The organism is Mycobacterium sp. NGS49 (assembly GCF_059812565.1).
Map to the genome: position 1 here is coordinate 1 of NZ_JCALCX010000041.1, position 41,039 is coordinate 41,039.

The 41,039-nt window shown below is 67.0% G+C and carries 51 protein-coding genes and 1 pseudogene; 10 read left to right on the top strand and 42 right to left on the bottom strand.

All coding sequences use genetic code 11. From position 1 onward, the window contains the following. Nucleotides 1-20 precede the first annotated feature (20 nt). Nucleotides 21-878, bottom strand: coding sequence for a helix-turn-helix transcriptional regulator (locus tag AC5Y7D_RS27350; RefSeq protein ID WP_499929033.1), 858 nt, complete (start codon nt 876-878; stop codon nt 21-23). Between the two features lie 74 nt (nt 879-952). Here AC5Y7D_RS27350 and AC5Y7D_RS27355 point away from each other — a divergent pair, with 74 nt between their 5' ends. Further along, nucleotides 953-1,600, top strand: a complete 648-nt coding sequence (locus AC5Y7D_RS27355; RefSeq protein ID WP_499929035.1) for a class I SAM-dependent methyltransferase — start codon at nt 953-955, stop codon at nt 1,598-1,600. Nucleotides 1,601-1,687: 87 nt separating this feature from the next. Next, entirely contained in the window at nt 1,688-1,870 is a 183-nt protein-coding gene (locus AC5Y7D_RS27360; protein ID WP_499929110.1) for a hypothetical protein, read from the top strand. Nucleotides 1,871-1,882: 12 nt separating this feature from the next. Here AC5Y7D_RS27360 and AC5Y7D_RS27365 read toward each other — a convergent pair. Both AC5Y7D_RS27365 and AC5Y7D_RS27370 read right to left on the bottom strand, forming a co-directional pair. Further along, nucleotides 1,883-2,878 (bottom strand): annotated as a pseudogene (locus tag AC5Y7D_RS27365) (zinc-dependent alcohol dehydrogenase). After that, nucleotides 2,875-3,630: an SDR family NAD(P)-dependent oxidoreductase gene (locus AC5Y7D_RS27370; RefSeq protein WP_499929105.1), complete on the bottom strand. Its 756-nt coding sequence runs from the start codon at nt 3,628-3,630 to the stop codon at nt 2,875-2,877. Before AC5Y7D_RS27370 ends, AC5Y7D_RS27365 begins: the two are co-directional and overlap by 4 nt. A gap of 141 nt (nt 3,631-3,771) precedes the next feature. Between AC5Y7D_RS27370 and AC5Y7D_RS27375 the strand changes: the two genes are divergently transcribed. Beyond that, the gene (locus tag AC5Y7D_RS27375) at nt 3,772-4,683 is read left to right on the top strand and encodes a class I SAM-dependent methyltransferase (RefSeq protein ID WP_499929037.1); all 912 of its coding nucleotides are present in this window, start codon (nt 3,772-3,774) and stop codon (nt 4,681-4,683) included. A 4-nt stretch (nt 4,684-4,687) separates the two neighbouring features. Here AC5Y7D_RS27375 and sppA read toward each other — a convergent pair whose 3' ends face one another. Further along, entirely contained in the window at nt 4,688-6,484 is a 1,797-nt protein-coding gene (sppA, locus tag AC5Y7D_RS27380; protein WP_499929039.1) for a signal peptide peptidase SppA, read from the bottom strand. Between the two features lie 48 nt (nt 6,485-6,532). Between sppA and AC5Y7D_RS27385 the strand changes: the two genes are divergently transcribed. Continuing rightward, a complete protein-coding gene (locus tag AC5Y7D_RS27385) occupies nt 6,533-7,459 on the top strand; it encodes an LLM class flavin-dependent oxidoreductase (RefSeq protein ID WP_499929041.1) in 927 nt (308 codons plus the stop codon). Between the two features lie 96 nt (nt 7,460-7,555). Here AC5Y7D_RS27385 and rplO read toward each other — a convergent pair whose 3' ends face one another. The 12 genes from rplO to AC5Y7D_RS27445 form a co-directional block, all read right to left on the bottom strand. Continuing rightward, nucleotides 7,556-7,996, bottom strand: a complete 441-nt coding sequence (rplO, locus tag AC5Y7D_RS27390; protein WP_499929043.1) for a 50S ribosomal protein L15 — start codon at nt 7,994-7,996, stop codon at nt 7,556-7,558. Continuing rightward, complete coding sequence (rpmD, locus tag AC5Y7D_RS27395) at nt 7,993-8,175, bottom strand: 50S ribosomal protein L30 (RefSeq protein WP_499929044.1); 183 nt, start codon at nt 8,173-8,175, stop codon at nt 7,993-7,995. Before rpmD ends, rplO begins: the two co-directional genes overlap by 4 nt. Then, a complete protein-coding gene (gene rpsE / locus AC5Y7D_RS27400; RefSeq protein WP_499929046.1) occupies nt 8,172-8,846 on the bottom strand; it encodes a 30S ribosomal protein S5 in 675 nt (224 codons plus the stop codon). Before rpsE ends, rpmD begins: the two co-directional genes overlap by 4 nt. A 37-nt stretch (nt 8,847-8,883) precedes the next feature. Next, the gene (gene rplR, locus AC5Y7D_RS27405) at nt 8,884-9,252 is read right to left on the bottom strand and encodes a 50S ribosomal protein L18 (protein ID WP_306244428.1); all 369 of its coding nucleotides are present in this window, start codon (nt 9,250-9,252) and stop codon (nt 8,884-8,886) included. Nucleotides 9,253-9,287: 35 nt separating this feature from the next. Further along, nucleotides 9,288-9,827, bottom strand: a complete 540-nt coding sequence (gene rplF / locus AC5Y7D_RS27410) for a 50S ribosomal protein L6 (RefSeq protein WP_499929048.1) — start codon at nt 9,825-9,827, stop codon at nt 9,288-9,290. Between the two features lie 24 nt (nt 9,828-9,851). Next, nucleotides 9,852-10,250: a 30S ribosomal protein S8 gene (gene rpsH / locus AC5Y7D_RS27415; protein ID WP_065137374.1), complete on the bottom strand. Its 399-nt coding sequence runs from the start codon at nt 10,248-10,250 to the stop codon at nt 9,852-9,854. A gap of 66 nt (nt 10,251-10,316) precedes the next feature. Further along, nucleotides 10,317-10,502, bottom strand: coding sequence for a type Z 30S ribosomal protein S14 (locus AC5Y7D_RS27420; protein WP_055580333.1), 186 nt, complete (start codon nt 10,500-10,502; stop codon nt 10,317-10,319). Nucleotides 10,503-10,506: 4 nt separating this feature from the next. Next, nucleotides 10,507-11,070 (bottom strand): 50S ribosomal protein L5, encoded by a 564-nt coding sequence (gene rplE, locus AC5Y7D_RS27425; protein ID WP_499929052.1) that lies wholly within the window; start codon nt 11,068-11,070, stop codon nt 10,507-10,509. A 2-nt stretch (nt 11,071-11,072) separates the two neighbouring features. Next, nucleotides 11,073-11,390: a 50S ribosomal protein L24 gene (gene rplX / locus AC5Y7D_RS27430; RefSeq protein WP_499929053.1), complete on the bottom strand. Its 318-nt coding sequence runs from the start codon at nt 11,388-11,390 to the stop codon at nt 11,073-11,075. Then, nucleotides 11,391-11,759: a 50S ribosomal protein L14 gene (gene rplN / locus AC5Y7D_RS27435; protein ID WP_055580336.1), complete on the bottom strand. Its 369-nt coding sequence runs from the start codon at nt 11,757-11,759 to the stop codon at nt 11,391-11,393. A 217-nt stretch (nt 11,760-11,976) separates the two neighbouring features. Then, nucleotides 11,977-12,864, bottom strand: a complete 888-nt coding sequence (locus tag AC5Y7D_RS27440) for a DUF4436 domain-containing protein (RefSeq protein ID WP_499929055.1) — start codon at nt 12,862-12,864, stop codon at nt 11,977-11,979. A 38-nt stretch (nt 12,865-12,902) separates the two neighbouring features. Then, nucleotides 12,903-13,823 (bottom strand): DUF4436 domain-containing protein, encoded by a 921-nt coding sequence (locus AC5Y7D_RS27445; protein WP_499929107.1) that lies wholly within the window; start codon nt 13,821-13,823, stop codon nt 12,903-12,905. Between the two features lie 321 nt (nt 13,824-14,144). Here AC5Y7D_RS27445 and pstS point away from each other — a divergent pair, with 321 nt between their 5' ends. Continuing rightward, nucleotides 14,145-15,278, top strand: coding sequence for a phosphate ABC transporter substrate-binding protein PstS (pstS, locus tag AC5Y7D_RS27450; RefSeq protein ID WP_499929056.1), 1,134 nt, complete (start codon nt 14,145-14,147; stop codon nt 15,276-15,278). Between the two features lie 16 nt (nt 15,279-15,294). Here the strand turns inward: pstS and AC5Y7D_RS27455 are convergent, their stop codons facing one another. The 16 genes from AC5Y7D_RS27455 to AC5Y7D_RS27530 form a co-directional block, all read right to left on the bottom strand. Further along, nucleotides 15,295-16,227, bottom strand: coding sequence for a DUF4436 domain-containing protein (locus tag AC5Y7D_RS27455; RefSeq protein WP_499929057.1), 933 nt, complete (start codon nt 16,225-16,227; stop codon nt 15,295-15,297). 99 nt (nt 16,228-16,326) lie between these two features. Then, nucleotides 16,327-17,226: a formylglycine-generating enzyme family protein gene (locus AC5Y7D_RS27460; RefSeq protein ID WP_499929058.1), complete on the bottom strand. Its 900-nt coding sequence runs from the start codon at nt 17,224-17,226 to the stop codon at nt 16,327-16,329. A gap of 4 nt (nt 17,227-17,230) precedes the next feature. Continuing rightward, complete coding sequence (locus AC5Y7D_RS27465) at nt 17,231-17,908, bottom strand: hypothetical protein (protein WP_499929060.1); 678 nt, start codon at nt 17,906-17,908, stop codon at nt 17,231-17,233. Continuing rightward, a complete protein-coding gene (locus AC5Y7D_RS27470) occupies nt 17,889-20,255 on the bottom strand; it encodes an arylsulfatase (RefSeq protein ID WP_499929062.1) in 2,367 nt (788 codons plus the stop codon). The genes AC5Y7D_RS27465 and AC5Y7D_RS27470 overlap by 20 nt, the downstream gene beginning before the upstream one ends. A gap of 474 nt (nt 20,256-20,729) precedes the next feature. Then, a complete protein-coding gene (rpsQ, locus tag AC5Y7D_RS27475; protein WP_499929064.1) occupies nt 20,730-21,077 on the bottom strand; it encodes a 30S ribosomal protein S17 in 348 nt (115 codons plus the stop codon). After that, complete coding sequence (gene rpmC / locus AC5Y7D_RS27480) at nt 21,077-21,310, bottom strand: 50S ribosomal protein L29 (RefSeq protein ID WP_459363648.1); 234 nt, start codon at nt 21,308-21,310, stop codon at nt 21,077-21,079. The genes rpsQ and rpmC overlap by 1 nt, the downstream gene beginning before the upstream one ends. Further along, nucleotides 21,310-21,726, bottom strand: a complete 417-nt coding sequence (gene rplP, locus AC5Y7D_RS27485; protein ID WP_055576361.1) for a 50S ribosomal protein L16 — start codon at nt 21,724-21,726, stop codon at nt 21,310-21,312. Before rplP ends, rpmC begins: the two co-directional genes overlap by 1 nt. 3 nt (nt 21,727-21,729) lie before the next feature. Then, nucleotides 21,730-22,569, bottom strand: a complete 840-nt coding sequence (rpsC, locus tag AC5Y7D_RS27490; protein WP_499929067.1) for a 30S ribosomal protein S3 — start codon at nt 22,567-22,569, stop codon at nt 21,730-21,732. Continuing rightward, nucleotides 22,569-23,135 carry a 50S ribosomal protein L22 gene (gene rplV / locus AC5Y7D_RS27495; protein WP_499929069.1) on the bottom strand — a complete coding sequence of 189 codons (567 nt, stop codon included), beginning with the start codon at nt 23,133-23,135 and terminating at the stop codon, nt 22,569-22,571. Before rplV ends, rpsC begins: the two co-directional genes overlap by 1 nt. Next, entirely contained in the window at nt 23,132-23,413 is a 282-nt protein-coding gene (gene rpsS / locus AC5Y7D_RS27500) for a 30S ribosomal protein S19 (RefSeq protein WP_011739061.1), read from the bottom strand. Before rpsS ends, rplV begins: the two co-directional genes overlap by 4 nt. Before the next feature lie 28 nt (nt 23,414-23,441). Next, nucleotides 23,442-24,284 (bottom strand): 50S ribosomal protein L2, encoded by an 843-nt coding sequence (rplB, locus tag AC5Y7D_RS27505; protein WP_205876463.1) that lies wholly within the window; start codon nt 24,282-24,284, stop codon nt 23,442-23,444. A gap of 31 nt (nt 24,285-24,315) precedes the next feature. Next, a complete protein-coding gene (gene rplW, locus AC5Y7D_RS27510) occupies nt 24,316-24,618 on the bottom strand; it encodes a 50S ribosomal protein L23 (protein ID WP_065137390.1) in 303 nt (100 codons plus the stop codon). Continuing rightward, nucleotides 24,618-25,280, bottom strand: coding sequence for a 50S ribosomal protein L4 (gene rplD, locus AC5Y7D_RS27515; protein ID WP_499929073.1), 663 nt, complete (start codon nt 25,278-25,280; stop codon nt 24,618-24,620). The genes rplW and rplD overlap by 1 nt, the downstream gene beginning before the upstream one ends. After that, nucleotides 25,280-25,954 (bottom strand): 50S ribosomal protein L3, encoded by a 675-nt coding sequence (gene rplC / locus AC5Y7D_RS27520; protein WP_499929075.1) that lies wholly within the window; start codon nt 25,952-25,954, stop codon nt 25,280-25,282. The genes rplD and rplC overlap by 1 nt, the downstream gene beginning before the upstream one ends. Before the next feature lie 13 nt (nt 25,955-25,967). Then, a complete protein-coding gene (rpsJ, locus tag AC5Y7D_RS27525; protein ID WP_003873519.1) occupies nt 25,968-26,273 on the bottom strand; it encodes a 30S ribosomal protein S10 in 306 nt (101 codons plus the stop codon). A 471-nt stretch (nt 26,274-26,744) separates the two neighbouring features. Continuing rightward, nucleotides 26,745-27,059 carry a hypothetical protein gene (locus tag AC5Y7D_RS27530; RefSeq protein ID WP_499929077.1) on the bottom strand — a complete coding sequence of 105 codons (315 nt, stop codon included), beginning with the start codon at nt 27,057-27,059 and terminating at the stop codon, nt 26,745-26,747. Between the two features lie 80 nt (nt 27,060-27,139). Between AC5Y7D_RS27530 and AC5Y7D_RS27535 the strand changes: the two genes are divergently transcribed. Next, nucleotides 27,140-27,880 (top strand): PE family protein, encoded by a 741-nt coding sequence (locus AC5Y7D_RS27535; protein ID WP_499929079.1) that lies wholly within the window; start codon nt 27,140-27,142, stop codon nt 27,878-27,880. A gap of 15 nt (nt 27,881-27,895) precedes the next feature. Here the strand turns inward: AC5Y7D_RS27535 and mftG are convergent, their stop codons facing one another. The 7 genes from mftG to mftA form a co-directional block, all read right to left on the bottom strand. Next, on the bottom strand, nt 27,896-29,329 hold the full coding sequence (gene mftG, locus AC5Y7D_RS27540; RefSeq protein ID WP_499929081.1) for a mycofactocin dehydrogenase MftG: 1,434 nt from the start codon (nt 29,327-29,329) through the stop codon (nt 27,896-27,898). Between the two features lie 8 nt (nt 29,330-29,337). Continuing rightward, nucleotides 29,338-30,762, bottom strand: a complete 1,425-nt coding sequence (gene mftF / locus AC5Y7D_RS27545; RefSeq protein ID WP_499929082.1) for a mycofactocin biosynthesis glycosyltransferase MftF — start codon at nt 30,760-30,762, stop codon at nt 29,338-29,340. Further along, complete coding sequence (gene mftE, locus AC5Y7D_RS27550; protein WP_499929084.1) at nt 30,759-31,502, bottom strand: mycofactocin biosynthesis peptidyl-dipeptidase MftE; 744 nt, start codon at nt 31,500-31,502, stop codon at nt 30,759-30,761. Before mftE ends, mftF begins: the two co-directional genes overlap by 4 nt. Nucleotides 31,503-31,721: 219 nt before the next feature. Continuing rightward, the gene (gene mftD, locus AC5Y7D_RS27555; RefSeq protein ID WP_499929086.1) at nt 31,722-32,897 is read right to left on the bottom strand and encodes a pre-mycofactocin synthase MftD; all 1,176 of its coding nucleotides are present in this window, start codon (nt 32,895-32,897) and stop codon (nt 31,722-31,724) included. A gap of 2 nt (nt 32,898-32,899) precedes the next feature. Next, on the bottom strand, nt 32,900-34,093 hold the full coding sequence (gene mftC / locus AC5Y7D_RS27560) for a mycofactocin radical SAM maturase (RefSeq protein ID WP_499929088.1): 1,194 nt from the start codon (nt 34,091-34,093) through the stop codon (nt 32,900-32,902). Continuing rightward, entirely contained in the window at nt 34,090-34,413 is a 324-nt protein-coding gene (gene mftB, locus AC5Y7D_RS27565; protein ID WP_499929090.1) for a mycofactocin biosynthesis chaperone MftB, read from the bottom strand. The genes mftC and mftB overlap by 4 nt, the downstream gene beginning before the upstream one ends. Then, complete coding sequence (gene mftA, locus AC5Y7D_RS27570) at nt 34,398-34,487, bottom strand: mycofactocin precursor MftA (RefSeq protein WP_036352637.1); 90 nt, start codon at nt 34,485-34,487, stop codon at nt 34,398-34,400. Before mftA ends, mftB begins: the two co-directional genes overlap by 16 nt. 105 nt (nt 34,488-34,592) lie before the next feature. Here mftA and mftR point away from each other — a divergent pair, with 105 nt between their 5' ends. The 4 genes from mftR (at nt 34,593) to AC5Y7D_RS27590 (ending at nt 38,097) form a co-directional block, all read left to right on the top strand. Then, the gene (gene mftR, locus AC5Y7D_RS27575) at nt 34,593-35,186 is read left to right on the top strand and encodes a mycofactocin system transcriptional regulator MftR (protein WP_499929093.1); all 594 of its coding nucleotides are present in this window, start codon (nt 34,593-34,595) and stop codon (nt 35,184-35,186) included. A 7-nt stretch (nt 35,187-35,193) separates the two neighbouring features. Beyond that, nucleotides 35,194-36,252 carry a DUF2332 domain-containing protein gene (locus AC5Y7D_RS27580; protein WP_499929095.1) on the top strand — a complete coding sequence of 353 codons (1,059 nt, stop codon included), beginning with the start codon at nt 35,194-35,196 and terminating at the stop codon, nt 36,250-36,252. 64 nt (nt 36,253-36,316) lie between these two features. After that, nucleotides 36,317-36,832: an RNA polymerase sigma factor gene (locus AC5Y7D_RS27585; RefSeq protein ID WP_499929097.1), complete on the top strand. Its 516-nt coding sequence runs from the start codon at nt 36,317-36,319 to the stop codon at nt 36,830-36,832. Beyond that, nucleotides 36,829-38,097, top strand: a complete 1,269-nt coding sequence (locus tag AC5Y7D_RS27590) for a VOC family protein (RefSeq protein WP_499929099.1) — start codon at nt 36,829-36,831, stop codon at nt 38,095-38,097. The genes AC5Y7D_RS27585 and AC5Y7D_RS27590 overlap by 4 nt, the downstream gene beginning before the upstream one ends. Here AC5Y7D_RS27590 and AC5Y7D_RS27595 read toward each other — a convergent pair. Genes AC5Y7D_RS27595 through AC5Y7D_RS27605 form a run of 3 tightly spaced genes read right to left on the bottom strand, consistent with a single transcriptional unit; the run spans nt 38,094 to nt 40,984 of the window. After that, entirely contained in the window at nt 38,094-39,284 is a 1,191-nt protein-coding gene (locus AC5Y7D_RS27595; RefSeq protein ID WP_499929101.1) for an NAD(P)/FAD-dependent oxidoreductase, read from the bottom strand. The two genes, AC5Y7D_RS27590 and AC5Y7D_RS27595, sit on opposite strands and share 4 nt — an antisense overlap. A 25-nt stretch (nt 39,285-39,309) precedes the next feature. Next, nucleotides 39,310-40,128, bottom strand: a complete 819-nt coding sequence (locus AC5Y7D_RS27600; RefSeq protein WP_499929103.1) for a mycofactocin-coupled SDR family oxidoreductase — start codon at nt 40,126-40,128, stop codon at nt 39,310-39,312. A 58-nt stretch (nt 40,129-40,186) separates the two neighbouring features. Then, nucleotides 40,187-40,984 (bottom strand): SHOCT domain-containing protein, encoded by a 798-nt coding sequence (locus tag AC5Y7D_RS27605; RefSeq protein ID WP_499929109.1) that lies wholly within the window; start codon nt 40,982-40,984, stop codon nt 40,187-40,189. Nucleotides 40,985-41,039: the final 55 nt, after the last annotated feature.

Here is a 41,039-nt window from a genome sequence, read left to right on the forward strand (position 1 = left end):
CGGCGCCCGTGTCGGGCGATTCACGCTCGGCGGGCGTGTCGGGCACGCCACTGACGGGGCGAGCCGCCATGGGCCCGGCTGAAGAGTCTGCTGAAGTACCCGGGATCGGCTATGCCGACGCGTCTGGCGACCTCACCGATGGGCAGCGCGGTCTCGGCCAACAGCTCGCGGGCTTCAGTCATCCGACGCTCGATGATCCACTCCTGCACCGTCCGTCCGGTCCGCCGCCGCACCACCGTGGTCAGGTGCCCGGGCGTCATGCCGACTTCGGCTGCCACATCACGCAGCGACAGTGACTCGCCGTGGCGCCGGTCGATCACCGCGAACACGTCGGCCAGGAGCGGTTCACCGCTGCGGCGCAAATCGTCGACAACATCACCGGCCAGTCGCGCCAACTCGATCAGCAACAGCGTCAGGTGCGCCAGTGTGGCCTGCCGGTAGCTCTCCTGACGAGCCGCCAGCTCGCTTTCGATACACCCAATCGTTCGATCCCACAGGGACCTTCGATCGGTTGGCACGGCCAGGCGGAGCACTCCACCTGATCGTCCGTGCAGGAACGGAAACAGCAGCGGGTGCGTCTGCCACGCCGGCCAAGGAGATCGCCCGTCCTCACCGAGCGCAACCGGATCGAAGAACACCGCGATCCCGTCGCCGACGGGAAAGACCTGCTTCGGGTCGAGCACCTTTCCCGGGGCGGCCACATACACCAGACCCGCCGCCGGCACATACCAGAGCGCGGGAAAGTCGTGAATGTGCGGACTACCCTCGGCGAACTCGCGATAGCGGACCACCGATACGGGTGGCGTCTCAGGATCTGTCCGGTAACGGTAGACGGGCACGCCATCGCGATGCCGGCTGAGCCGGGTGGCGTGCGTCATATGGCCAAAGATAGTCCAGATTTTGAGGAGAATCACCCAATCCTTCGCCATTCTTTGGTACGACTATGGACGTTGTGGCCAAACATCATCCACATGACTATCTTCCGGCGACCGGCCACCAGGCGTTGCTGCCCGCCTATGATCTGATGTCCCGCCTGCTGGGCTTCAACAGCGTCTATCGCAAGCTCATCGGGCAGGCCGAACTTGCCGACGGACAGCGCGTCCTGGAGATCGGCTGTGGCACCGGAAATGTCATCATTGCAGCCAAGTGTGCCCGACCGTCGATCGCCGCGGTCGGTTGCGACCCGGACCCCCGGATACTGGCCCGCGCGAGCCGAAAGACCGTCAATATGAGCGGTATTCAGTTCGACGAGGCCTATGCCCAACGGTTGCCCTACGCTGACGGTGAATTCGACCGGGTGCTTTCGTCGATGATGTTGCACCATGTCGGCGAGGATTCGAAGCCTGACGTCGCCGCGGAGATTTTCCGCGTGCTGCGCCCAGGCGGCCGGTTACATCTTGTCGACATCGCCGGCGGCTTGCCCGCTCACCACGGCCTGCTGGCCCGACTGATGAAGCGAAACCCGCATTTCACCAGCAACATCGGCGATGCGATCCCACGGCTGCTGAGCGGGGCCGGATTCGACTGCACCGAGGTGGCCGTCCAGCCCCATCGGCTGTTTGGGCAGCTCGCCTACTACCAGGCCAGGCGACCGGTGTAGTGCGTTTCCTATCAACAGTTTTCGTCTTTCGTGGGCCGAAATTGCCGGTGGGTCTTCGTAGAATCTGAGGCATGGCAGCGAGTTCGCGTGAGGAGATCGTGGCGGTCCTCGACGCCCTCGATGCGGTGGTTGATCGGCGACACCGAACGGATCCCACCGGCCCACTCCCCCGCAAGCGGGCGGTACCCCCACGATCACGGCCAACCCCGCATCAACACCTTCCACCACCCGGAGAAACTGTTCGCGCCCGAGGACGACGAACCCGATTGAATCCCAATGCTTTCAGTTGACCGGACAATTGCGCACCGAGCGCTGATCAATTGCCACCTTGACCGCGCCACTGCGGCCCTGGTCGGCGATCGCAAGGAAGGCGTCCCGCCATTCCTGCAGGCCGAATGTGTGGGTCAGCATGGGCCGCAGGTCTATTCACCCCCGGCCCACCAGGTCGAGGTAATGCACGATGGCGTGCTTGCGCGCGCCGTCCACTTCTTCGATGCCGAACGCGTTGGAGCCGACCCAGCTGATCTCCTTGAAGTACAGCGGACTCCACTCCCAGCGCCCGGGCGCATGAACCCCGGCCTTCACCAGGATAGAGCGCGCGCAGTAACGCCACGGCGCACAATCCCAGCGACCCGGCCCCGTACACCAAGACCCGGCCCGACCGAGGCGGCGGGTGACGGGTGACCGCATGCAGGGACGCCGAGAACGGGTCGGCAAACACCGCCGTCTCGTCGGGCACCGAATCGGGCACCGGGAACAGCATGCTGTCGTGCGCGGGCATCAACTCGGCATAGCCCCGGTGACGTCGGCCGACACGCCGGTGTGAACACCGGGCTTGATGTCGCCGTCGGCGAAGCTCCAGCACAGGCTGTAGTCGCCGCTCTCGCAGGCCGGGCACGGCGGCTTGATGCCACGTGGTCCACACGACAGCCACGGGTTGAGGACCACCCGCTGACCGATTTCGAGCCCGCGGGCCGTTGGCCCCAGCTCGACCACGTCGGCAACCACCTCGTGGCCCACCACCTGCGGAAAGGAGCAGAACGCGGCCATCGCGTTGTCGGCGTCATCCGCGCCGAAGTCCATGAGGATCTGCTTGGCGTCCGACCCGCAGATGCCGGTCAGCCGTGGCCGGGTGATCACCCAATCCTCACCCAGCAGAACCGGATCCGGCAACGTCCGTAGCGCCGTCGGTGTGCGGGCCAGGTTCTGGACAAGCCGGCCCGCGTCGTCGGGAACCGGGCGCGGCTCCGGTGGCACACCGTAGACCAGTGCCCTCACCGTTGCGCCATGCCGGCGATGAACGCATCGAGGTCGGCGTTCTTGGCGTCGACCACCGCCTTGAGGTCGGGCAGGTAGTGCTCGAAGCGGTCGCTGTCCAGGGCGGCGATGATGCCGTCGGCCACCTCCTCCGGCGCAACCTTGGGCCCGCTGTACGCAGGTGGCTCGTTGTCGGGCCGGTCCCAGATCTCGGTGTCCACCGGTCCCGGCTGGATCAGCTTCACCGAGACCCCGGTGCCGGCCAGGTCGATGGCCATCGCCTCGCTCCAGCCACACAAGGCGAACTTGCTGGCACAGTAGGCTGACTCGGTCGCGATGCCGAGTCGTCCGGCCACGCTCGACACGTTGACGATGGTGCCGGCACCGCGCGCCAGCATCCGCGGCAACACGGCCAGCGCCATCCGCATCGGGGCGACGAAGTTGACCTGCATGACGCGCTCCACCTCGATCGGCTTAAGCGCAGTCACGTTGCGCCGCTTAGGAATTGCGGCGTTATTCACCAGCACGTCGATGCCGCCCATGGCGTGCCACGCTTGCAGTGCCAGCTTGCTGGCCGTCAGTCCGTCGGCGAGGTCGGCGGTCCACATCACCGAACCGGGCGAAGTGCTGTGGCAGTCGGCCAGTACGTCGGCCAGCCGGTCCTCCCGGCGCGCGACCAGACCCACCACCGCGCCCCGGGCCGCCATCCTTCTGGCCAAGGCGGCCCCGATTCCCGATGAAGCCCCTGTGATGAGTACGTGCTTGCCTTCCACCGACGTCGGGTTAGTCATCGCTTTAGCCTGCCCTAAGTCGACCACCGATCGGAACCAGTTCGGCTCATTAGTCGGGGGCGGAAATGCGACAGGTCAATCCGACGTTGTATACACGGCATAACCGCGAAAGATGGGACAAACATGCCACGCGCTCACGACGACAACTGGGATCTGGCGTCCAGCGTCGGCGCCACCGCCACCATGGTCGCAGCCGGACGCGCGATGGTCACCATGGCTCCCGACGGGTTGATCAGGGATCCGTTCGCCGAACCGCTGGTACGTGCGGTCGGGGTGGACTTCTTCACCAAGATGATGGACGGCAAGCTTGACCCCGAGGCTTTCGAGGACATCAGGCCTGGGCGGGTGCAGGCGATGATCGGCGGCATGGGCGTGCGCACCAAGTACTTTGACGATTATTTCGCCGCCGCCACCGATGCCGGGGTGCGGCAGGTCGTGATTCTGGCGTCCGGGCTGGACGCGCGCGCCTACCGATTGCCCTGGCCTGACGGGACGGTGGTCTACGAGATCGACCAGCCTCAGGTGATCGAGTTCAAGACCACCACCCTGGCCGGCATCGGGGCAGAACCGACCGCAACGCGGCGCACCGTGGCGATCGACCTGCGCGAGGACTGGCCCACCGCGCTCAAGCAGGCCGGCCTGGATACCACTCAACCGACCGCCTGGCTGGCCGAAGGCCTGCTGATCTACCTACCGCCGGAAGCCCAGGACCGGCTGTTCGACAACATCACCGCGCTCAGCGCCCCGGGCAGCACCGTCGCAACCGAATTCGTACCCGGCATAGTCGACTTCGACGCCGACAAGGTACGCGAAATGTCCAGCAGGTTCCGCAGTCACGGCCTGGACATCGACATGGCCTCGCTGGTCTACTCCGGGGCGCGAAATCACGTCGTCGACTATCTGCGGAGCAAGGGCTGGGACGCCGACGGCGTAACGCGGACCGAGTTGTTCACCCGTCACGGCTTGGCAATCCCCGCCGCCGAAGACGACGACCCGCTAGGCGAGATCATCTTCATCAGCGGGCGACTCCAGTAGCAACTCAGAAGCGAGACGATCCCAGCCAGAGCACGTTGGCGCCATTCGTCGTCTGCTCGACCTGCTCGAGGATTCCGGCCACCGAGCGCGTGAGGAGCGCGCCGACGGCCTCGGGCAACGAGGCCGCGCCAGGCTGGGACGACGCTCGCGGCCGCAGCATGTCCAGCAGCGACGAGCCCGGATAGCTCAGCAAGCGGACCTCGCTGTCGGGCTCCAGCCCGGCCAGCACCTTGGCCCGGCGCACCGCCGTCCGGAAACCTCCCAGTTCGTCGACCAGCCCGCGTTCCAGCGCGTCGGCGCCGGTCCAAACCCGGCCACGCGCAACCTTATCCACGTCCTTGGGCGTCAGGTTGCGGCCTTCGGCCACGCGCTGCACGAAGTCTGTGTAGAACAGGTCGGCGTCGGCCTCCTGCCGGGCCTGCTGCTCGGGGGTGAACGGCGCGTCGATCGACCAGGCATCGGCGTTGGCGTTGGTGCGCACCGTGTCCGACCCCACTCCCAGCCGGTCCTTGAGGTCGCGAACCACCAGCTTCCCGGTGATGACTCCGATGGACCCGGTGATGGTTCCCGCGTTGGCAACGATCGCGTCGGCGGCCATCGAGACGTAGTAGCCACCTGAGGCGGCCACCGAGCCCATCGACGCCACCACGGGCTTGCCGCGTTCGCGGGCCCGCTTCACCTCACGCCAGATGGTCTCCGATGCGGTCACGGAACCGCCGGGACTGTCCACTCGGAGCACGATCGCCGATACCGAGTCATCGGCCGCCACCTCCCGCAGCGCCGCCGCGATGGTGTCGCCGCCGGCGCTCGACGGGCCGAAAGGCATACCCTGGGGCCCCCCTCGCCCGTTCACGATCGCGCCCCCGACGGTGACAACGGCAATGGTCGGCTTGACCCGGCGGCCCGGGATGGCCGGCACCGGCGGCGTCAGCCGCGGCCGGGCCGATGCGGCATACCGTGAAAGGTACATCCGCGGGGGCCTCTCCTCGGCGTCGACGTCGTCGGCGGCTGCGGAGCCGTCGGGGTCACCGACCAGTTCCGTCATGCGCGCATAGGCCTCGTCCCGGAATCCGATCTGGTCCACCAGCCCGGAGGCCACCGCATCGTCGCGCATCAGCGGCGCGCGGTCGGCCATCTCGTCGAGCTTGCCGGCCTCGACACCACGAGACTCGGCCACCGCCTGCCACACCTGGGATTGCAGGCTCTCCAGCATCCGGGTGACCGCCTCGCGGTGCGCCTTGGTGAAGCCGTCCTCGGTGAAAAGGTTTGCCGCGGACTTGTATTCGCCGCGAGCCACGAATTGCGCCTCGATGCCCGCTTTGTCCAGCGCGTCGCGCAGGAACATGGCGTTGGCCGCGAAGCCGATCAACCCGACCCCGCCCGAGGGCTGCATCCAGATCTCCCGGAATGCGGAAGCCAGATAGTACGAGAGCGTGCCCGGGTAGGTCTCGGCCCAGGCCAGCGACGGCTTGACGGCGCTGAAAGCCGCGATGGCGTCCCGCAATTCCTGCACCGCCCCGATCGGCGACGGCGGCAACTGCACCCGGGCGATCAGCCCCGCGACGCGCGGGTCCTCCGCGGCGCGGTGGATGGTGGCGACCGTCTCGCGCAGTGACATCTGCCGGCCGCCGCCGGTGATGATCGTCAAGGGGTCGAAGCCGGTGGTCTCCGGTGGGGTGCTGCGCAGGTTCATTTCGAGCACACAGCCGTTGGGCACGCCGTGGTGGCGCGCGGTGTCGACCCGGTTGACCAGGGCGCGTACCTCGTTGACACCAGGCAGCGAAGGCAGAAACGCGAACATGTTTGCAGCCTACCGATCGGCGCCGACCCGGCCCGTACGGTGGAGTCCGTGCGGTACTCCATCGCGATCCCTCAGCTGGTCGCCGGCGACTTCGACGCCGACGGTTTGCGCTCCTACCTCGCCAGGGCAGAGCAACTCGGATTCGAAGGCGGTTGGGTGCTCGAACAGATCATCGGTGGCACACCACTGCTGGCGCCGCTGGAATTGCTGGCCTATGCGGCGGCCTGCACGCAGCGGCTGCGCCTGGGGGTAGCCGTCCTGGTTACGTCGCTGCATGATCCGTTGCAGCTGGCGTCATCGATCACCGCAGTCGACCGGCTCAGTCACGGCCGGCTCGACATCGGTGTGGCGCCCGGCGGCGGCCGCCGCCGCTTCGCCGCCTTCGGCGTCGAAAAAGACTCCTACATAAGCTATTTCACCGAAGGCCTGGATTTGATGAAGGCGGCGTGGTCCGACGAGCCGCGGGTGACGTTCCACGGCCGGTTCCGTGATGTCGACGACCTGCCGATCTCGCCCAAGCCGGTGCAGCGACCGCATCCACCGATCTGGTTCGGCGGTCAGGCACCCAACGCCCTGGCCCGGGCGGTGCGATACGGTGACGCGTTTCTGGGGGCCGGGTCGTCGTCGACGGCGGATTTCGCCACAGCGGTGGCGACCGTGCGTCGTGAATTGGCCGAACAACAGAAAGATCCGGCGAGCTTCACCATCGGCAAGCGCGTGTACCTGATGATCGACGACGATGCCGAGCGGGCCCGCGAACGGGTGCTCGCCGGCCTGCGTCGCATCTACGCAGGCATGCCCGGCGTCGATGCGGTGCCGGTGTCAGGAACTCCGGCCGATGTCGTCCGTGGGCTGCGCGAGGTGATCTACGCCGGCGCCCAGATGATCCTGTTCAATCCCGTCGGCGCGGACGTCGCCGAAGACCGCGAGCAAATGGAACGCCTTGCCGCGCAAGTAATCCCGCGGCTGATTTAGACCGCGAGCTGGGGGCACCTCCCGCTTGCGAGAAGACGCAAAAGCCCCCGACACGCCGCGCGTGCGGGGGCTTTTGCGTCTGCTCGCGGTAAGACTCTAGAGCTCGGTAGCGCTGCCGCCGGCCGCGGTGATCTTCTCCCGCGCGCTGCCGCTGAACTTGTGCGCCGTCACGTCCACGTTCACCGTCAACTTGCCGTCGCCGAGAACCTTGACCAACCCGTTCTTGCGTACCGCGCCCTTGGCCACCAACTCGTCAATGCCGACGGTGCCGCCCTCGGGGAACAACCGGTCGATGTCGCCGACGTTGACGGCCTGGTACTCGGTGCGGAACCGATTGCGGAAGCCCTTGAGCTTGGGCAGCCGCATGTGGATGGGCATCTGCCCACCTTCGAAGGTCGCCGGAACGTTCTTGCGAGCCTTCGTACCCTTGGTGCCGCGGCCCGCGGTCTTGCCCTTGGAACCTTCACCGCGGCCGACGCGGGTGCGCGCTTTCTTCGACCCGGGCGCAGGCCGCAGGTCGTGCAGCTTGATGGTCACGTGGTCTCCTCCACCTCAACCAGGTGGCTCACCACTGCGATCAACCCGCGGGTCTGCGGGTTGTCTTCGCGGATCACCGAGTGGCGAATCTTGCGCAGACCCAGGGTGCGCAGGCTCTCGCGCTGCTTCCAGCGCGCGCCGATGGTGCTGCGCACCTGGGTGATCTTCAGTTGGCTCATGGTGTGGTCGCCTCTCGAGCTGCCGCAGCGGCCAGCGCCTCGCTTTCGCGGCGGGCCTTGAGCATCCCGGCCGGAGCGACGTCCTCGATGGGCAGACCGCGCCGGGCGGCCACCTCCTCGGGACGCTGCAACATCTTCAGCGCGGCGACGGTCGCGTGCACCACGTTGATCGCGTTGTCGCTACCCAGCGACTTGGCCAGGATGTCGTGCACGCCGGCGCATTCCAGCACCGCACGCGCCGCACCACCGGCGATCACACCGGTACCCGGGCTGGCCGGGCGCAGCAACACAACGCCGGCGGCGGCCTCGCCCTGCACGGGGTGCGTAATGGTGCCGCGGATCAACGGCACCCGGAAGAAACCCTTGCGGGCCTCTTCGACGCCCTTGGCGATCGCGGCGGGAACCTCTTTGGCCTTGCCGTAGCCGACGCCGACCATGCCATGGCCGTCGCCGACGATGACCAGGGCGGTGAAACTGAATCGCCGACCACCCTTGACCACCTTGGAGACGCGGTTGATCGCGACGACCCGCTCCAGGTAATTGCTCTTGTCGCCGTCCCGATCGCGGTCGCGACCGCCACGGCCACCGCCGTCGCGGCGGCCCCGCCCGTCACGCGAGTCGCGGCTGTCACGGCTGTCGGGGCCCTGCCCCCCAGCGGACTGTTCCGCCATTATGCGGTCCTTCCATTCATCAGGCTGATGCTGCTCATCAGAATTGCAATCCGTTCTCGCGGGCAGCGTCGGCCAGTGCCGCTATCCGTCCACCGTAGGTGTAGCCGCCGCGGTCGAACACCACGGAGTCGATGCCGGCAGCCTTGGCCCGCTCGGCGATCAACTGACCCACCCGCACGCTACGGGCTTTCTTGTCCCCATCCAGACCGCGCACGTCGGCTTCGATCGACGAAGCCGCGGCCACGGTGGTGCCAGTGAGGTCATTCACCAACTGCACGTGAATGTGCCGCGAAGACCGGTTGACCACCAGCCGGGGACGCTCCGCGGTGCCGGAGATCTTCTTGCGCAGCCGTGCGTGCCGGCGCAGCCGCGAGACCCGGCGGGTCGCGGATACGCTCTGCCCCACGGGCTTTTGCGCTTCAGCCTGTGATTGCGCCATGACTACTTACCTGTCTTTCCGACCTTGCGGCGGATCTGCTCACCCTCGTAGCGCACGCCCTTGCCCTTGTACGGGTCGGGACGGCGCAGACGGCGGATGTTCGCCGAGATTTGGCCGACCTTCTGCTTGTCGATGCCGGTTACCGTGAATTTCGTCGGAGCCTGCACGGCGAACGTGATGCCCTCCGGAGCCTCGATCACTACCGGGTGGCTGTAGCCGAGGGCGAACTCCAGGTTGCTGCCCTTGAGCTGCACGCGGTATCCCACGCCGTAGATCTCCATCTTGGTGGTGTAGCCCTCCGTCACGCCGGTGACCAGGTTGGCCACCAGGGTGCGGGACAGCCCGTGCAGCGAGCGGTTGCGCCGCTCGTCGTCCGGACGGGAGACCACGATCGCGCCGTCGTCGTTGCGCGCCACCGTGATCGGCTCGGCGACCGTCAACTCGAGGGTGCCCTTGGGTCCCTTCACCGAGACGTTCTGGCCCTCGATCGTTACGTCGACCCCGGCGGGAACCGGAACCGGTTGCTTACCAATACGCGACATGATTCAAACTCCCCTTACCACGCCCTACCAGACATAAGCGAGGACTTCGCCGCCCACGCCCTGCCTGGCTGCCTGACGGTCGGTGAGCAGACCCGACGACGTCGAAATGATCGCCACCCCAAGGCCACCCAACACCCGCGGCAGGTTGGTCGACTTCGCGTACACCCGCAAACCGGGCTTGGACACCCGCTTCAAACCGGCGATGCTGCGCTCGCGGCTCGGGCCGTACTTGAGCTGGACGACCAGCGACTTGCCGACCCGAGCATCCTCGGTGCGGAAGTCGGTGATGTAGCCCTCGCTCTTGAGGATCTGGGCGATGTTGGCCTTGATCTTGGAGTGCGGCAAGGTCACTTCGTCGTGATACGCCGAGTTGGCGTTGCGCAGACGCGTCAAGAAGTCTGCGATCGGATCAGTCATAGTCATCGAGCGCTGCTCCTCTTCATCGCTACGCTCTGCATCGTCGTCATCGCGGTCATTGAGCGCTACTCCTCACCAACTGCTCTTCTGCACGCCGGGCAACTCGCCCGCATGCGCCATCTCGCGCAAGCAGATCCGGCACAGCCCGAACTTGCGGAACACCGCACGCGGACGGCCGCACTTGCTGCAGCGTGTGTAGCCGCGCACCGCGAACTTGGGCTTGCGGTTGGCTTTGTTGACCAGTGCCTTCTTCGCCATCTGCTCAGTTCTCCTTGAAGGGAAAGCCGAGGGCCCGCAACAGCGCTCGTCCTTCGTCGTCGTTCGTCGCCGAGGTGACGACGCTGATGTCCATGCCACGCACCCGGTCGATCTTGTCCACATCGATCTCGTGGAACACCGACTGCTCGGCGAGACCGAAGGTGTAGTTGCCGACACCGTCGAACTGCTTGGGAGACAACCCGCGGAAGTCACGGATACGGGGCAGCGCGATCGAGGTGAGCCGGTCGAGGAACTCCCACATGCGGTCGCCACGCAGGGTGACCCGCGCGCCGATCGGCATGCCTTCACGCAACTTGAACTGCGCGATCGACTTACGTGCCTTGCGGATCTCCGGCCGTTGCCCGGTGATCAGCGACAGGTCGTTGACGGCGCCGTTAATCAGCTTGGCGTCCCGGGCGGCCTCGCCGACACCCATGTTGACCACGACCTTGGTCACCGTGGGGATCTGCATGACATTGGCGTAGCCGAACTGCTTATTGAGCGAGTCCCGGATCTCGTTGCGATAACGCTCTTTGAGGCGCGGCTGAGTCTTCTCTGCAGTAGTCATCCTCAGATGTCCTTACCGTTGCGCTTGGAGACGCGGACCTTCTTGCCCGTCTCCTCGTCCACGCGGTAGCCGATGCGGGTGGGCTTGCCGTCCGAGTCGACCACCATCACGTTGGAGACGTGGATCGGCGCTTCCTGGGTGACGATGCCACCCGAGCGGGCACCGCGCTGGTTGGTCGAGATCGCGGTGTGCTTCTTGATCCGGTTGACGCCTTCGACCAGCACGCGGTTGCGGTCCGGGTAAGCCTGAATGACTTTGCCCTTGGCCCCTTTATCCTTGCCGGCGATGACGAGGACGGTGTCGCCCTTGTGGACCTTCATCTACAACACCTCCGGGGCGAGCGAGATGATCTTCATGAACTTCTTCTCCCGCAGTTCACGGCCGACGGGCCCGAAGATGCGGGTTCCGCGCGGGTCGTTGTCCGGCTTGATGATCACGGCGGCATTCTCGTCGAATTTGATGTAGCTGCCGTCCGGACGCCGGCGCTCCTTGACGGTGCGCACCACGACGGCCTTCACGACGTCACCCCGTTTGACGTTGCCACCCGGGATGGCGTCCTTGACGGTGGCGACGATGATGTCGCCGATGCCGGCATAGCGTCGCGACGAGCCGCCGAGCACGCGGATGCACAAGATCTCCTTGGCGCCGGTGTTGTCGGCGACCTTCAGCCGCGATTCCTGCTGAATCACTCGATCTCCTGACCTGGTTGACGTGTGCGCGGCAAGAAACTGGCCGCAGAGCCCAGGTGGGCGCAAACGGACGAAACCTGACGTGCGCGGTCTTTATTTGCCTAAGGGCACGCAGGGCCGGCAAAAACCAGCCGAGGTCTGCCCAAGGCAACCCCTAGAGTCTAGGGGACAGCCGGCGCAGCACCAAATTGCTGTCAGTCCGCCGGCCCGGCCGGCCTCACGCGGGATCTCGGTACCACGCCACGATGTAGATCACCATGGCGGCGGCCAGTCCCAACAGCACCCAGATCACCAGGCCCTGGTCGATCCAGGAACCGGTGGGCGGCGAGCCCGGCAGGAAGTTGCGCAACGGCACCACCGCGAACAGCATCGCCGCGTACCAGGTGCCGAACGGCGGCAGGAACGGCCGTCGGCGGGTGACCATCTGGATCGCGACGAAAAGTGCCACCGCCGGCAGGGTGATCAGCACCAGGCAGATCCCGACGTCGAAGACCCGCTGCGCCCGGGTGCGCTTCAACGTGATGACGACGTCGTTGGGGCTGTCGGAGACCCGGGCGATGTCGATGTCGAAGCCGTCCGCGGATCCGTCGACCTCGACCTTGGCCACCTCGTAGTGACTGCCTTCGCCCGCTCCCACCAGCCATTCGGCCCGGATGGGGTCGGTGCTGTAGGTGTCCAGCGGCCAGTCACGCGGCTCACCGCGCGCCTCGATGGTGGTCTTGGTGGGCTCCGGCGCCTTGCCGTTGTCGTACTGCACCTCGCCGATGTCGTCCTGCATCGGGAAGCGCACCGCCGTGTCGGCGGTCAACCGACCCGTGCGCTTGTTGACGATCGCCTCGTCCGGTTTGAGGACCACCGTCACGTCGAGCAGGTTTTCCTTGGTCTGCAGGCTGTCGATGTGCAACTTCACCACGGTGTCCTTGGGGGATCTCAGATCCACCTTGGGCAGCGCGTGCGGGGCCAACCACTGATAGTTGAGCAGGGTGAAGATGTAGAACGCGGCGAAGCCGATGAGGATGGACGAGTCGAGCAGCAGGTGTTTTCGCACCGACATGTGTTTGTGCTCGGGAACCCCCGGTTCGGGCGTGGGAGCGTCGGGCGACACGGAGTCAGATGGTAGCAATCGACCGGGACGAGCGGGGCTCAGTCGCCCTGCCGAACCCACGCGAAGATATACAGACTCATCGCCGTCACCAGGGCGATCAACACCCACTGCACAATCGCCTGGTCGATCCACGACCCGGGGGGCGGAGCCCCGGGAAGGATGTTGCGCAGCGGAACGATGGCAAACAGGTTCGCCGCGTACCAGGTTGCGAATGGCGGCAGAAACTTCCGTCTGCCCAGCGCCATCGGCACAGCAACCAGCAGGGCCAAGGTCGGCAGGGCGATGAGCACCAGACAGATGCCCAGGTCGAAGATCAGCGGGCCCTTCGCCCTCTTGAACGTGATGACCACGTTTCCGTTGTCGGTGGCGCGTGACGTGGGAAGCGCCGCCGCGTCGTGCATCCGGTTGACGCTGATCTCCCAACCGTCCAGCGCTCCGGTTACCTCCACCCGGGCAGGCACCTTCTTGAGGCTGTCGGCGGGGCCGACGAACGCGTCGGCCGCGATCGGCTCGGTGCGGTAGGAGTCGAACGGCCAGTTGCCCGGATCGCCGTGCGCTTCGACGGTGGTGCTCAGTTGGGCCGGCGCCTTGCCTTTCGGGTAGTTCAGATCCCCGAGGTCGCTGGTGGGATACAGGCGTACCGCCACATCGGTACCCAGCACATCGAAACGGTTGTCATACGACGAAATGCTTGGGTAGACAAGCACACTCACCGTCAGACGGTTGGCGACCGGCTTCAACTCCTCCAGTCGCAGCTGAACGATCGTGGCATCGCCACCGCCCTGACTCAGGTCCAGCGGCGGCAGCGGACCCTCTGACCGTTGCAGAACGTGCACGCCGACCAATGACAAGACATAGGCGATGACGATGACGGTCAAAACGATGATGCCGACCAGGATGCGCGGTTTGTCCTGCCTGGGCGCGGGCTTCCGCGGTTCCTGCCGCGGCCGGTCCGCCATTGGCTGCGGTTCGTCCACCGGCGCGGTGGGAGGAGCCTCGGCGGTCACCGAACACCTCCGTCCGCGACGGGCACATCCATGACGACTGGTCGGGACGGCACGAGGTCAGATGCTAGCGAACTGCCCGGGCCGGCGCGCCCCGTGTGAATGTGGTTCACCCGCAATCCATCCGAACGTAATCCGGCGGTCGTATCCGCTGCGGCAGGGAACACCAGACATTCATCCGGCGCAGCCAAGCGGTTCATCCGGTGTTTGCCTGCGGGCCGGTTCCGGCAGTTGTAAATGTCAGCATGCTCCGGCTGCTCTGAAGGGGGCCACCACGTGAGACACAGACCATCGGCCGTCGCTATCGCCTTGCTGTCCGCCGGTGCCCTGACGCTCTCGGCGTGCGGCAGCACGACACCGGCAGCCCTCCCCTACGTGGGCGGGGCCAGGATCGACTGCGGCGGCAAACAGACATTGGCCGCCAGCGGCTCGACCGCGCAGGCGCACGCGATGACGCGGTTCGTCGCGGCTTACCACCAGGCGTGTGGCCAGCAGACGCTGAGCTACAACGCCATCGGATCGGGTGCCGGCATCAAGGAATTCCTTTCCGGCAAAACTGATCTGGCCGGATCCGACACGCCGCTGTCCGGCGACCAGTACGCGGCCGCCCGGGAGCGGTGCGGCGGAGCCGAAGCCTGGAACCTGCCGGTGGTGTTCGGTCCGTTGGCCATCACCTACAACCTGGCCAACGTGGACACCCTGGTGATCGACGGGCCCACCCTGGCCAAGATATTCAACGGCACCGTCACGCGCTGGGACGACCCGGCGCTCACCGCCCTCAACGCGTCGATGCCGGCCGAGGACATCCGCGTGATCTACCGCAGCGACGCGTCCGGCACCACCGACAACTTCCAGTCCTACCTGCAATCCGCGTCCGCCGGGGCGTGGCGGCAGGGCACCGGCAAGGCGTTCAACGGCGGTGTCGGCGTGGGGGCCGTCGGCAACAAGGGCACGGCGGAATTGGTCAAGTCAACCGAAGGGGCGATCAGCTACAACGAGCTGTCCTTCGCACTCGAGCACGGGCTGTATGCCGCGGAAATCAAGACACCGGCCAGCCGCAGGTCGCTGCGGCCGGTGCGGATCGGGACGGACACGGTGGGCAAGACCATCAGCGGTGCCAAGATCGTCGGCGCCGGCAACGATCTCGTGCTTGACATTTCGTCGTTCTACAACCCCGCCCAACCCGATGTTTACCCGATCGTGTTGGCCACTTACGAGATCGTCTGCTCCAGGTATCCCACTGCCGATGTCGCCCAAGCGGTCAAGGCGTTCTTGCAGGCCGCGATCGGGCCCGGCCAGGTCGAGCTGAACAAACTCGGCTACATTCCACTGCCGCCCGGATTCCAGGCCCGGGTGTCCAGAGCGGTGGAATCGATCGGCGGAGTGGGTGGCTCGCTGCAGGCGGAATGATCCGCGCGAGCACGGCTCAGTCCGACTGTTTTCGGTAGGCCATGATGAACAGGGTCATCGCGACGATGAGTGCAATGAGCACCCACAAGGTGATGGCCTGATCAATCCAGGAACCCTCCGGTGGTTTCCCGGGCAACACATTGCGCAGTGGGACCACCGCGAACAGCATGGCGGCGAACCACGAGACGAACGGCGGCAGGAATTTTTTCTTTCCCAGCGCCATGGGGATGGAAACCCACAGCGCCAATGCGGGCAGTGACACCAGAACCAGGACAATGCCCAGGTCGAAGAGCAGCGTGCTGCGGGACCTGTGCAAGGTGATGATCACATCATCGGGCCGGGAAGAACTCTGCGTGGATTCACCGACCCGGCGGACACTGGCGTCCCAGCCGCCCACCGATCCGATGACTTCGATCCGCGCGGACTCTGCGGTGCGGTTCTCGCCGCTCCCGGCGAACACCTCGGCCGAGATTCTGCCGGTGCTGTAGGAGTCGAAGGGCCAGTTGGCCGGATCCCCTTCCGCGTCGAGGTAGGTGGCTTGTTGCGCGGGCGACTTTCCGACCGGGTACTGCAGGTCCCCCAGGTCGTTCTCCGGGTACATCCGGACGGCGAGATCCTGTGTCAGCACATGAAATTTCTTGTCGAACTTCGAATCCTCCGGAATGACAAGCACACTCACCTTGAGGCGATTATTGATCGTGTCCAGCTCCTCGATCTTCACCTGCACCACCGTGTCATCGGTGGTGCCCAGGTCCGGTTCGGGAAGCCCTTCCGCCGAGTTCGCCAACAGACGCATTCCGATCAGGGAGATCACATAGATCACCACAACCGCCAGAATCACGCCGATATCGAGCAGAATGCGTCGCCCCCGCGACGACGGCTTGGGCGACTGTGGTGCCGACGGGGCGGGCGGTGCCGGGGGGGCTGGCGGCGGGGCCTGGTGGCTCATCGGTCGCGGCCTTTCGGTAACAGCATGGGCGAGACGGGGGCGAAACTCGTCACACAGTAACCGGCGATACCGCGCCGAGCGACGGATACACGGCTTTCTTCAGGACGATTCCGAATCCACCACGCAGCGGAAACCGATATGGGTGGTCGCGGTGTCCTGCGATTGCGGCGAGCGTGCAGCCGGGCGATAGCGATGGCAATACTCGGGCGCACAGAGGTGCGATCCGCCCTTGAGGGTCTGGCTGACGGTCGGATCGGCCGGGCCGGTGGGCGTGCAGCAGGCCTTGGGTGGCTCAGCCAGCCGGTGCTGAGCGCTGAACTCGGTGGTGGTCCACTCCCAGACGTTGCCGATCATGTCCAGAAGGCCGAAGTCGTTGGCCGGGAAGGTTCCCACCGGCGAGGTGCCGATCCAGCCCAGTGCGCCGTCGTTGCGGTACGGGAACCTGCCCTGCCAGGTATTGGCCATCAGCCGGCCAGCCGGCTTTTCCTCATCCCCCCACGAGTAGGTCCCGGTCGCTCCGGCTCGCGCGGCGTACTCCCATTCGGCTTCGGTCGGCAGGCGCCGCCCGGCCCACCGCGCATAGGCGGCGGCATCGGGGTAAGCCACCTGCACGACGGGGTGCTCACCTCGGCCCTCGACGTCCCAGGCGCCGCCGGCGGCTCCGAAGGGCCGGCGCCAGTTGGCGTCCGGCGCCCAGTCCCACCACTGCCGCCAGTCAGTCAGATCGACCGGCCCCGCCGTCGGCCGGAACACCATTGCGCCCGGAACCAGGTCATCCGGGTTGGCCCCGGGATACAGCGCGGGGTCGATCGGCTGCTCGGCCACCGTCACATAGCCTGTGGCAGCGACGAATTCGGCGAACTGGGCGTTGGTCACCGGATGGCGTTCCACGGCGAAGGGGGCCACCGTCACGGTGTGGATGGGCGCTTCCTCGGGATAGAAGCTCGTCGATCCCATCCGGAACGATCCGCCGGGGAGTTCGACCAGCTCCGTCAACACGCCTTCAGGGTATGACGACCGCGAAATCCTGTGTCAATGCGGACCTCGCTTCCCGGAAACCGGCCGCACCGGTGTGCGCCTGCAGGTGAATGGTCACCAGGTACCGCTTGGTGTTGGTCCAGATGTGGGTGATCCGGTCGGCGAAGTCGATGCTGCCGGATGGCCCCTGCAGGGTGCCGCTGAGTTGCTGACTGCTGTAGCCGCAGAACGGAGACCCGGTCAGGGAGAACTTCAGTCGCGGCATGGTGCCGCCGACGGTGGATGTATGGCGCAGAAACGCGCTTTCGGGGGTCAGGTCAGTCGCGGCGATGGTCACGGTCGCCGACAGGTTGTCCGGACCGCTCGCCGTCAGCGCCGTGTCGCCGTCACCGGGGGTCGATGTCCAGCCCCGCGGCACGGTGATGGTGATCCGCGGCGCGTGCGGGTCGGACACCACGGCAAGAGTCGGCTCACCGTCGCCGACCGGTGCGACGCGACAGGACAGGGTGTTTGGCGGAATGCGGCCGGGGCGCGTCGGTGCGATGCCAGGTACCGGCTCGGCCGGGTCCGGACGCTGCTCGGGTGCGGCCGATCCTCCGTTGTGCCCCGCGCAGCCGGTCAGCGCCCCCAGCAGGCAGACCAGGGCAACCCGGCGGGCCCGCAACGAGCGTTTCGCCGACTCCTCAGTCGCGCGAAAACGCAAGCGCGAGTTCCTTTTCCACGTCCTCATACGGCCGCCCGGAGAGATCCACAGTGACCTGGTGCACGGTGGCGCCGGTGAGCAGGAACGGCGCCTTGTACTTGCTGGACACTCCCGATCCGCCGTTTCGGCCCACTGTGATGCCGGCACCGGCCAACCCGAATGTCCCGGGGTGGGTGATCACGTCGGGCAGCGTGCCGACGGGATGCTCGTCGAAGTACAGGGTTGCGTTACCGATCGGCGTATGGCTGTTGGGGACGGTCCCGGTGCGTTCGTAGCGAATGCCGAACAGGTGCCGGCCCAGCGGGATGGGTCCGTTCGACTGGATCGACTGCTGGCGTTCACCAAGGAAGTTGTAGACGTATTGCAGGCGCCCGTCCTGGATGAACAGCACGTGGCCGCCGTGGGCGCCACCCTGTTTGAAGAGCACCCCTTCGGCGCCGGTGGTGTCCAGGGTCACGTCGGCCAGCACGGCGAAGGAACGGCCGCGGATCTCCGCGGCGGCGCCGATGCCGACATCGGCGCAGTCGGGGTAGTAGACGTAGCTGTCGCGCTCGCCCACCAGATACGGCCGCGAGCGCATCATCGTTTCGATGATGTTCAGGTCCGAAAGCGGGAGCCCGTTGTATTTCTCGGCTTCGGCGAACCACAGCGCCTTGAGCTCTTCGAGCTTGTCCGGGTGCACGGCGGCGAGGTCGTGGCATTGGCTACGGTCGGCCTCGATGTGGAACAGCTCCCAGCGGTCGGCGTCGAAGTGCGACCAGCCGGCGGGAGTGGCGGCGTGGACCGTGTTGGCGAACCATCCCTCGTGCCAGATGCCGCGAGTGCCCAGCATGGTGTAGAACTGGGTCTTCTTGCCGGTGTCGGCATCCGGATCCCCTAGCGCGGCCTTGAAGCTCACCCCGTCCAGCGGTTTCTGCGCGATGCCCTTCACGGTGTCCGGCGGCGTCATACCCAACAGGTCGTAGACCGTCGGAGTGATGTCGCTGACGTTGACGTAGTTGTCCCGGACCTCGCCGTGCGCGGCAATACCGTTGGGCCAGGAGATGATTGCCGTGTCGGCGATCCCGCCTTCGTGCGAGGCGTAGCGCTTGAACAGCTTGTAGGGCGTGTTGAAGGCCATCGCCCAGCCGATCGGATAGTGATTGTAGGTTTCCGGGCCGCCGAGCTGGTCGAAGAGCTTCATGCTCTCCTCGACGGTATCGATGTAGCCGTTGAAGAACTTGCCTTCGTTGACCGAGCCGTTGGGCCCGCCCTCGCCGCTGGCGCCGTTGTCCGAGATCACCACGATGATGGTGTTGTCCAGCTGGCCGGACTCCTCCAGGTAGTCCAGGATGCGGCCGATCTGGGCATCGGTGTAGCTGAGGAAGCCGGCGAACACCTCGGCCATCCTGCTGAACAACTTCTTCTCTTCGTCGTTGAGCGAATCCCAGGGCCGCACCGTGTCCTGCAGCGGCCACGGCTCACCATTGGGTCCCTTGACGTCGAGATAGGGGTTGATGGGCGACAATTCGGTGTCCGGGGGCACGATCCCCATCGCCTTCTGCTTCTCCAGCGCGATCTCGCGGTACTTTTCGTAGCCCATGTCGAACACGCCGGCGTACTTGTCGGCCCACTCTTTGGACACGTGATGCGGCGCGTGGCCCGCGCCGGGGCAGACGTAACTGAACCACGGTTTGCCGGGTGCGATCACCTTGGCGTCGCGGATGAACTGGATAGCCCGGTCGGCGAGATCCTTCGACAGGTGGTAGCCGTCCTCAGGGGTGGCCGGCGGGTTCACCGGGTGGTTGTCGTACATGAGGTCGGGGTACCACTGGTCGGTCTCCCCGCCCATGAACCCGTAGAAGCGCTCGAAGCCGCGCGAGGTCGGCCAGTGCCGCTTGGTGGCGGCCATGCTGGACTCTTCCAGCGGCGTCAGGTGCCACTTGCCCACGCAGTAGGTGTTGTAGCCGCGCTCGTTGAGCACCTCGGACAGCAGCGCGGTGTCGGCCGGGATGCGCCCGTTGCAGTTGGGGAAGCCGTCGGTGAACTCTTCGATGGTGGCCATCCCGACGGTGGTGGCGTTGCGACCGGTCAACAGCGAGGCCCGGGTCGGCGAGCACAGTGCGGTGGTGTGGAACTGGGACAGCCGCACGCCGCGCTCGGCGATCCGCGACATCGCCGGCATCTCGACCAGGCCGCCGAAGCAGTCCCAGGTCGCGATGCCGGTGTCGTCCCAGACCAGGTACAGGATGTTCGGCGAGTTCTCCGGCGCGGTCGGCGCAGCATACGGACCCCAGTCGGGCTCCGAATCGCGGATGTCCAGTTCGATCCTGCCCTGGAACTGACCCGACCCTGGCGAACCCGTCATCTGAGCCCCGTCTCGTGATTGACCATCCGAACGTCCGAGGACATTACCCGCGCCAGGTAGAAATCAGCTGAGATTTCGCGGCATGCGAGGGCCGCCGGCATAGGACATGGCCAACGCGCTCAGATAGCTACGGACCCCGGCGCCGCCTGCTCAATGCTTCGCGGGCGCGGGGGTCCGTAGCGATCTGTTGCGGTGCTTACTCGCTGATGTCTTCGGCGTCGAAGAAAGGCCCGGTGTAGACGATCTCGCGGTCGCTGAACAGCATCTCGTGGGGCATCTTTTTCCTCTTTTCGGCAGGTGGATGACTCGATCCCAAAGTAACCAGGCGAATCCGCGCGCGGTGTCCGCCGATGAGGGCGAGCAGGGTGGATCTTCGCGTCCGCCAATCGGTGGACGGCGTTTGGGGCCCCGTACAAAGAAAACAGCCGGTCGAGTGGTCGATCCACCCGGCCGGCTGTTCTCCAAAGACCTGCGCTACTTTGCCTTTTCCAGGATCTCGACGAGGCGCCAGCGCTTGGTCGCCGAGAGCGGGCGCGTCTCCATCAGCGAGACGCGGTCGCCGATGCCGGCGATGCTGTTCTCGTCGTGCGCCTTGACCTTCTTCGTGGTCCGGATGATCTTGCCGTACAACGGGTGTCGTACGCGGTCTTCCAGTTCGACGACGATCGTCTTCTGCATTTTGTCACTCACCACGTAGCCAATGCGGGTCTTGCGACGACCGCGCGGCTTGGGAGTGGCGGGAGTGTGCTTGGGGCCCTTCTCTTTTGCGGGGGCGTCCTTGGCCGCGGCGGCCTTGGGAGCCGCTTTCTTTGCCTCTGCCATCACGATTCCTTACCGTCGGGCCCGCTGGCCAGACCCAGTTCTCGTTCGCGCAGCACCGTGTAGACGCGCGCGATTTCCTGACGCACCGTGCGGAGTCGGCGATTGTTGCTGAGCTGGCCGGTCGCCATCTGGAAGCGCAGGTTGAACAGCTCTTCCTTGGACTCGCGCACCCGCTCCTGCAGTTCCTCGTCGGTGAGCTCACGCAGTTCGCCAGGGGAGATTCCCACTGCCATCAGAACTGCTCCTCTCGGGTAACGATGCGTGCCTTGATCGGCAGCTTGTGGATCGCTCGGGTGAGCGCCGCACGGGCGATCTGCTCGTTCGGGTAGCTCAACTCGAACAGCACCCGTCCGGGCTTCACGTTGACCACCCACCACTCCGGCGAACCCTTACCCGAACCCATCCGGGTCTCGGCGGGCTTCTTGGTCAGCGGACGGTCGGGGAAGATGTTGATCCACACCTTGCCGCCACGCTTGATGTGCCGGTTGATGGCGATACGAGCGGACTCGATCTGCCGGTTGGTGACGTAGGCGTGTTCGAGCGCCTGGATGCCGTAGTCACCGAAGTTCACCGCGGTACCGCCGCTGGCGATGCCGCGCTGGCGGGGGTGGTGTTGCTTGCGGTGTTTGACCTTGCGGGGAATCAACATGACTCAGCTCTCCGTGCTCTGCGCTTCTGCGGGTGCCGCGGCTTCGGGCACGGCGGCGCTTGCAGTGTTGTCTTCGCCGCCGGCCGCCCGGCCCGCGTCGGTACCGGTTGCCGTGGTGCCCGAGGCGCCGCTGCGACGCGGGCGGGTGCCGGTGGGCCGCTCACGGCGCGGGCGGTCGGCACCGGCGGGGGCGGCGGCGGCGAGCTCACGCTTGCCGCCGACGATGTCGCCCTTGTAGATCCAGACCTTCACGCCGATCCGGCCGAAGGTGGTCTTGGCTTCGTACAGGCCGTAGTCGATGTCGGCCCGCAGGGTGTGCAACGGGACCCGGCCCTCGCGGTAGAACTCCGAGCGGCTCATCTCGGCACCGCCGAGACGACCCGAGCACTGCACCCGGATGCCCTTGACGTTGGGCTGGCGCATGGCCGACTGGATGGCCTTGCGCATCGCGCGACGGAACGCCACGCGGTTGCTCAGCTGCTCCGCGACACCCTGGGCCACCAATTGTGCTTGGGACTCCGGGTTTTTCACCTCGAGGATGTTCAGCTGGACCTGCTTCTTGGTCAGCTTCTCCAGGTCGGCACGGATGCGGTCGGCCTCGGTGCCACGACGGCCGATGACGATGCCCGGCCGCGCGGTGTGGATGTCCACCCGGACCCGGTCACGGGTCCGCTCGATCTCCACGTCAGCGATGCCTGCGCGCTCCAGGCCGGACGACAGCAGCCGGCGAATCGCGACGTCCTCCTTGACATAGTCGGCGTACTGCTTGTCGGCGTACCAGCGTGACTTCCAGTCGGTGGTGATGCCCAGCCGGAAGCCGTGCGGATTGATCTTCTGGCCCACTAGTCTGAGCCTCCCTTCGGTTCAGCAGCCTCAGACGTCTTTGCGGGTGCCTTCTTGGCGGGCGCCTTGGTAGCCGCCTTCTTGGCTCCCGAAGCGGGTCCAGCCTTGGTCGCCGCCTTCTTGGCTCCCGAAACAGGGCCGGCCTTGGCGGCGGCCTTGCTGCCCTCGGCGCGACGCGTCCGCGACGACTTCGAGGACCGCTCGTCCTTGCTGGGCCGGCTCTCCACGATCACGGTGATGTGGCTGGTGCGCCGGCGGATCCGGAACGCGCGGCCCTGGGCACGCGGACGGATGCGCTTGGCGGTCGGGCCCTCGTCGGCGTACACCGTGGCCACCACCAGAGTGGCGGGGTCCAGCCCGTCGTTGTTCTGGGCGTTGGCAGCGGCACTGGCGATCACCTTGGCCACCGGCTCGCTGGCCGCTTGCGGCGCCCAGCGCAGGATGTCGAGTGCGTCCGCCACGGACCGGCCGCGCACCAGGTCGATCACCCGGCGCGCTTTCGTGGGCGACACCCGGACGAACCGCGCCTTGGCGGTCGCCGATGGATATTCAGTGGTAATACTCATCGCCGCTTACTCTTCCGGTCGTCCTTGATGTGTCCCTTGAAGGTGCGGGTGGGCGCGAACTCCCCCAGCTTGTGACCCACCATCGATTCGGTGACGAACACCGGGACGTGCTTGCGGCCGTCGTGCACCGCAAACGTGTGCCCGATGAAGTCGGGAATGATGGTCGAACGCCGGGACCAGGTCTTGATGACCTGCTTGGTGTTCTTCTCGTTCTGCACGTCGACCTTCTTGAGCAGATGGTCGTCGACGAACGGGCCCTTCTTGAGGCTGCGTGGCATTATCGGCTACTCCCTGACTTCATCCTTGCTAGCGACCGTGCTTCTTGCCGGTGCGACGGCGTCGGACGATGAGCTTGTTACTGGCTTTGTTGGGATTACGGGTACGGCCCTCGGGCTTGCCCCAGGGACTCACCGGGTGACGACCACCGGAGGTCTTACCCTCACCACCGCCGTGCGGGTGGTCGACGGGGTTCATCACGACGCCACGGACCGACGGGCGCTTGCCCTTCCACCGCATGCGACCGGCCTTGCCCCAGTTGATGTTCGCCTGCTCGGCGTTGCCCACCTCGCCGACCGTGGCGCGGCAGCGGACGTCGACGCGGCGGATCTCACCGCTGGGCATGCGCAGCGAGGCGTAGGTGGATTCCTTGCCCAGCAGCTGGATGCTCGATCCGGCCGAGCGCGCCAGCTTGGCACCGCCGCCGGGCCGCAACTCCACGGCGTGCACCAGGGTGCCGGCCGGGATGTTGCGCAACGGCAGGTTGTTGCCGGGCTTGATGTCGGCGTTGGCGCCCGACTCGACGATGTCGCCCTGCGAAAGACCGTTGGGCGCAATGATGTAGCGCTTCTCCCCGTCGAGAAAGTGCAGGAGTGCAATCCGTGCCGTGCGGTTCGGGTCGTACTCGATGTGGGCGACCTTGGCGTTGACGCCGTCCTTGTCGTTGCGACGGAAGTCGATCACCCGGTATGCGCGTTTGTGGCCGCCACCCTGGTGACGGGTGGTGATGCGGCCGTGCGCGTTACGCCCGCCCTTGCTGTGCAGCGGGCGCACCAACGACTTCTCCGGCGTCGAGCGGGTGATCTCGGAGAAATCCGACACGCTGGCGCCACGACGACCCGGGGTCGTCGGCTTGTACTTGCGAATTGCCATGTCTAATCAGATCTTTCTCTCGCGCTCGGCGCTAGGCCGGGGCTCCGAACAAGTCAATCGGCTTGCTACCCGGTGCCAGGGTGACGATGGCGCGCTTGGTGCTCTTGCGCGTCCCGTAACCGGACCGGGTGCGCTTGCGCTTGCCCTGCCGGTTCGCGGTGTTCACCGAGGCGACCTTGACGGCGAAGATCTTCTCGATAGCGATCTTGATCTGCGTCTTGTTCGAGTCGGGGTGCACCACGAAGGTGTACACGTTGTCGTCGAGCAGCCCGTAGGACTTCTCCGAGATGACCGGCGCCAGGATGATGTCGCGGGGGTCAGCGATCGTCGCCATCAGGCCGAAACCTCCTCGGAAGACGCCGTGTTGGCGGTGTTGGCGGAGATGTAGGCGTTCAGGGCCTCCACGCTGAACACCACATCGTCGGCGCGCAGCACGTCGTAGGTGTTGAGCTGGTCCGGCGGCAGGATGTGGACGCCGGGCAGGTTGCGCACGCTCTTCACGCCGGCCTCGTCACTGCGGCCGACCACCACCAGGACCTGCTTGCGTTCGGTCAGCGTGGCCAGGAATGCCCTGGCGCTCTTGGTCGAAGGGGTCTGTCCCTCGACCAGCTCGGTGACCGCGTGGATGCGTCCGTTGCGGGCCCGGTCGGACAGCGCCCCGCGCAGTGCGGCGGCGATCATCTTCTTGGGTGTGCGCTGGCTGTAGTCGCGCGGCTTGGGGCCGTGCACCACGCCACCTCCGGTGTACTGGGGAGCCCGCGTCGATCCCTGCCGGGCGCGACCGGTTCCCTTCTGCCGGTAGGGCTTGCGGCCACCACCACTGACATCACCGCGGGTCTTCGTCGAGTGCGTGCCCTGTCGGGCCGCCGCGCGCTGCGCGGTGACGACCTGGTGCATCAACGCGATGTTGGCGGGTGCATCGAACAGCGCGGCCGGCAACTCGATGGAGCCGTCGACCTTGCCCGCCGGCGTCTTGACGTCAATCTTGAGAGCCATTACTTCTCACCTCGTTTGATCGCGCTGCGGACCATCACGAGTCCACCGGTGCGGCCGGGAACCGCGCCCTTGATCAACAGCACGCCTTTCTCGGCGTCGACCTTGTGCACGACCAGGTTCTGCACGGTCACCCGGTCGTTGCCCATCCGGCCGGCCATCCGGGTGCCCTTGAACACTCGTGCCGGCGTGGCACACCCGCCGATGGAACCCGGGCGGCGGTGCACCGCCTGGGCGCCGTGGCTGGCGCCCTGTCCGCGGAAGCCGTGCCGCTTCATGGTGCCCGCGAAGCCCTTGCCCTTGGAGGTGCCGGTCACGTCGACGTAGGAGCCGTCGGCGAAGATCTCCGCCGTCAGCTCCTGGCCCACCTCGTACTCCGCCGCGGCCTCCGCGTCGTCCAGCCGCAGCTCGGCCAGGTGCCGGCGCGGGTTGACGCCCGCGGCCGCATACTGACCGGTGACCGGCTTGTTGACCTTGCGCGGGCTGATCTCGCCGTATGCCAGTTGCACGGCGCTGTATCCGTCACGCTCGGGGGTCCGGACGCGGGTCACCACGTTCGGACCCGCCTTGACTACGGTCACCGGCACGACCCGGTTGTTCTCGTCGAATACCTGCGTCATGCCCAGCTTGGTACCCAGCAGGCCCCGCCGCGCGGCGGAATTGCCCTGTCTTGCCATCGTTTCCGATCTCCTACTGGATGTTGACGTCGACACTGGCCGGAAGATCGATGCGCATCAACGCGTCAACGGTCTTCGGCGTCGGGTCGAGGATGTCGATCAGCCGCTTGTGTGTGCGCATCTCGAAGTGCTCCCGCGAGTCCTTGTACTTATGCGGAGAGCGGATGACGCAGTACACGTTCTTCTCTGTCGGCAGAGGCACCGGCCCCACGACGCTGGCTCCTGTACGCACGACGGTCTCGACGATCTTGCGCGCCGACGCGTCAATAGCCTCATGGTCGTAGGCCTTCAGCCTGATGCGGATCTTCTGTCCCGCCACGCTTCTCCTACCTCATCTCCCACACTCGGGCCCGTTTCCGAACCTGTCCCACACGTTGAGCCCGGTTTGGGCCCGGTGCCCCCGGCGCGCGGATCGACCGCCCTGACGAGGGCCGATCCAGCGTTGCGCCGGATACTGCGCCGCTGTTTACCTGTCGTGGTTCAACCGCTCCCCGCGCTCGGGCGTGTCACCCGCACGCAGCCTCGTAGGCGGCTGAATAGTCGCGCTCCAAGGTTGGGACCGGACGCGCCCATGGTGGGCGCTGGTCGTATGCCCGGCCAGGGCGAACCTGGCGCAGGGCAACCTGAACAGTATGCCCCAGATCACCGGTTCGGCCAAATTGCGGGTCGAGAACCCCGGCGTGCCGACGGCGGCAGCTGCGGTACGGACCCGGCAGCGACCCTACCAGCGCTTTTGATGCGCCGGGGTGGTGGCGGATCGAGGACCGGACCGTCCTGCGCTGCCGGCCGGTTAGATATCGGAGTTTCCGGCATCCGGGACCAGACCCGCGTCCCGCCGGCCCTTGACATACAGGAAGCCGTCGACGGCGGCCCGAGCCGTTTCCCGGCAGTCGAAATCGGGCAGCGTGCTCAATCGGCCCAGGACCAGCGGCGCGATCAGCGGTGCTATCGCGCTGGAACGGTCGACCCTGCGTTCGCGCAGCACGCTGATCGCGCTCGACGCGCCCGGCGGGCGGTCTGGTTCCGGCGGCTCCCGCAGGTCGGGCCCGCGGGCGCGACGGGCGACAGCTGCGGCTGGCCCGGCGCGTCCGGGGAGGCCGCGCAAAAGTGGGCTCGCCTTGACCGAAAGCGCCTCCGGCCCGCCTCAGTCGAGCTATCATCCGAACAGGGGAGAGGTTCGTACGGGTGTCGGACACGATCCACGTTTGGCTGGGGGGCCACATGTCATATGTGATCGCTGCGCCGGAGTATGTGGCTGCGGCCGCTACGGACTTGTCCAACATCGGTTCAGCGATCAGCGATGCCAACGCCGCGGCGGTTTTCCCGACGACTGGGGCGGTGATCCCGGCCGGCGCCGACTCGGTGTCAATGGAGATCGCGGCGCTTTTCGGGGCTCACGCTCAGGCGTTCCAGGCGCTCAGCGCCCAGGCGGCGGCATTCCATGAGCAGTTCGTACACCTGATGAACCTCGGCTCGCAGTCCTACGCGCTCACCGAAGCCACCAACGTTTCGGCGATCCAGACCGGCGTCCCCAACATGCCGCAGCAGACACTGGGCCGCTCGGCGTTGAGCGAGGGTTCCTACGCGGCGCCGGCGGCCACGGCAGCGGCACGGACGGTGGCCATCGGCCCGGCCGCAGCCGGACCGGTTGGCGCGGCGATCGCACCGGCGGCGGCGCCGGTGGGTGCGATGGGTTCGGCGGTGGCGGCGAGTTCGCCCGGGCCGGTGGGCACCGTGAGTTCGGTGTCTCGTCAACCGATTCCGTCCCAGCCGGCGAGCAGCGCAGAGCCGGCCGAAATCACCGGGCGGGCAGCGGTTTCCGCGTTGCCGGCGCCGCTGGCGGCGCGGGCGCTGCCGGCCGTCGCGGCTACGGCCCCGGCGGCCCGGATGGAAACCGGCGGCGAGGCGGCGCCGGCATCCGCCTGAAGCGGCCGGCCCCTCTCACTGAACGAATTCGGCCGCCCGGTGCCCCAACATCACGATCGTGGCGTGCGGCCCACGGCTGGGAACCACCGGCAGCACGGATCCGTCTATCACCCAGAGGTTTTCGATCCCGAGGACACGACATCTGTTGTCTACGACAGCGTTCGGATCGCCGTCGACACCCATCGGGGCGCTGCCACACAGATGTTGTGACGTCGACCAAGCCGGCGAACCCGTTGCGGTACTGCAGAGTTCACGGGCCAGCTGACAACCCTCCCGCAGCACAGCCACATCGGCCGGTTCGCTGTCGTAGTGATGCTCTATTCGCGGCGGCGTTCCGGGGTCCGCCGAGATCAGGGAGATGCGTCCGCGCGAACGCGGTCGCATGAGCGCCACACCGATGTGTGGCCAATCACTTTGCCCCGCAGCACCATCGCCGGTCATGGCCACGAATCCACCAGTGTAGGGGCGTATTTCGATGCCGTCGGCGGTGTTGAGCACAACCTCGAGCACCGGGCGGTCCGCCGCCACCTGCCAGCCGGTCGACATCACCCATTCCGGGTGATCGCTGCACCGCAACCCGACCGGCAGCGCCGCAACGACCTTCACACCGGCGGCCCGCAGCATTGCCTCGTCGCCCATACCGGACAGCATCAGCAGATGGGCCGAACGAATCGCGCCGCAGCACAATATGATTCGGTCTGCGGTGAGCTCGATGGAACCCTCCGGGCCAACCGCATCCACGCCGGCCGCGGCGCTGCCGGCCATGCGCAGCCGCACCACCCGGGTGCTGCCCAGCAGCGTCAGATTACGTCGCCGCAGGGCGGGCAGCAGAAACGCGGCCCCGGAGCCGGTGCGGACGCCGTCGACGATGTTGAGCGGCACCGCCCCCACCCCTGTGGGCAGATCGGGGCCGACATCATTGAGGTCGGCGATCCAGCTGAATCCCGCGCGCCGGCTGGCGGCCGCGAAGGCCTCGGTGACGCCGGTCAGGTCGGCTGTGCGACGCACCGGGATGGGGCCGGCACCGCCGTGGGCCGGGGTGTCGAAGTCGAGATCGGTCTCGATGGCCCGGAAGTGGTCGAGCACGTCGGCCCATCCCCAGCCCGGTATCGCCAGGCGGTCGAAGTCGCCGGGCAGACCTCGGCAGAAGTAGCCGCCGTTGACGGCCCCGGATCCGCCTACCGTGGTTCCGCGGACGATCCGAACCTGGCGGGCTGGGTGGTCGGTGAGCGTCGCCAGGTAGCGCTCGGCCAGCGGGCTACCCGTTCCGATGGGTAGCCGCAACCCGTTGCGGGTCCGGCCCAGCAGCGTGGCGTCGGCGAGGCCGGGACCCGCTTCCAGCACCGTGACGGTGCGACTCGGATCGGCGGAAAGCCGTTCGGCGACAACCGAACCAGCGCTTCCGGCACCGACGATCAGCACATCGCTGTGCCTGGCGGCTGCAGACAAAGCGGCCGTTACGTCCGAATCTGTGGCTTGAGCGCGCCGATATTGCGTTCGCGGACCACCCCGTACCACAGCCCCATCCCGTAGGCCAGGTCGTCGATGCGCTTGAGCATCAGGAAGGTCAGCAATCCGATCGGCTCGGCGTCTTCGCCGACGGCGTCCCTGCGGCGAAACCAGTCCGCCACCCCATCCACGATCGCCGCGATCAGGATGACGTGCCTGCAGTGCCGCGACAGGATTGCGGCCAGCAGCGCCACCGGCCAGTAGTGCCGGCAGATTGCCGAGGCCAATTGCAGCGCCGCGGACCACAGCCCGCGGGTGGCGATCACGACGACATCGCGCAACGTCGTCTCGTAGGATGTCTCAGCGCCACGCAGGGCCCTGGCGATGCGGCGGCCCGTCAGGACGGCGATGACCACCGACGCCAGTTGGGCGAGGCCGGTGCCGAGCGCCATCAGGATCCAGGCCGTCAGTGCCCAGCCGGAAATCACCACCGGCGCGGTCTTGTCGGGGTGCCGCACCGACAGGGGCGCCGCGGAGCCGCCGTAGAACGCCTTGCGGGCGATCCAGCCCCGCAACTCGGTCCGGTGGTCATGCGCCACCAGTGCAACTGGCTCATACCGAAGCCGGGCACCGGCTTCCACGAGTCGCCAGCACAAGTCGACGTCCTCACCGGACTGCATCGTCTCGTCGAACCCACCGACCCCGCGGATCGCCGCGGCGCGGCAGACGATCGCGGCGCTCGGCACATACGACACCGCGCTGTGTGGCAACACCGGCGCTTCCCGCAGGCCCAGATCCAGCGACGAGTGCACCGCTTCGTAGCGGGCGATCACATTCTCGTCCTGCGCCAGGCCGACGATGCGGGGCGCGACGAGTGCGACCGTCGGGTCGCAGAAGTGACCGAGCAGAGCCTCGAGCCACCCGCGCCGTGGCGCCACATCGGAATCCAGGAACGCGACGAAGTCGGTGGCGCAGGCCGCCAGTCCGGTGTTGCGCGCCGCGGCCGGGCCCTTGTTGCGCGGGTGGTGCAGCACTTCGACATCGCAGTGCGTGCCCGCGAAATCTTCCCGTTCGATCGGGCGCGAGGATCCGTCGTCGACCACGATGACGCGCAGCCCGCGCAGCGACGCCACCAGTCGTCGCACACCAGTCAGGTTGTCGCGCACCGGTATAACAACGGTGACGTCTCGGTGCGACGGGCCCGTCGCCGGGCGGGGGTGGGCCACCGTGGCGTCCAGCAGCGTGCGGGCCAGTTGGGCGCTCACCTCATCGCGAACCTTGAGCCGGCCGTCGCAGAGCAGGTCCTGGGCAGCGGGTGCCAATCGCAGCAGCCGGGTCGGCGAGCCGCCGAGCAGAGCCTTGCCGTCGCCGAGCACCCGCACGCGACGATCGACCTGCACGGCAAACCCGTCAGGCAGTCGGGTCTGGGTCATGTTGCCAGCATCCCGTCGGCACCGGGCATCCACCGATCGATGCGATGCACGCAGTCGTCGACCATCTCGGTGAAGATCCGGCTGCCCTCGGCCGCGGTGGCGGTGGTCGGATCGCCGAGCACCCCGATGCGGCTGACTGCCGCGACCCCGCCACGCTGCATCGAGGGCAGCAACTCGCGAAGCGGAGCCTCGTTGCCGGCGATCAATTGGTCGGTGCGCACGGTGGCGGGCCAGAGGTGGAGTAGTAACGATGTTTCGGTATGTCCGGCATGCGCATCGCCGCCGGCACAGGCACACGGGCACCATGCGGCGTCGCGGCCCTCGGCGCGCAACCGGGCGATCGCGGTCTTGAGCGCGCTGACATTGCCGCCGTGGCCGTTGACGAAGACCAGCCGCTGCGCCCAGCAGGTGGCCGACCGTCCGTACTCCACCAACAACATGGTCAGGGCATCGGTACCGATGGAGATCGTTCCGGGGAAACTCTGGTGCTCGCCACTGGCGCCGTAGTCGATCGCGGGCGCCACCAGCCAGTCGAGCCGCGCACCGACAGCGCGGGCCACCGCCGTGGCGATCCGGGTGTCGGTGTCCAACGGCAGATGCGGACCGTGTTGTTCGGTAGCCCCCAACGGAATCATTATTGACGGCTTTATTGACGCAGAGGCGGATATCGAGAGTTGGCTCGACGTCGATTCCCCCAGTTCGCCGAGTACGGGCACTCGCCGATGGTAAGACGAATTCACCTGGCGTGCACCAATTGTTGCGCTATCAATCCGATTTTTTTTCCGTGGTGTTGATTGACGGGCGAAAATTTCTGCTCGTTTGCCACGACTGCCCCGCAGGTATCACCTCGGGGCAAGTGGCCGTTTCGCAAGCACCCGCTTTGTGGTAGGGCACCGCGCACGGAAAACCAGGTTTCGCAACCAGGACAGGCTACGCGCAATCTGGCTGTCCGGGTGGGCTCAGCCCACGCCCAACTCCCGGGTGAATCCGTCCGGGACCAAGATGTCGTCAGCGGTGAGGTCGTGGATGGACGAATGACCGAGACCCATCAGCGCTGAGTCGACTCCGCCGCGCAGGATGTCGAGCACGTTCTCGACGCCGGCCTGGCCGGCCGCCGCGAGCCCCCATAGGTAGGCCCGCCCGATCATCACCGCCCGCGCTCCGAGCGCCACCGCCTTGACGACGTCGCTCCCCCGCCGGATACCGCCGTCGAGCAGCACCTCCACCTGATCACCGACGGCCTGCGCCACGGCCGGCAGCGCGCGGATCGAGGCGGGTGTGCCGTCCAGGTTGTTGCCGCCGTGGTTGGACACCGAAATCGCCGAAACCCCGGCATCCACCGCCCTTTTGGCGTCGTCGACGCGCATCACACCCTTGAGCATGAACGGTCCGCCCCACAGCTCCCGCAGCCACGCGATGTCTTCCCAGGTAGGCGGGGGCGTTCCCATCCACTCGCCGTAGGCGGCGAAGAACGGCGGGCCCGGCTCGCCGCGGCGGCCCTGGTTCGGCACCCGCAGATCCGGCGGCCGCATCGTCTTGCCGAACTTCCACAGCCAGCGCGGCTTGGTGATCGCCTCGGGCGACAGCCTGAGGATGGTCTTCAGGTTCATCGCTTCGGGGATCTTCGGGCTGCCCCAGTCACGTCCGTGGGAGAACGTCCAGTCGGTGGTGACGATCAGGCCGACCGCTCCCGCGGCCCGGGCCCGCTCGGCGCGCTCGGCGATCGCGTCCCGGCCGCCGAGCCAGTAAATCTGAAAGAAGATCTTGGGGTTGGCGGCGATGACCTCCTCGATCGGCTTGCTGGCGAACGAGGACAACCCCATCGCCGTGCCCCGGGCCGCGGCGGCGCGCGCGACGGCCACCTCGCCGTCGGGATCCACCGCTTGGACGCCGGTCGGTGAGATGAGCACCGGCATCGAAATGTCCTGTCCCAGCACGGTCGTCGCCAGGTCGCGTTTGGCGCTGGCGCCGATGACATGCGGTGCGAATCCGAGTTCGCTGAATGCCGCCACATTGTCGGCGACCGTCACGCCTTTTTCACTGGCGGAAATAAGCGACGAATAGACGGATTTAGGCAGCCGTCGCTTAGCGCGTTGTTGGGCAATCGCTACTGTTTCAAACCATTGGTCTGCCATAGCTATACGGGACTTTCGTTGCAGAGCCGCGACGGCGGTCTGGTGGACAGAGTCAACGGCACCGGTGTGCTGATCCGCTTGCCCCGGGAGTGGTCGCCACGCGGCCTCGGCGTCTCACGTTCGGATGCGAGCGCCGCGGCGCCATGGCCTTGTACACACTCGGGATCGGGGCCGTCCATCGGCAGGCCGGTGAAGAATTTCGCCGCCATGCAGCCACCGCGGCAGCTGTCGTAGTGTGCGCAGCTTCCGCATGCTCCGGCGGACTGCGGCTCGCGCAGCTCTCGGAACAGCGGGGCGTTCTTCCAGACACTGGCAAATCCGAGGCCGAAACCGCTGTCCCTCAACACGTTTCCAGCGAGGAAGCGGTCGTGGATGGCGAACGGGCAGGCGTACACGTCGCCCACCGGGTCGATCAGGCACACCACCCGGCCGGCACCGCACATGTTCAGCCCGGCCAGCGCACCGCCGGAGCCCAGCGGCGCCAGGTGGAAGAAGGAGTCGCCGGTCAGCACCCGCTCCCCCTTGGCCACCAGCCAGTCATAAAGCTGCACCTGCTGTTCGGCGGTGGGATGCAGGTCCTCCCACACGTCAGCGCCCCGTCCCGACGGTCGCAGCCGGGTGATGCGCAGCGTGGCGCCGTACCGGCGCGCCAGGGCGGCGAACGCGTCGAGCTGGTCCACGTTGTGCCGGGTGACCACGACCGAGATCTTCGCGTCCCGGAATCCGGCCGCTGCCAGGTTCTCCAGTGCCCGCACCGCCATGTCGAAGGACCCGGCCCCCCGAACGGCATCGTTGACCTCGGCGGTCGCCCCGTCCAGCGAGATCTGCACGTCCACATAGTCGCTGGCGGCCAATCGGGCCGCGACCTCAGGGGTGATGCGCACGCCGTTGGTGGAGAACTTCACCCCGACATGGTGTGCGGTCGCGTAGTCCACCAACTCCCAGAAGTCCGCACGCACGGTGGGTTCGCCGCCGCCGATGTTCACGTAGAACACCTGCATGCGTTCGAGTTCGTCGATGATGTCCTTGCACTGGCGGGTGGAGAGCTCACCTGGATCACGTTTGCCCGACGACGACAGGCAATGCACGCACGCCAGATTGCAGGCGTAGGTCAGCTCCCAGGTCAGGCAGATCGGTGCGTCGAGCCCGTGCTCGAACTGCTCGATCAGGGCGGGGACTCTGGCTGCGGTGGTCACGGCGCCTTCCGGGGTACGAGCATGCTGGATTGAGCCAACACACCCAGGGCGTGCAGATAAGGGCCCTGGTCGCGGTCGTCGACCCCGGCGGCCCGACAGGCGGACCGGATGTCGGGATGGTCGGCCAGCGACTGCACCACGGCCAAAATGGTGCGGTTCTTCAGGAACGACAGCTTGCGGGTGCCGAAGTGATACAGCAGCGCCCCAAAGGGTTCCGGCCGAACCGCCACCTGCGGATGCAGTTGCCAGCCGGCATCCGGGTCGAACTGCGCGGTGTCCCGGACCGGCGCGGGTGCAGGCACCGTCAGTAGACCCCGCACATGCCGTCGATCGAAACCTCTTCGACCAGCGTCTCGGTGACGAGTTCGGTTTCGGTCTGGTTCTCGTTGTCCATGGCGATTGCCTTTCATCGAAGGGATTCGACAATGATGGGTGGTGCTGGTCACAATCTTGTGGCAAGAATATGGCATCGAGTGCCGAAACGGAAGGGCGGAGTCTGATGCTGCAGGAGTCGCGGGTGGGCAGGCGCCGCTCGACGACGCCGCTGCACATCTCCGACGTCGCGATCGACATGTTCGCCGCCCGTGGTTTCGCCGACGTCAGCGTCGACGACGTCGCGCAGGCCGCCGGGATCGCCCGGCGGACCCTGTTTCGCTACTACGCCTCCAAGAACGCGATCCCGTGGGGCGACTTCGACGCCCACCTGGAACGGCTGCAGGAACTGCTGGACGACGTCGATCCCCGGGTACCGCTGCGCGAGGCGCTGCGCGGGGCGCTGCTGGCGTTCAACACCTTCGACGAGTGCGAGTCCGTTCGGCACCGTCAGCGCATGCGGGTGATTCTGGAAACCGCTGAGCTGCAAGCCTATTCAATGACGATGTATGCCGGCTGGCGCGAGGTGATCGCCGGGTTCGTCGCCGGCAGGTCCGGCCGCAAGACCACCGACCTGATACCGCAGACCGTCGCCTGGACGATGCTCGGGGTCGCGCTGAGCGCCTACGAGCACTGGCTGCGCGACGAGTCGGTCTCGCTGCCCGAGGCACTCGGCAATGCGTTCGACGTCGTCGGCGCCGGCCTGGATTCACTCGAGTGAGCCGCCAATGAGCGATGTCGCTCATCTCTTGCACACTCTGCGGTCGCAGGGACGGTTCTGCACCCGGTCCGGGTCGGCGATGTACGGGGAACTGTTCGAACTAATTGCCCGCGACGTGGAGACCGGCGGCGTCTTCGCGACCATTCTGGCCGGCCAGGAGACGGCGTCGTCCGGTCAGGCGGTGCCGCTGCGGTTGCTCGGCGGGCTGCACCGGATGGTGCTCGACGGCCGGGCCCCGCGCTTGCGCCGCTGGTATCCCAGCGCCGGCGGCCACTGGGACGCCGAGGCCGCCTGGCCCGAGATCGTGCAGGTCGCAGATGACCGACCCGACGTGCTGCGGGCGGCGCTGCGCCAGCCGCCGCAGACCAACGAGGTGGGCCGGTCCGCCGCGCTGATCGGCGGCCTGTTGTATCTCAACAGCGAATTTCGTTTCCCAATAAGGCTTTTCGAGCTAGGTTCCAGCGCGGGGCTGAACCTGCGGGCCGATCGGTACCACTACCGCTACGCCGGCAATCAGTGGGGACCGGCCGATTCGCCGGTGGTGATCGACGACGCCTGGCACGGCGAACTGCCGCCGGGTGGCAGGCTGGAGATCGTCGAACGGCGCGGATACGACATCGCGCCGCTGGACGTGACGGGCGTCAACGGCGCCGACGGGGAGCTGACCATTCTGAGCTATGTGTGGCCGGACCAGGAAGCGCGGCTGAACCGGGTGCGCGGCGCCATCGCGGTGGCCCGCGAGGTGCCGGCGCAGTTGGAGTGCCGGACGGCCGCCGAGGCGGTCACCGCGCTGAGCCTGGCCGAAGGCGCACTGACGGTGCTGTGGCACTCGATCACCTGGCAGTACCTGTCCGCGGACGAACGCGCGAGCGTACGAGCCGGGATCGACGACCTGGCCGCCCGGGCCCGCGCGCAGGCACCGTTTGCGCACCTGACTCTCGAGCCGGCGCGGGAGGGACCGGAAGGCACGTTGAAGTTCCTGGTCCGCGCCACCAGGTGGCCGGGTGGCGAGGAGCATGTGCTGGCCGAATGCCACGCCCACGGCGCACCGGTGCACTGGCATTGAACCAGCCCCAAGAAATTTCGGATGACCCCGTCGGAATTCGGCCCGGCACAACGACGATATAGGCGTGAGCGGCCAACCTCACCACCGGCTCGATGCGGCGCACACGCTGCTGGCGCTGTACGACGACGCGTTGCCGGTGGTCTACGGCTACTTCCTCCGACGCTGCGGCGATCGGGGGACGGCGGAGGATCTGACGTCGGAAACCTTCTTGGCCGGCCTGGATGCCGCCCGGCGCGGCGACCCGCCGGCGATCGCGATGCCCTGGCTGATGGGAGTGGCCCGACACAAGCTGGCCGACCACTATCGGGGCCGGCGCGACCCGGTGCCGGTGGCCGAGCCGCCCGAGCCGGTGGACCCTCCTGACGACTGGGACGCCGAACTGGACCGGTTGATCGCCGAGAGCGTCCTGGCCAGGTTGAGCGACGCGCACCGCGCCGTGCTGGTGTTGCGCTACATGGACGACTGCAGCGTCGGCGAATGCGCTGCATTGCTCGGGCGCACCGTGCATGCCACCGAGGCGCTGCTGATTCGCGCCAAGAAGGCGTTCCGAAAAGAGTATCCGGAAGGGGGCACGTCATGAGCCAGCACGATCCGCTCAGCGTGCTGCACACCGATGACCTTCCGGTGCAACCCGATCCGGGCTTCGCCGCGCGGTTGCGCAGACGCCTTCAGTCCGCACTGGCACTACCGGAAGGAGTTCTCATGAGTGGCACGACCGGCACCCTCTCCCAACTGGCCGAATCCTCGCCGCCGTCCGAGGCACCCCGCCCGGCGGCGCTGCCGTACCTGAACGTCGGCGATGCGCGTGCCGCCCTGTCCTGGTATGCCGACGCCTTCGGCGCGGTGTTGGCCGGCGAACCAATCGTGATGGAGGACGGCCGAATTGGGCATGCCGAGATCGAAATCGGCGACGGTGTGCTCTATCTGGCCGACGAGTATCCCGAACTGGGACTGCGAGCACCTGCATCGGGTGCGGTGTCGGTGAGTCTGATGCTGCACGTCCCCGACACCGATGCGGCGTTGCAGCGCGCGCGGGAGCACGGCGCCACGGTTCAGCGCGAGGTGTACGAGGGTCACGGCTCGCGCAACGCAACCATCGTCGACCCCTTCGGCCACCGCTGGATGCTCACCGGACCGGTGCGCGTCCCGGCAAACGGTATCCGGCCGGGCGACCTCGGGTACGTCTCGCTGTGGGTTCCCGACGCCGACCGTGCCGCCGCGTTCTACGCCCATGTGCTGGGCTGGACCGTCGACGCCGCGTCGCAACGGGTGACCAACACCGAACTGCCGACCGGGATCCACGCTGTCGCCGGTCTGCCGACCCTGTTCTGTTGCTATGCCGTAGCCGATTTGGCAACCGCGCGCGCGGCCATCCTCGATGCCGGCGGCTCGGTGGGCGAAACCCGTGACGCCGAGCACGGCATCACCCTGGACGCCACCGATCCGCAGGGTGCGGCCTTCGCGGTATTCGAACCGTCGCCCGACCGGGAACGGCCGCAGCTCAACGGATCCGGGCCCGGGGAGTTGGCCTACGTGACCTACGAGGCCGTCGAATCCGCCGGCTTCCGCGACTTCTACGGCAGGGTGCTGGGCTGGACGTTCGAACCCGGCCGCGTCACCGACGGGTGGCAGGTCCGCGACGCTCACCCGATGTCGGGTGCCGCGGGCGGCAGCCTGCGCCGCAGCACCGTGCCGATGTGGACCGTCGCCGACATCGACGCCGCGGTGGCCCGGGTCCGCGAGGCCGGCGGCACAGTGCTGGCCGAACCGTCGCGTCAGCCGTACGGCCTGTCCGCCGAATGCGCCGACGATCAGGGCTCGCGCTTTTACCTCGGCCAGTTCTAGCCGGTGGCGTCCAGCATCTCCGAGATCGGCACGGCGGCGGCGATCTTGGCGCGCACCTTCATGACCTTGCCGGGCAACCCGCCACCGACCACGCCGACCAGCGCACCGTCGCGTTCGTAGTAGGCCAGGAACTTGCGGCCGTCGTCTTCGACGAGGTGCACGGTGTCGGTGGCTTCCGGCTCGCCCAGGCACTGGATCTTCACGTCGTACTGGTCGCTCCAGAAGTACGGGACCACGACGGCCGAGGGCACCTCGCGGCCCAGCATGGCGGGCACCACCACTCGCGTCTGGTCGGCGACGTTGCTCCAATGTTCAACGCGCACTTGATGTCCCGTGGCATCACGCCAGGAGGCGACGTCGCCGAGCGCCCAGACGTGCGGCGCGCTGGTGCGGCCGGCTTCGTCGCAGACGACGCCTTTATCGGTCCCGTCCACCTCGATGCCGCTGTCGTCGAGCCAGCCGGTGGCCGGGTGCGACCCGATGCCGACCACCACCAGGTCGGCGGCGACTTCCGTGCCGTCGGTCAGCACCACCGAGTCGACATGGCCGTCGCCCCGGACCTCGGCCACCCCGGTGCCGGTGCGCACGTCGACACCCTCGTCACGGTGCAGCCGCGTGACCAGCGCGCCGATCTGCTCGCCGAGCACCGAGGCCAGCGGTGTCGGCTGCGGTTCCACCAGGACCACGTCCACCCCGAGACCGCGCAGACTGGCCGCGACCTCGCAGCCGATGAAACCCGCACCGACCACGACCGCCTTCGTGGCCGACGAGGCGTGGGCGCGCAACGCCATGCACTCGTCGAACGACCGAAGTACCCGAATCCCGTCCAGGTCGGGCAGGCTGGGAATCCGCCGGGGCACCAGGCCGGTGGCGATGACGAGTTCGTCGTAGTCCAGCGAGGTTCCGTCGGCCAGCGTCACGGTCTGGGCTGCGGTGTCGATGCCGGTGGCCGGGACGCCGAGGCGCAGGGTGATGTCCTTCTCGTCATACCATTCCCGCGGTTTGAGGGCGGTATCGTCGATCTCGCTGCGCAGCACCTCCTTGGACAGCGGCGGCCGATCGTAGGGCAGGTGCACCTCGTCGCTGACGATCGTGATGGGCCCGGCGTACTCCGCTCGGCGCAGCTGCTCGGCGGTGCGGGCGGCGGCCAGCCCGCCGCCGACGATCACGATTCCGTGTGTGCTCACGTGGTGTTCATAGCACGCTCGACAATCAGTACTTCAATGCGCCCTTGTCGACCGGGATCTGGCTGCCGGACAGGGTGCCCGATCCGTCGCCGGCCAACCACACCACGACGTCGGACACCTCGCCAGGGGACATAAAGCCCTTGTACTGCATGGGCATTGGCGGGAAGGCGTGCACGAAGCGGGGATGCTTGGCAAACACCTGCATCATCGCCTCCGGCTCGATCATCGGGGTGTCGACCGAGTAGGGGTGGATCGAGTTGACCCGGATGCCGAATTCGCCCAGCTCGAGCGCCAAGGTGTTGGTCAGCGCGGTCAGACCGAACTTGCTGGCCGCGTAGTGGCCGTTGCCGGGTGTCGCCTTCAGCCCGGCCGCCGAGCTGACCACCACGATGGAGCCGCCGTTGCCGGCTTCGATCATCGCGGGCACGGTGGCCCGCAGGGTGCGCCAGGTGCCCGTCAGGTTGACCCCGATGACGGTGTCCCACTGCTCGTCAGTGAGTTCCCACACCCGGCCCCAGCCCAGGACTCCGGCATTGGCGACCACGACGTCGAGCCGGCCGAACTGTTCGACCCCGTCGGCCACCAACTGCCGCACCGCCGCGTCGTCGCGCACGTCCACCTCACGGGCCAGCACCTTGCGACCTTCGGCCTCCACCGCGCGGACGGTCTCGGCGAGATCTTCGGGTGTGGCCGGCGGGTAGGTCAGGGTGTCCGACACCGGCCCGCAGATGTCCGAAGCGATGATGTCGGCGCCTTCGCGGGCGAGCCGGATGGCATGGGAACGGCCCTGGGCACGCGCGGCTCCGGTGATGAACGCGACCCGTCCTTGAAGTGATTGCGCCACTGCTCCCCTTTCGCCGCCTGCCAGGCTAGCAGCGAAACTGAAACGTGTTCTAGTTAGGTCAGATCTCGGAGATGATCTGGGCGCGGCGGCTGGCGTACTCCTGGTCGTTGACCACGCCGCTGGCCCGCAGCGAGTCCAGCTCCTGCAGCCGGTCGGCGATCGAGGCCTGCGCCGGCGCGGGCGCCGCCCCGGCCTGCTGCTGGCCGGCCCGGCGCACCACCGCATGCAACTGCTGGCGCAGTGCCGGATTGGAGCGCACGTCCACGATCCGGTTGAGCGGGATGTTGTTGGCCTTGAGCAGCTGCAGGATCTCCATCAACGGCCCGGACTGGCCGCTCAGGTCGTAGGTGCGGTTGTCCTCCTCGACGGTGAACTGGGCCGGCACCAACCCGTTGACCAAAGCGCTTCGCTCCCAATCGATCCGATACTCGTTGGTGGCCGGGTCGACCAACACGACAAGCTTGCGGGCGGTCAGGTTGCCCAGCCGGGTCACACTGGCGATCACCCGGTCCTCGCTGTCGAACGGAGCGATCCCGGGACCGGAGACATGCAGATGCACCTTGACCACCGGCTGCTCGTTGATCCGGGTGCCCGTCTCGGTCAGACCGGTGATCTGCGCCAGCGCCAGCACCCCGGCCTGCTCGAGCGCCTCGTTCTTGGCCGCCGTGTTGACGCTCCAGAACGTCAACCCGATCGCGACCAGCACGTCGGCCACGGTGATCAGCAGACCGACATAGAACATCCAGGACAGCAGCTGACCGAAACCGAGGGTGAAGTAGACGACCAGGAAGATCGGCCCGACCAGGCCGCCGCACAACAGCACCAGCAGCTGCATCTTGATGTACCGCGCGAGCATCGGCTTTCCCCTCACTGTGTTCGGGCCGAGCGCCCGAAAGATGATGTCAGAGTAT

Excerpts from the sequence above, each read along its gene's own strand:
- AC5Y7D_RS27470 (WP_499929062.1), bottom strand. The coding sequence starts at position 20,255 with ATGACGGGTTCGCCAGGGTCGGGTCAGTTCCAGGGCAGGATCGAACTG.
- rpmC (WP_459363648.1), bottom strand. The coding sequence starts at position 21,310 with ATGGCAGTGGGAATCTCCCCTGGCGAACTGCGTGAGCTCACCGACGAG.
- rpsS (WP_011739061.1), bottom strand. The coding sequence starts at position 23,413 with ATGCCACGCAGCCTCAAGAAGGGCCCGTTCGTCGACGACCATCTGCTC.
- rpsE (WP_499929046.1), bottom strand. The coding sequence starts at position 8,846 with ATGGCGGAACAGTCCGCTGGGGGGCAGGGCCCCGACAGCCGTGACAGC.
- AC5Y7D_RS27605 (WP_499929109.1), bottom strand. The coding sequence starts at position 40,984 with ATGCTCGCGCGGTACATCAAGATGCAGCTGCTGGTGCTGTTGTGCGGC.
- rplE (WP_499929052.1), bottom strand. The coding sequence starts at position 11,070 with ATGACTACTGCAGAGAAGACTCAGCCGCGCCTCAAAGAGCGTTATCGC.
- rplF (WP_499929048.1), bottom strand. The coding sequence starts at position 9,827 with ATGTCGCGTATTGGTAAGCAACCGGTTCCGGTTCCCGCCGGGGTCGAC.
- mftR (WP_499929093.1), top strand. The coding sequence starts at position 34,593 with ATGCTGCAGGAGTCGCGGGTGGGCAGGCGCCGCTCGACGACGCCGCTG.
- AC5Y7D_RS27590 (WP_499929099.1), top strand. The coding sequence starts at position 36,829 with ATGAGCCAGCACGATCCGCTCAGCGTGCTGCACACCGATGACCTTCCG.
- rpsH (WP_065137374.1), bottom strand. The coding sequence starts at position 10,250 with ATGACTATGACTGATCCGATCGCAGACTTCTTGACGCGTCTGCGCAAC.
- mftD (WP_499929086.1), bottom strand. The coding sequence starts at position 32,897 with ATGGCAGACCAATGGTTTGAAACAGTAGCGATTGCCCAACAACGCGCT.
- rplP (WP_055576361.1), bottom strand. The coding sequence starts at position 21,726 with ATGTTGATTCCCCGCAAGGTCAAACACCGCAAGCAACACCACCCCCGC.
- rpmD (WP_499929044.1), bottom strand. The coding sequence starts at position 8,175 with ATGAGCCAACTGAAGATCACCCAGGTGCGCAGCACCATCGGCGCGCGC.
- mftA (WP_036352637.1), bottom strand. The coding sequence starts at position 34,487 with ATGGACAACGAGAACCAGACCGAAACCGAACTCGTCACCGAGACGCTG.
- rplV (WP_499929069.1), bottom strand. The coding sequence starts at position 23,135 with ATGAGTATTACCACTGAATATCCATCGGCGACCGCCAAGGCGCGGTTC.
- AC5Y7D_RS27445 (WP_499929107.1), bottom strand. The coding sequence starts at position 13,823 with ATGGCGGACCGGCCGCGGCAGGAACCGCGGAAGCCCGCGCCCAGGCAG.
- AC5Y7D_RS27350 (WP_499929033.1), bottom strand. The coding sequence starts at position 878 with ATGACGCACGCCACCCGGCTCAGCCGGCATCGCGATGGCGTGCCCGTC.
- rplB (WP_205876463.1), bottom strand. The coding sequence starts at position 24,284 with ATGGCAATTCGCAAGTACAAGCCGACGACCCCGGGTCGTCGTGGCGCC.
- AC5Y7D_RS27375 (WP_499929037.1), top strand. The coding sequence starts at position 3,772 with ATGCCACGCGCTCACGACGACAACTGGGATCTGGCGTCCAGCGTCGGC.
- rplC (WP_499929075.1), bottom strand. The coding sequence starts at position 25,954 with ATGGCAAGACAGGGCAATTCCGCCGCGCGGCGGGGCCTGCTGGGTACC.
- AC5Y7D_RS27455 (WP_499929057.1), bottom strand. The coding sequence starts at position 16,227 with ATGAGCCACCAGGCCCCGCCGCCAGCCCCCCCGGCACCGCCCGCCCCG.
- rplX (WP_499929053.1), bottom strand. The coding sequence starts at position 11,390 with ATGAAGGTCCACAAGGGCGACACCGTCCTCGTCATCGCCGGCAAGGAT.
- AC5Y7D_RS27580 (WP_499929095.1), top strand. The coding sequence starts at position 35,194 with ATGAGCGATGTCGCTCATCTCTTGCACACTCTGCGGTCGCAGGGACGG.
- AC5Y7D_RS27420 (WP_055580333.1), bottom strand. The coding sequence starts at position 10,502 with ATGGCGAAGAAGGCACTGGTCAACAAAGCCAACCGCAAGCCCAAGTTC.
- rplD (WP_499929073.1), bottom strand. The coding sequence starts at position 25,280 with ATGGCTCTCAAGATTGACGTCAAGACGCCGGCGGGCAAGGTCGACGGC.
- rpsQ (WP_499929064.1), bottom strand. The coding sequence starts at position 21,077 with ATGGCAGAGGCAAAGAAAGCGGCTCCCAAGGCCGCCGCGGCCAAGGAC.
- rplW (WP_065137390.1), bottom strand. The coding sequence starts at position 24,618 with ATGGCGACGATCGCTGACCCCCGCGACATCATCCTGGCGCCGGTCATC.
- sppA (WP_499929039.1), bottom strand. The coding sequence starts at position 6,484 with ATGTTCGCGTTTCTGCCTTCGCTGCCTGGTGTCAACGAGGTACGCGCC.
- mftF (WP_499929082.1), bottom strand. The coding sequence starts at position 30,762 with ATGACCCAGACCCGACTGCCTGACGGGTTTGCCGTGCAGGTCGATCGT.